Below are 57,671 nucleotides of genomic sequence, written 5' to 3'. Positions count from 1 at the left end.
CCGAGCAGCAGCAGCACCGGCGGAACGCCCTGCGCCACCTCCGCGTCGCCGAACGCCCGCACCCGGTAGCCGGACTCCTCCGTGAGCCGGTCGGAACCCTGGTAGAAGTACAGCTCCCCCGGCCCGCCCAGCCCGGCCGCGCCGATCGTGCCCACCACCCGCTCGCCCCACCGGCCGCGCAGCAGCGCCCCCTCCTCGGAGTCGAGCAGCCGCTTCATGGCGGGCGAGGCCACCATCTCGCCGGGGGCGAGCCGCCGCGTCACGCCGGGCGGCAGCGGGCTGCGGGCCCCTTCCGCCTGCACGAGATAGCCGTCGATCTGCCGCCCGCGGAACTCCGACTTCACGTCCATGAGCAGGACGGTGTCCTCGCCGCGCGGCAGGTCCAGGGAACGGTCCACGGCGCGGGCGCCGATCCGCGCGTCGCGGGCCGACACCACGGCCGGCACCGTCGCCGCGAACAGCAGCATCGCCACACCGAGCCCCACGCCCACGGAGATCATCGCGAGCCGCGCCACGCTCGAACGCCCGCCCGCCACGCTCAGCCGCACGCCGAGCGACAGTTCGGTGAACCAGCGCCTCACCGGGCGTACTCCTGCTCGCGCACCCGGCCGTCGCGCACCACGGCCTCGCGGTCGGAGTAGGCGGCCACCCGCGCCTCGTGGGTCACGAGCACGACCGCCGCCCCGGTGTCGCGCGCCGCCGCGATGAACAGCTGCATGACGCGTTCGCCGTTGAGCGAGTCGAGGGCGCCGGTCGGCTCGTCGGCGAAGATCACCCGCGGCCGGGTGACGAGTGCGCGGGCCACCGCGACCCGCTGCCCCTGGCCGCCGGAGGCCTGCCCGGGACGCTTGCCCGCGACGTCGGCGACCTCCAGCCGCTCCAGCCACTCGGCCGAACGCCGCTGCGCCTCCCGCCGGCCGACCCCGGCCAGCCGCAGCGGCAGCGCCACGTTTTCCAGGCAGGACAGCTCCGGCACCAGCTGCCCGAACTGGAACACGAACCCGAAGTCGGTGCGCCGCAGCGCACTGCGCGCGGTGTCCGACATCGCCGTGATGTCGCGGCCGTCGAACGTCACCTGCCCGGAGTCCGGGGTGAGGATGCCGGCGAGGCAGTGCAGCAGCGTGGACTTGCCCGAGCCGGACGGCCCCATGAGCGCCAGCACCTCGCCGGCGTACACCCGCAGGGAGGCGGAGTCGAGCGCGTGCGTGGGGCCGAAGCTGTAGGTGACGTCCTCGGCGGTCAACAACGGTTGCATGGTCTGCTCCTAACGAACCCGCGCGGCGAGCTGGTCGAGTCGTGCGGCGGTGAGCTCCAGCCAGCGCAGGTCGGCCTCCAGGTGGAAGAGCGCATGGTCACAGATGAGCTGGTCGGCCAGGTCCCCGTCGGTCTTGCGACGGGTCAGCTCCCGCATCAGGCGCAGGTGCTCGGTGCGCTGGCCGTCCAGCACGTCGGCGGCGTCCCGGCCGGTGAGCAGCGCGAGGACGACCTTGGTGTAGAGCGTGCTCTGCAGGTAGGGCTCGGGCTTCTCGGGCGTGCCGAGCCAGCCCTCCATGTCGGTGACGCCGGCCGTGGTGATCGCGTAGCGCTTGCGATCGGGGCCCTCGCCCGGCTCGGACTCGACCTCCACGAGGCCGTTCTTCAGCAGCCGGGCGAGGGTCGAGTAGACCTGGCCGTAGTGCAGGGCGCGGCCGTGCCCGAACCGTTCGTCATACGAGCGCTTCAGGTCGTAGCCGTGCCGCGGCCCGTTTTCGAGCAGCCCGAGAATCGCGTATCCCACCGACATGCCAGCGACTATACACACACTTTATACATCGTGTGTATAGCCAGCTCAGGGCAGTATGCGGCGGTCATCGTCGGGTCGACGTAGGCTCGACGGGTGGCTACCGCACCGACCTCGACCGTCACTTTTGGCACCCGGTTCGCGAGCGAGCTGGGTGAGCTGGCCGTCCCGTGGCGGGCCGCCGAGACCCCCGACCCGCGCCTGCTCGTGCTCAACGAGCCGCTGGCCGCGCGGCTCGGGTTCGACCCGGAGTGGCTGCGCTCCGCGGCGGGCGTCGGGTTGCTCACCGGCACCGTGGTGCCCGACGGGGCGACGCCGGTCGCGCAGGGGTACGCGGGGCACCAGTTCGGCGGGTACTCGCCGCTGCTGGGCGACGGCCGCGCGCTGCTGCTGGGCGAGGTGGTCGACCGCGACGACGCGCTGCTCGACGTGCATCTGAAGGGGTCGGGGCGGACGCCGTTCGCGCGGGGCGGGGACGGGCTGGCCGTCGTCGGGCCGATGCTGCGGGAGTACGTGATCAGCGAGGCGATGCACGCGCTCGGCATCCCGACGACGCGTTCGCTCGCCGTGGTGGCCACCGGGCGGCCGGTGCTGCGCGAGCAGGGGCCGCTGCCGGGGGCCGTGCTGACCCGGGTGGCGGCCAGTCACCTGCGGGTGGGGACGTTCCAGCTGGTGCGCTCCGCGGACGACCGGGCACTGATGCAGCGCCTGGTCGATCATGCGATCGCGCGGCACCACCCGCGGGCGGAGGGCGCGGTCGGGCTGCTCGACGCGGTGATCGCCGCGCAGGCGTCGCTGGTGGCGCGGTGGATGCTCGTCGGGTTCGTGCACGGCGTGATGAACACCGACAACATGACGATCTCCGGCGAGACGATCGACTACGGGCCGTGCGCCTTCATGGAGGGCTACGACCCGGCGACGGTCTACAGCTCGATCGACACCCAGGGGCGCTACGCGTACGGCAACCAGCCCATCGTCGCGGAGTGGAACCTCGCGCGTCTCGCCGAGGCCCTGCTGCCGCTGATCGACGACGACGAGGACGCGGCGGTGGAGAGGGCGAAGGCGTCGCTCGGGGCGTTCCGCGCGCACTACGCGAAGGCGTTCCTCGGCGGGATGAAGGAGAAGCTGGGGCTGCCCGAGGGGTTGGCCGACGACGTGGCCCTGCCGCTCGTGCAGGACCTGCTCGAGGCGATGCGCGAGGAGCGGGCCGACCATACGACGTTCTATCGGAAACTGGCGAGCGGCACGGAGATCATGCCCTGGCTCGGGGACTGGCACGCGCGGTGGCGGGCACTGGACCCGGACCGCGCGCGGATGGCGCGCGTCAACCCGCTCTACATCCCGCGCAACCACCTGGTGGAGGAGGCGCTCGCCGCCGCGACCGGTGGCGATCTCGTCCCGCTGGAACGCTTGCTGGAGGCCGTTTCGCGGCCGTTCGACGAGCGGCCCGGGCTCGAGCGCTTCACGGAGCCCGCCCCGCAAGACTTTGGCGCCTACCGGACGTACTGCGGCACGTAAGTCGATATCCGGCGACCATCCGGTGCATGTCGCATCCCTTTGCCGGCCGCGTCACGCTCGTGCGGGCCGCGGCCGGGTGGGGCAAGACGACCGCGGTCCGGGCCTGGCTGGGTAACGGCCCCGCGCGGTGGTTGCACGGGGGTGCCATCACCGAGGAAACGCCGCTCTGCGACGGCGTGACGGTCATCGATGACGCGCATCTCGCGGCGGGGCCGCTGCCGGCGCCGCGCGGGGACGCCCGGCTGGTGGTGATCGCGCGTTCGCTCGCCTGGCCGCAGAAGGGCCCACCGGTGTCCGAGATCGGTCCCGGGCGCCTCGCGCTCTCCACCGCGCAGGTCGGCCGGATGCTTGCCGTTCGGGACGCGGGGGTGGCCGCGCGGGTGCGCCGGCTGACGGCGGGTTGGCCCGGGCTGGTGCGCCTGGTCGGCACCGCGCTCGCCGAGGGGGCCGGCGAGGACGCGCTCTGCTTCGACTACATCCGCACCGAGGTGCTGACCGGCCTGTCGCCCGACGCGTGGCGGCTGTTGGCGGACGCCGTTCATCTGGAGGCGGTGTCGGCGCCGCTGGCGGCCGCGCTCGGGCACCGGCGGGCCGCCGCGACGGTGTCCGACCTGGCACGGCTGGGCCTGCTCGACCCGCCGGTGCCGGGCCGGGAGTGGTACCGGGTGGTGCCGTTGGTCGCGGCGGTCGCGCGGGAGTCCGCGCCGCCGCAGGCCGCCCGGCGCCGTCGGGTGCTGACCGCCGCCGTGCGCTGGCACCGCCGCAACGACCGGCTCCCGGACGCGCTCCGCCTGGCCGTCGCGGCCGGCGACCGCGCCGCCTGCGCGGAGCTGCTCCGCGACCACGGCCCCGACCTGCTCGCCGCGGGCGCGGCCGCCGACGTGGTCGAGGCGGTGTCAGAGCTTCCGGGGGAACGTCGTGAGCCGCACACCGACCTCCTTCTCGCCGAGGCGCTGGAGATCACCGGTGACGCGTCGGGCGCGTTGGCGCTGTACGCCCGGTTGGCCGCCGGGGAGGGGCCGCTGCCGGCCGCGCTCGCGTGGCGCTACGGCGTCGCCGTGTACCTGTGGGGCGACGGGCGGGACGCGTTGCGGGTGCTGCGCCGGGGCGCACTGTCCACATGCGACACCGCCGACGAGGCGCTGCTGCTGGGCTGGACGGCCGCCGCGTACTGGCTCGCGGGCGAGCTGCGCGAGTGCCGTTCGTACGCCGGGCGGGCGCACGAGGCGGCGCTGGCCGCGCGCGACGACCGGGCGCTCGCCAACGCGCACGTGGCGCTCGCGTTGTGCGCCAACCTCACCGGCGACCCCGCGCAGACGCAGACCCACTACGAACGCGCGCTGCGGCTGGCCGACGCGTCCGGCGACCCCGTTCTGGTGACGCGGGTGCGGGCGAATCTCGCGTCCTGCCTGGAACGCCAGGGCCGCCACGCCGAGGCCCTGGAACTCCTGCGCCCCGCACTGGCGCTGGCCACGCGCACGGCCCACGTCGGCATGCTCGCGATGGCGCTGTGCAACAAGGCGAACCTGCTGCGCCGGCTCGGCCGCCTGAACGACGCGGCCGCCGCGTTCGACCGTTCCATCGAAATATATCAACGGACCGGCTCGCGCAAGGTGGCCTACGCCCTCAACGGCCTCGGCGACCTGCACCGCGAGCGCGGCCGCGCGCAGGAGGCCGAGTCGTGCTACCGGCAGGCGCTGCGGGCCGCGGCCGCCGAGGCCAACCGGCAAGGGCTCGTGCCGGCGCTGTCCGGACTGGCCCGCACCGTCGCCGCCGAACGGCCCGCGCTCGCCGCCGCCCTCGCCCGGCGCGCGCTGCGCCACGCGACCGGCTCGCAGGTGGCCACGGCACGGCTGGCGGCCGGCTGGATCGCGCTGCGCGGCGGGCGGCGGGACAGCGCGCGGGCACACGCGAGCGCCGCACTGGCCGCGGCCGGGCGGCAACGGGACCGCGCCGGCCTCGCCGAGGCGCTCGAACTGCGCGCCGCCACCAGCGACCCGGCGCCGGCCCGCCAGGCGCTGGCGGAGGCGCTGGCCATCTGGCGGGACACGGCCGCGACCGTGGACGCCGACCGGGTGCGGGTCGCGCTCGGCGCGCTGCCCGAGGCGCCCCGGCTGCACCGTCTGGAGGCGCGGCTGGCCGCCGACCGGCTGCGCGCCGCGGGCGTCGCGGTCTCCGCACCCGAGCCGGCGCCGGTGGAGATCCGGGTGCTCGGCGGGTTCGCCCTCAGCGTCGGCGGTGCCCCGGTCCCGCCCGCCGCGTGGTCCTCCCGCAAGGCCCGCGACCTGCTGCGGATCCTCGTCGCCCGGCGCGGCCAGCCGGTCGCCCGGGAGGAGTTGGCGCGGCTGCTGTGGAGCGGCGACGACGCCACCGAGGAACGGGTCGGCCACCGGCTGTCCGTCGCGCTGTCCACGGTGCGCGGCGTCCTGGATCCGGGCCGGTGCGCACCGCCGGACCACTTCCTCGCCGCCGACCAGGCGACGGTGGCGCTCGTGCTCGACCGGGTGACGGTCGACGCGGAGACGTTCCTCGCGACGGCGCGGCACGGACTGCACCTCGCCGCCCGCCCGCACGCCGGCGACGGGGACGCCCGCGCCGCGCTCACCGCCGCCGAACGCGCCTTCACCGGCGAGGTCTTCGCCGGCGAACCGTACGACGAGTGGGCCCGGCCGCTGCGCGAGGAGGCGCACGCCACGTACCTGCACGTCCTGCGCGAACTGGCCACCGTGGCGCGGCGCGCGGGCGAGCCGGACGCCGCCGCGCGCTACCTGTTGCGCAGCCTCGCGATCGACCCGTACGACGAGCGTTCGCACCGCGGGCTGGTCGACGCGTTGATGGAGGCGTCCCGGTTCGGGGAGGCGATGCGCGCCCGCGACCGGTACACCGAGGCGATGCGCGAACTCGGCCTGACCGCCGCCGACGTCGGTGGGCTGCCGATCGGTCGCCGTGGTCCGCTTTCGGACAGCGCGCTTTGAGCGGGGGTTGAGCGTTGCCTGAGGCGGCCGCGGAGGCTGTGCGGCATGACGATCCGACGCAAGCTCGCACTCCTCATCGGCGGCATCGCCGCCCTCTCCGCCGTGCTGGTCGGCCCCGCCTCGGCAGCACCCGACAACCCGGGCCCGCAGGGCGTCAAGATGAACAAGGACGACGCCGCCCGCGACGAGTGCCTGTACCTGCGACAGCTCAACCCGGCCGAACAGAAGTACCGCACCGTCAACAACAACTACTTCACCTACGAGGTCGGCACGTACGGCACCGAGTGGTTCGACGTGGCGTGCGGCGCGCTGTCGTTCACCGTGCCCTACGGCGAGACGGCCCTGGTGGACCTGACGGCCGTCGCCGAACTCGACTGCCAGAGCGGCGCCGCCAACTCCTGGTGCGGCGGCCGGTTCCTCATCAACGGGCAGCCGCTGCCGTGGCCGGTCAACACGGGCCGCAGCGACAGCTACGCCTGGGACTCCGCCAACGGCGGCAAGTACGACTGGCAGGCGAACACCCTCGCCCAGGAGTACGTGGTGATCTGCCGCGAACCCGACCAGCAGCGGGTGTGCACGTACAAGGTCCAGCTGCAGTCCCGGCTGGAGAACGGCGCCGAGTCCGTCTGGATCGACGACCTGACCGTGCGCGTGGACGTGACCGTCGGAAAGGTCGACGTGGCCTCGCTTCCCACGACGCCGTAGGCCCTCCGGAGGGCGTGCGCACCGTCCTGTGTGGACGGTGCGCACATCCGCGTTACATGACCTCCTGCGTGGGCATCACCGTCACCTGCTGCAGGTTGACGTGCCGCGGCTGCGACACCACGAACGCCACCGTGCGCGCGATGTCCTCCGGCGTCAGCAGTTCCATCGACTCCCGCACGCCGGCGAGCCACGCGACCGCGCCCGGATCGGTGACGTGCCCCTGCAGTTCGGTGGTGGTGATGCCGGGCTCCACGGCCGACACCCGCACCCCCTTCTGGCCCAGCTCCGCGCGCATGTGCCGGGACAGGTGCGTCACGAACGCCTTCGTCGCCGAGTAGACGGCGAAGTTGACGAAGATGTTCTGCGCGGCGATGGAGGAGGTGTTCACCAGGTCGGCGACGCCGTCCCGCGCCGCGGCGCGCACCAGCTGCGGCACGAACGCGCCGATCGTCGACAGCTTCGCGGTCACGTTGAGGTCGATCTGGTGCCGCCACTGGTCGACGGCGAGTTCCTCGATCGGGGCCGGGAGCATGATGCCGGCATTGGCGAAGACGATGCCGGCCGGGCCGAGTTCGTTCTCGATCAGTGCAGCCTTGGCCTCGAGGTCCGCCGCGTCGGTGATGTCGACGGGCACGGCGAGTGCCGTTCCACCGGCGGCGGTGATCTTCGCGGCGAGGGCGTCCAGCCGGTCCTTGCGGCGGGCCAGCAGTGCCACCGCCGCCCCGTTCGCGGCGAGGAGTTCGGCCGTGGCGGCGCCGATGCCGCTCGACGCCCCGGTGATGACCGCCGTGCGGCCGTTCAAACTTGTCATGCGTCCATGGCACCTCCCGGAGAGCCCCCGCGGAGGGCGCAGACTGGCCGCGTTCTGCCTGGGACCAGCGGGGCCACCTTCGTGCCCGCGCCGGGCGGCCGGCTCGCCGATACTGGGATACGTGAACGGCGAACTGAAGGAGTTCCTGCGGTCCCGGCGGGCGCGGATCCGACCCGACGGGGCCACCGGCGGCCGGCGCGTGCCCGGGCTGCGGCGCGAGGAGTTGGCCGCGCTCGCCGGGGTCAGCGTCGACTACTACACCCGTCTGGAACAGGGCCGCACGCTCAACCCGTCCGAGACGGTGCTCGACGCGCTCGCCCGCGCCCTGCGGCTGGACGACACCGAACGGGCGCACCTGTTCGCGATCGCCCGGCCCCAGCAGACCCGCCGCCCGCCGCGCCGGGTGCAGCGGGTGCCCGCGGCGACGTTCCAACTGCTGGAGACGCTCGACGTGGCGGCCTCGCCGGCGTTCGTCACCGGGCGGCGGATGGACGTGCTGGCCGCCAACCGCACGGCCCGCGCGCTCATCTGCGACTTCCCGGCGCTGCCGGCGAAGCGGCGCAACATGGCCCGGTTCGTGTTCCTCGACGAGAACGCGCGCGACCTGCTGCCCGACTGGCCCGCCGTCGCGGCCGACACGGTGGCCGTGCTCCGCATCGACGCCGGCCGCCACCCGGACGACCCCGACCTGTCGGCGCTCATCGGCGAACTGTCCGTCAAGGACCCGGACTTCCGGCGCTGGTGGGCCGACCATCGGGTGCTCGTGCGCAGCAGCGGCACCAAGCGGTACCGGCATCCGCTGGTGGGCGAACTGACGGTCACGTATCAGGCGTTCACGCTGCCGGAGGACGCGGAGCAGACGATGTTCGTCTACACGGCGGCACCGGGTACCGAGGCGCACACCGCCCTGCGCCTGCTGACCTCCTGGACGGCGGACGCCCCGACCCGCTGACCCTGCCCCGACGTCACCTTCTCCCGGCGGCGGATCCCCTGCGGCGGCTTCGCGAGGTGGCCGGCGGACGGAGGCCGTCGACGACGATCGTCAGCACCCGGGTCGCCCCGCCGGCGTGACGCATGGCGTGCACGACACCGACCATGGAGGCCACGAGATCGGCGACACTGACGTCGGGGCGCACCCGGCCGGAGCGCTGCGCCCGTTCGAGCAGCTGGGCCAGGGCGATGTGCAGCGGGTCGTCCGGGCGGGTCGCGGCGGCCATCACATCCGATCCCGCTCGGGACAGTGCTCCGGCGAGGCGGGCGATCTGTTCGGTCGACGCGTCGCGGCCCTTCGCGGCGAATACCGATTCGGCGGCGACAAGGATCCGGTCGCGTAGCGCGTCGGCCCGCTGCACCATCGGCAGCAACCTGCCGAGGAGAGCGTGGAACCGAAGGGCGACATCCTTCTCCAGAAGGTATCTGCCGGCCTTCCCGGTAACCGGATCACGTATCACCGTTTCGATCGAGACCGGCGCGAGCTCCAACGGCTCGTCGATCAGGCTGGAGAGCTGCGCGGTGATGACGACACCGCCGGCATGATCTCCGGTCACCCGATACGGGGCACTCAGATGGCAGGGCAGCGGGTGCGAACCTCCGCAGAACCGGGGATCGCACCACCACGGATGGCCGATACCGCCGCACGCGGGGTCGAGGTCGATTTGCTCGATCACGTTTCCTCCCAACGCTTTCGTTGTATGGACGTTAGGGGTGAGGGTGGATGGTGAGCCACAAACTTGCGGAAACTTGCAGATTGACTGACACCACTGTCGAGGGCGAGGATGGAGCGACTGCAAGTTTCCGCAAAGTTCCGTGGGGAGACCGCTGTGGAGATCACATTCGTCGCCAAGGACCCGGAGTCCGAGCCGTCGGGGTCGCCGACGCTCTACCGCACCGACCGCCGGTCGTGGCTGGTCCAGGGCTGGGTGGTCACCGACCCGGACGCACTCGCCGCCATGGACATTCCCGAGGGCGAGACGTGCGTGGAGATCCCCGACCGGTTGGTCCCGTTCTTCCAGCCAAGCCGGTGATGCGGGAGGCGACGTACGACGATCTCAACGACCTGTGTCGGGGGATCACCACGTCGTTCGTGCATCTGGAAACCCGTGACGCCTACGGCACGGAGATCGAGCTGCCGCACATGGCGAAGTGGCGCCGCCACGAACCGGACGACTTTTCCTGGCTCGGGTGGTGGCTGGAAATGCTGCGGGGCCACCGCGCCGCCGGTCGGACCTGCCGCCGCGCCCGCGTCGTCTCCGAGCCGATCAGTGACTACCAGCGGTGGACGCTCAGCCACGCGAACCTGTTCGTGAACGCGGGTGAGGACATCCGCTACGTTCCACGCCCCCGACTCGCCCGCACGTTGCTGCCCGGCAGCGGAGACTTCTACGTCTTCGACGATCGACTCGCGCTGTTTCTGCACTATGCCGGCAGCGGTACCAACGCATCCTTCCAGATCACCGACGAACCCCAGACGGTCAACGCGTGCCGACACGCGTTCGAAGCCGTCTGGGGCCTGGCCGTTCCCTACCGTGACTACCGACCCGAATAGCTCTGTCGCCCAGGCCCGCAAGGAACTCGGCGCGCGCCTACGCCAGATCCGCAAGGCGGCCGGACTCACCGGCCAGGTCCTCGCCGACGCCACCGGCCAGCACTTCACCAGGATCAGTCGCATCGAGAACGGCGTCCAGACACCCACCGAACGCAACATCCACGACTGGTGCACCGCCTGCGGCGCCGAGGAACAGATCCCGGACCTCATCGCCACCTCCCGATCCGTCGAGTCCGCCTACCTCGAATGGGCGCAACAGGCCCGCGCCGGTATGAGACGCCTCGGCGACCTGCACTCCATCGCCACGTACCGACGCACCACGACGTTCCGGATCCATGAGCCGATCGTGCTGCCGGGCATCTTCCAGACGGAGGCGTACATCCGGCGGATGCTCGCGTTCTGGTACACCTTCCTCGACTCTCCCGACGACGCCGACGCCACCGTTGCGATGAAAGCGGAACGCACCGCCGCAGCGCTCAATCCCACCAAGCGGATCGTCGTGGTACTCGGCGAGCAGGCACTTCGCACCCGGCGCGGCACACCGGCGGAACACGCCGATCAACTGTCACACCTCCGCACGCTCATGCGTCTGCCGTATGTCTCCGTCGGTGTCATCCCGGCCGACGCACAGCGCCGTGCGATCGCGACGATCGGGTTCTGGATCTTCGACGACAACGCCGTCGCGCTGGAAACACCGACGGCCGCCATCAAGGTGACCCGCCCTCAGGAGGTCAGCCGCTACGCGGCGATGTTCGAGCAGCTTCAGGCGGAGGCCGTCTACGGCCGGAAGGCGCGCCGCATGGTCGACGCCGTCATCGCCGGGATGTAGCGCAGATCCCGGGACCGATGACGACCGGATGTTTCGCGCCGCTACCTGTCGGCAAACTCCCCTTCACGGTCGTCAACGGTGAACGGGGGCAGTGGCAGTGTCGATGACAACGTCCAGGTACACCGTGAAGAACATCCTCGCCGTCTTCGGGTGCATGTTGTTCGCCCTGGCGGTGGCGGCGTACGCGTTCTTCGGTAATCCTTCGCGCGGAAACCCGACCTTCATCGGGATCGTGTTCACGGTGGCCGCCGGGTACCTCGGCTACCTCGCGATCAAGGCTATTCGGAACCGGCGGCGCGGAGCGCTTCGCGGATGACGGCGGCCGGGTCGCCACGGTGGTAGACCCGTTCGCTCGGCTCGATGTTGTCGAGGAACTCCTGATACCGCACCGCGTACGTCAGATGCGCCAGCGGTGCGGCGAGCCGTAGCGCCTCCCGCGGGCGGGATCCGGCGGCGGCGTCGGTCCACGCCCGCACCCAGGCCTCCTCGGCGACGGCGCGGCGGTCCGCCGGGAGGTAGTCGATGGCGCGCAAGCCGTCCAGCACGGGGTTGCCGAGGTGTGCGTCGGCCCAGTCGAGCACGACCGGCGGGCCGCCGTCGCTGCGCCAGTTGCCCGGGTGGAAGTCGCCGTGCACGAGCGTGTCCGGCAGGCCGCAGGCGTCAAGCGTTTCCCAGCGGTCGACGAGCCGGTGCGCCGACGAACGTTCCACGGTGGACAGCTCGGGAACGGCGGCACCGTCCAGCAGCCCGCGGACGGCGATCGACAGCGGTCCGGGGCGCCGGTCCGGGAGGCCGGGCGGCGGCACGACCCGCGCCTGCGCGGTGACCAGGCGGCGGACCGCGTCCGCGACGACCGGCGGCGGTGCGTCCCAGCAGTCCACGCCGGGAACCTCCGGCAGCAGCAGCCGGCCCGGTGCGCTCGCGAGGACGGGCGGCACCAGCGTGCTGTCCACAGTGGACACGGCGGCCAGGGCGAGCGGTTCGGCGTGGGCGAACGGCGGCGTCGCCTTCAGCCACACCGGCCCGCCGGCGGTCGGCAGCCGGAACAGGCCGGAGAGGTTCCACGAGCGGCGCTGCTGCGCCGGGCCGGTCACCGGGACGGCCTCGCCGGCCCATTCCAGCAGCCGGGCGATCCCCTCGGGCCGGGCCCACGGCAGCCGCAGCGCGTGGTCCTCGTCGACGAACGCCACCGCCCGCAGGCCGGACACCGCACGCGCCGCCTCGACGTGGTACGTGACGTGGCCGTCGCGGGCACCGTCGGAGCCGTGCACGTCGAGCAGCCGCAGCACCAGCACGGGCACGCCGAGGGCCGCCTCCAGATGAGCCACCACCGGCACCATGTCCGCCCACCACGGAGTGTCCACAGTGAACGGTCCGAGCGCGCCGAGGCAGGCGCCGTGATGCGTGATGATCGCCGTGACCGTGCGGGACATCACCGCAGGCTACGGGACCCCCGGCAAAACTTTCGAAGCGCCGAAACTATTTGAAACATTGCATCCCGGGAAGGGAAAAGCCGGGTTCAGGAAAGCGATTTCCACAGCCGCCTTGACGCTCATCGATTTACGAGCCGACGCTGGGCCACCCCCCATTTTCACCCCCTCAGGGAGTCCCAGTGTTCAGAAAACCGATCGTGGCGCTGGCCGTCGCGGCGCTCGCGGCGGCCGGAGCCGTCACGGCGGCGACCGGTAGCTTCGGGGCCGCCGCCGCGCCGTTCGCCGCCGGAGTCGAGGACGAGGGCGCGGACTGCGCCGTGCCGGCCCTGCCCGACCAGGGTTCGCTGCCCACCGAGGCGCGGCTGCCGGACCCGTTCAAGAGGCTCGACGGGACACGCATCAGCACGCAGGCCGACTGGCGATGCCGCCGCACCGAGATCAAGAAGCTCGCGGAGAAGTTCGTCTACGGGGAGAAGCCGGCGAAGCCGTCGAGCGTCACCGGCACCGTGTCGCGGACGGGCATCTCCGTGAACGTGTCGCACAACGGCCGCAATTCCAGCTTCTCGGCGAGCGTCGACGCGCCGAGCGGCAACGGGCCGTTCCCGGTGGTCGTGGTGCTCGGCGGGTTCGGGGCGGACACCGCCGCCATCAAGGCCGCCGGTGCGGCCGTCGTCAGCTACGACCCGTACGCCGTCGGCCGCGAAGGCACGCCGCGCAACAACAAGCAGGGCGCTTTCTACTCGATCTACGGCAACACGAGCAGCACCGGCCTCCTGGTCGCGTGGGCGTGGGGCGTGAGCCGGATCATCGACGTTCTCGAATCGGCGGGCGGGTCGGTCCTGCGCGCCGACGCCACGGGGGTCACCGGCTGCTCGCGGTTCGGCAAGGGGGCGTTCGTGGTGGGCGCGTTCGATCAGCGGATCGCGCTGACGATGCCGATCGAGTCGGGCACGGCGGGGGTGCCGATCCTGCGCGGTGTTCCGGGTGAGGGCGCGCAGAGCCTGTCCAGCGCGTACGGGGAACAGCCGTGGTTCGGCGACGCGTTCGGCTCGTTCACGGGCAGCCCGACACGGCTTCCCGTCGACACGCACGAGACGGTCGCGATGATCGCGCCGCGCGGGCTGTTCGTCATGGACAACCCGCACATCGCCAACCTGGGTCCGCGCTCGGCCAGTGTCGCCGCGCTCGGTGGGGCCGAGGTGTACCGGGCGCTGGGTGCCGGTCCGAACATCACGTACTGGTCGGACGTCGCGGACGGCACGCACTGCGCCAGCCGCTCCGAGTGGCGCACCCCGCTGCAGCAGAACATCCAGAAGTTCCTGCTGGGAACCGGAAACGCGACCGGGACGATCCGGATGCACAGCAAGGCGACCGGAAACCTGGCCGAGTGGCGCACCTGGACGACGCCCACCCTGGGCTCGGGTCCCGCGTCGTCGGCGCCGCCGTCCTCGCAGCCGCCGTCCTCGGCGCCGCCGCCGTCCTCGCCGCCACCCGTACCTGGCGGGTGCGGCGCCGCAGTGTCGCTCAACCAGTGGAACGGCGGCTTCGTCGCCACGGTGCGCGTGACGGCCGGCGCCTCGGCCGTCAACGGCTGGAACGTCGCGCTGACCCTGCCGAGCGGCGCGACGGTCAGCAACTCGTGGAACACCACGGCCAGCGGCACGAGCGGCGCCGTCCGGTTCGCGAACGTCAGCTACAACGGCCGGCTCGCGGCGGGCCAGAACACGGAGTTCGGCTTCCAGGGCACCGGAACGGCCGGCACGCTCACCCCGGCCTGCACGGCTTCCTAGCGCCGCCGAAGTGGTGGGGACTTACGCAGCTCATTCGCGGCTCGACACCTGTACAGGTCCCCACCACTTGCCCCGAAGGTCAAAACTCACCCGTCGAGCGAGCCGACCCGCAGCACCTCGCCCAGCCGCCGGCCGCGCCGCGCCGTCGCCTCGACGCGCACCACCACCGCGACCGCCGCCACCAGCACGAGCGCCACACCCAGCAGCGGCCACCACGGCAGGACCGGCGGCGGGTCGGCCGCCTGCCAGGTGATCTGCCGCAGCGCGAGCGGGCCGAACGCCAGCCGCGCGAACAGCACCCCGAGCAGCGGCGCGCCGATCGCGGTCAGCAGGGCGGGCGGGAGGAGTTCGCCGACGGCCACCCAGCGGCCGTCCCGGGGGCGCAGGCCGAGCGTGCGCAGGCGGCTGACGGTCTGCCAGCGCGCGGGGGCGCCGGAGGCGGCACCGAGCGAAAGCCCGAGCAGGCCGAACGCCAGCAGCACCCCGGCCGCCGTCCAGGCCAGCCGGAGCAGGCCGGCGGTCAGCGGGGCGGCCCGGCGTTCGTCCAGCACCGTGGCGTACACCTGGGCCGCCGCGCCGGTGGCGTGGGCGCGTGCGGCCTTCGCCGCGCCGGGGCCGTTCACCCAGATCGTGTTCGGGACGGCCACCAGTCCGGCGGCAGCGGCGGCCTGCGTGTCGACGATGACGACCTCCTCGACGTCGCCGATCGCGGGGGCCGTGCCGACGTTCACCAGCGGCACTGGGGGCAGGCCCTCGCGGATCACCTCCAGGCGCCCGCCGAGATCGCCGCGCACGAGGGCGGGAACGGCGCCGTCCCGCAGTTCCCGCAGATCGGGCCGATCGGTGATCACCAGGCGGGGCGCGGCCACCGCGCCGGGGGTCCCCACCCGGGCCGAGTCCGTGATCTGCGCGGTGATCACCTGCCGCACGCCCGGCTCGGCCGCGATCGCCCGCGCCAGCTCGGGCGTCGACGCTTCGGCCACCGGCGACACGTCGAGCCGGGCGTCCGCGCCCACGGTCCGCCGCGCGCCCTCGGCCAGCCCCTGCCGGGCGGTCACGTCCAGCGTGAACGCGAACGACGCCACCCCCACCGCCGTCACCATGACCAGCACCGGCAGCACCCGCCCGGCGGTGTCGGCGGCCCGCGCCGCCCCGAACACGGCCAGCGGCCGCCGCGAGCGCAACGCCCACCGCAGCGCCAGCCCGGTCCCGATCGGCAGCAGCCGCACCAGCACGACCGCTCCGGCCAGAACGCCCCACGCCGGCCCGCTCGCCGCGAACGTCGGATCGCCGTCGCCCGGCGCCACCCCGCGCTGCCGCAGGGCGACCAGCGCGCCGACCGCACCGAGCACGACGGCCGCTTCGAGCACGAACCGCCGCAGCCGGCCGGTGTCCCGGATCCGCTTGCGCGCGCTGCGGTTGGCCGGCACGCGGCGGTTCCGGGTGGCGCGGGCCGCCGCGAGCGTCCCGAACGCCGGCCCCGCGAACACGGCCGCCAGCACCACCGGCAGCGCCCACTCCCACGAGATCCCGCCGGCGACCGCGAACGCCGCCCCGAGCCCGACGGCGGCGGCGAGCACCCCGACCGCCAGGGACTCCAGGACCAGTTCGGCGAACAGGTCGGCGAGACCGGCGCCGCGCCGCCGCGCGATCACCAGCGCCGGTGTCCGGCGACGCACCAGCACGTCGGCGGCGAGCAGCAGCACCAGAACGCCCACCAGCAGCACGCCGATGAGCAGCACCGACGCCTGGGCGACGGCCGCGTCGATGCGGGCGGCGACGGCGCGCAGCTCGATGTCGAGCCAGGTCTCCCACTTGAGCACGCCCTCGTACTGGCTGGAGGAGCCGGAGGTCGCCTTGAGCTTCACCACGATGTCGGCGATCGTGCGGGCCGACTCCCACGTCAGCTTCGACGGTTCCGGGGCGAACGACACCGTCACCCCCATCTCGTCCTGGCCGAACGCGAGCCGCGCGTCGGGCAGCGAGTCGGGCGAGAGCAGGCCGGCCATGCGGGTGGAGCCGAATGTGCCCTGGCCGCCGACCGGCCGCAGCAGCTCGGGCATGAGACGCCACGCCGGATCCGCGGCGTCGACCGGCCGGAAGACCCCGCTGACCGTGACGTCCTTCGGGTTGCGGTTCTCGTCCTGGAGCCGGATCTTGTCGCCCGGGCGCACGTTCAGCGCGGTCGCGACCGGTTCGGAGAGGGCGGTCTGCACCGGCCACTGCGCGCCGTACGGGATGGCCGCCACACCCGCGACCGTCGGCCCCGGCGCGCCGCCCGCGACCCAGGTCACCCTGGGCGATCCGGTCAGGTAGGTCAGCCGGAACGTCCGCAGCAGGCTCCCGTCCGTCACGTTGAGCGTGGGCCCGGTGGCCGTCGCGATCGGCTCGCGCAACACGTCGCGCAGTTCGTCGTCGAGTCCGAGATCGGCCCGGCGGCGGATCTCGTCCACGTCCTCGGCGAGCCCCGGGTGGCGGGCCCGGCCGTCCTCGGTGTCGTCGCGTGCCAGCGAGGCGTGCGCGCGCACGTCGGCCTCGCTGTGCCGGACCGCGTCCTGGACGGCGGCCTCGGCCGTGTCGCGGATCAGCGGTTGCACGGCACCGGCGAGCAGCGTCAGAACGGCCACGACGGCGCCCGTCAGCAGCAGCGCCCCGCGGTCGGCCCGGGCCCGCCCGCGCACGCTCGGCCGGTGCACCACGAAGAACCGCCGCACCGCGAACGGCCGGCCCGTCACGACGTCACCCGCAGGTGCTCGGCGTCGGCCCGCCGGGCCTGCACGCTCACCACCGCGGCGATCGCGAGCACGCATCCGACCAGCAGCCCGGCGAGCACGACCGCCTCGGCGGCCCACGGCCACACCGGTATCACCTCCGGCACGGGTGCCGCACCGCTGTCCGAACGCACCATCGCCGGCACGACGAGCAGCGTCGCCAGCGCCCCGACGAGCCCGCCGGCGAGCAGCAACGGCAGCAGCACCCCGGCGTGCTGACCGAGCAGCACCGCCCGGATCCCGCGGCGCGACATGCCCAGCCCGCGCAGCCGCGCCACCTCCACCGCGCGCGCCCGCACGTCGAACGTCACATGCAGCACCACGCCGGCGAGCAGCAGCAGCGCCGCCGCCGGAACGAGCAGCCGCAGCACCGCCGGCAGCCCCGCGCGCACCGGGCCGCCGGAGAGCCGCGCCGCCTCGGCGGCCCGCGTGGTGACCTCCCCGATGTGCAGGTCAGGGGCCTGCGCGGCGTGCAGCGGCCGGCCGACCCAGTAGCCGTCGATCACCGACTCGAACGCGCCGCCGAAGACCATCGAGCGGCTCAGCAGGTCGACGTCGACCAGGATGGCGGCCTCGCCCGCCGCCGCCGGCACGGTCGGCACGATCTCCTTGACCTGCACCGGAACGGCCGCCACGCCGACCGTGAGGCTGAACGCCTGCCCCTTGCCGGTGCTCAGTTCGTCGGCGAGGTCCTGCGACACGGCGACCGGCAGCGTGCCCGGGTCCTCGAACGCGGTGGCGAGCAGCGTGCGCGCGGCGTCCTCGGGGCCGGTCAGGTCGACGTTCGCCGTCATCGTGAGCCCGCCGCCGGCCGCCCGCACGGCCGGCGACGTGATCAGGTTCGGCACCGGGGGCACGGAGACCGCCGTCCACCGCTCCTCGCCGCTGCCGCCCGGCACGGTGACCGTGATCGAGACGGCGCCGCCCTTGGCCGCGCCCGTCGACTCCACGTACTCCTGCGTGATCGGGTCGTACCCGCCGATGGCCGACGGGTCGCCCTTCAGCGGCAGCGCGACGGCCACCAGGCGCAGCCCGTCGGCGTCGGCGCAGGACGGCAGCGGGTGCGCCGCGCCGTCGAGCGGGAGCGAGGCGCCCGGGCAGGACGTTCGCAGTCCGGCGGCGTCCTCGAAGAGCAGTCGCGGCGTCACGGTGGTCGCGGTCGTGGACGCGATGGTGCCGCTGATGGTCAACGGAGCATTCCGGGGAACGGCGATTCCGCGCACCGGCGTCTTCGGCGACAGCAGCGCGCCGATGTCGTTCCAGGTGCGCCCGTCGTCGAGCCGGCCGCGGATCAGCGCACCGGCCTGGGTGGTGTTCACGGCGACGAGCTTCGGCGTGTTGCCCCCGCCGCCGATCCACTGGCCGATGGCGATGCCCCGGTTGACGGCCGGGCTGACCGTTCCGCCGAGCGCGGCGCCGATCGTGGCGCCCTGGCCGGCGACCGGCGGCGCGCTGAGGCCGATCGCGAGGTCGGTGCCGACGAGGAGATCCGCCTGGTCGCGTTGCGAACGCTGCCAGGTGGCGTCGTACGCGGTGCCGAACGTGGCGGCCGCGCACGCCAGCCCCACGAGCAGCCCGGCCGCCACCGCCTGGGGCCGCCGCGCCGCCTCGAACGCCGCCAGCGGCAGCGCCAGCCCCCGGGAACGGGCGGCGAGCCGTTCGACGCCGCGCAGCGCGGGCCGGGCGAGCCGCAGCGCCAGGGCGGCACCGGCGACGAGCAGCAGCGCCGGCGCCAGCACGCGCACCGCGTCCGTGCGCGAACTCGCGTCGTCGGACTGGGCGTGCAGCTGCCACAGCCCTACCCCCGCGAACGCCACGAGCATCACGTCGGCGCCGGAACGCGCGAGCAGTTCGACCCGGGAACGCGAGTCGACCGTGGCCGTGGTGACCGGACGGACGGCGAGCACGACGAGCACCGTGGCCAGCGCCAGCGCTCCCCCGCACACGGTCAGCACCTGCGCGCCGGACAGCGCCGGCCCGGTCCGCAGCCCGGCCGTGGACAGCGGCGGCAGCCGGCTCAGTCCGGCGTGCAGCAGCGCCGAACCGGGCACCGCCAGCGCCGCCCCGAGCACGGCCAGCGCCGCCGACTCGGCCAGCGACACGAGCGCGAACTGCGCACGGCTCACCCCGAGCGCGCTCAGCAGCGTGGCCTCGCCGTCGCGCACGCCCGCCGTCAGCCGCCCGGCCAGCGCCAGCGCGACAGCCGTCAGCACCCCACCGAGAACGGCCACCGCCAGCACCGTCGCGGCCGTCACCCGCTGCTGGTTGCGCGCGATGCGCAGCGTGGCGGGCAGGGCGGAGGAGATGCGTTCGATCTGCACGCGCTTGCCGAGCGTCGCGCTGAGCCGCTTGTCGGCGCGGGACAGGGCGGCGGCCACCCGGTCGAGGTCGCGCTGCGCCGCGGTGGCGAAGTCCGGCACGGCCGTGACCTCCAGGCGGTCCAGCGTGGAGCCGCCGGCCAGCAGATCGCCGATGTCCACGATGAACGGCCCGTATGCATCGAGCGGCTGCCCGAAGCGCGAGTCGCGGTGGTTGAACCGCAGGCCGGTCGCCTCCAGCGGGTCGCGTTCCCAGCCGGTGCCGGGCAGTGCGCGCACCACGCCGACGACGGTCACGTCCAGCGGACCGGCCGGATCGACCGCGAACTCCTTACCCAGCGGCACCCGCGAGCCGGGCCCGATGCCGAGGGCCCGCGCCGTCGGCTCCAACACGACGGCCTCGAACGGCGTCGCCCCGGCGGCGGGCCAGCGCCCCTCCACGAGGGCGGTGCGCCGCGACACGTCGGCCATCCCGGACAGGTACGCGGCGGGGATGGCCCCGATGCCGGTCAGGTCGGCCGAGGCGAACGGCCGCAGCACCGACGAGGCGAGCGTCGTCGTCGCGACGGGGAACGGCGCGAGCGCCGACGTCAGCACGCCGAGCGTGTCGTCGGCGACCGACCGCGCGTCCGGCCCCTTGACGGTCACCGTGTAGGCGGTCACCTCCACCTGCTCCGGCGTGGCGCGTTGGGCGGCGACCTCGGTGGCGCGTTCGGCGGTGCGGGTCACGAGCAGCGCGCACGTGCCGAGCAGGGTGGCGCCGAGCGCGACGACCGCCAGCAGGGCGGCGAGCAGTTGCCACTGCGCGCGGGCGCGCCGGGCGACGAGAGCGATCACCCTTCTAGACGCCCGTCGCTGATGTGGATCACCCGGTCGGCGAGGGCCATCATCACCGCGTCGTGCGTGGAGACCAGCGCCGTCACGCCCTCCGACTCGACCACGCCGCGCAGCAGCGCCATCACCGACAGGCCGGTCTCGGCGTCCAACTGGCCGGTGGGCTCGTCGGCGACGAGCAGCCGCGGTGAGGCGGCGAGGGCGCGGGCGATCGCCACCCGCTGCTGCTGGCCGCCGGAGAGTTCGTCGGGGCGCTGCTGCGCGTGGTCGGCGAGGCCCACCAGATCCAGGAGCATGGCGACGCGGCGTTCCCGCTCGGCCGCCGGGGTGCGGGCCAGGCGCAGCGGGGCGCCGACGTTCTCCGCCGCCGAGAGCACCGGGATGAGGCCGAACGTCTGGAACACGTACGACACCTTCTCCCTGCGCAGCCGGGACAGGCCGTCCTCGTCGAGCGCGGTCACCTCGGTCCCCTCGACGTGGACGGTGCCCTCGTCGGGGCGGTCGAGCCCGCCTATGACGTTCAACAGAGTGGTCTTGCCGGAGCCGGAACGCCCGACCAGGGCGACCATCGTGCCTGCCGCGACCTCGAAGGAGACGTCGCGCAGCGCGTGGACGGCGGCGGGTCCGGACCCGAAGCGGCGGTGCACCCCGGCGACCTTCAGCAGCGGCCCGGTCATGCCTTGTCCGGGTGGATCGTCACGTGGTCGGCCTCCAGCGTCAGGCGCACCCGGCGGGTCAGGTCGAGCGCCTCGCGGTACTCGCGCGGCACCTGCACCCGCCCGGCGCGGTCCATCACCGCGTACTCCTCGGCGATCACGTGCGTGTCGCCGTCGTCGTTGGTCGCCGTGCGGCGCAGCACCTCGCTGCTCGTGCGGCCGTCCCGGATGGCCACGGTCCGTTCGACCTGGCCGCTGACCGCCGGGTCGTGCGTCACCACCACCACGGTCACTCCGAGGGAACGGTTGACGTCGCGCATCGCCGCGAACACCTCACCGGACGTGGCGGTGTCCAGCTCGCCGGTCGGCTCGTCGGCGAGCAGCACGTGCGGCTCGTTGGCCAGCGCCACCGCGATCGCCACCCGCATCTGCTGGCCGCCGGAGAGCTGCCCGGGCCTGCGGTCCGCGCAGGCGCCGACACCCAGCGTCTCCAGCAGCTGCATGCTCCGGTCCCGGCGCACCCGGGCCGGGGTCCGCGACGCCGTCATGGGCAGGTCGACCATCTGCCGCGCGGTCAGGTACGGCACCAGGTTCGACGCGGTCTGCTGCCGCACGAACCCGACCGTCCGGCGCCGGTAGTGCACCCGGTCGCGGCGCGTCATCGCCAGCAGGTCCCACGTGTCGACCCGGGCGCGGCCGGCCGTCGGGGCGTCGATGCCGGCGAGGATCGACAGCAGCGTCGACTTTCCCGAGCCGGAGGCGCCGACGACGGCGACGAACTCGCCTCGTTCGACCACGAGGTCGAGCCCCTGCAGCGCCTGCACCTCGATCGAGCCGGTCTGGTAGATGCGCACGAGGCTCTCGCAGACGATCAACGCCTCGGACATGACCCTCCCCCGTGATCACTTCGAGATTCCGAAAGCTTCCCACGTCTTCCCCCTCGGGACGAGTCCCCGGGTGGCACACCCCGTCCCGTAGCCGGGCGGGTACCCGGTTCGTTGCCCCGCTCATGGACACCCCGGAACGCGATCAGCAGCTGTGGCTGATCACCGCCGCCACGGTCGTCGGCGTACTGATGCTGGTCGCCGCCGTCGTCGTGGCGGTGGCGGTGCAGCAGGCGCCCGGCCCGCACGCGCTGGAGATGTCGCTCACGACGCCCTGGCGGAGGTGACCGCGAGGCGATCGGGTTTGGCAGTATCGGCGCGTGGCCGACCCTCCGACGCCGTCGCCCGCCCGCTCCCGTCGGCGAATGCGGCTCGTCGTCGTCGCGGTCGTCGTGGTGGCGCTCGCGGCCTACGGGCTGCGCGGACGGCTGCCCGGCGCGCACGAGATCGTCGGCGCGCTCGCCGGCGCCCGGGTCGACTGGCTGTTCTTCGCGGTGCTGGCGCAGGTGGCGTCGGTGGGGTCGTTCGCCCTCGCGCAGCGGCGGCTGCTGCACGGGCTGGGCGTGCCGATGGCGCGGTGGCGGGTCGGCGCGATCGTGCTCGTCGGCAGCGCGCTGTCGATCAGCGTTCCGGCGGGGCCGGCCGTCGCGACGGCGTACACCGTGCGGCGGTACCGGCGCTCCGGCGCGCCCGCCGAACTCGCCGCCGCGTCCGTGGTGATCTCCGGGCTCGCCACGATCGGCGGGCTGGCCCTCCTGTACGCCGTCGGCGGGCTGGCGCTGGTGGCCCGCGGCGCCGCGGGGAGCCCGGACCGCCGGCCGCTGGTCGTGGTGGGCGGGCTGGCCGTGCTGACCGTCGCGGCCGTCGTGGCGGGTCGGCGGTTCGCGGCCCGCCCGGCTCCGCAGCGCGACGCCCCGGCCGACGCCGACCGGCCGACCCGCTACCTCCACGCCACCCTGAACGCCGTCCGCGACGCGTGGCGCGCCGCCGCCGCCCTGCGGGTGCGGGACTGGGTGGTCCTGCTCCTGCTCTGCGCCGGGAAGTGGTTCGCGGATCTCGTGTGCCTGATCGCGGTGGCGCGGTCGTTCCACCTGCCGGTGACGGTGCCGGCGCTGGCCGGGCTGTATCTCAGCGTGCAGATCGTGCGGCAGGTGCCGCTCACTCCGGGCGGGGTGGGTGTCGTGGAGGCCGCGCTCGCCGCGGGGCTCACGGCGGCCGGCGCGCCCGCGGTCGGCGCCGCCGCGGCGGTGCTGATCTACCGGCTGATCTCGTGCTGGCTGTTCATCCCGGTCGGCGGGCTCGCCGCGCTGGCGCTCCGGCGGGAACGGCGATCGGTGAATATTTCACCTCAGTCCGCAGCCATTCCCCCGAACGGCAACAAGCTCACGCGGTCACGTCGAGAACGCCCATAGGGCACAGCCTCGCAAATATTGACAGCCACCAAATCGTCCGCTTAGCGTTCGGAACCGGAAAGCGCTTTCCTGGCCAGTAGCAGCACGGGGCGCATCGCCCGCCACCCCTCCGGCGGTCGCCCCTACCCCCGAGCTACACCAAGGAAGGACACCCGATGTCTCAGACCAAGGTCCGCCGCCGGATCACGATCGCCGCCGCCGCAGCAGCCACCGCCCTGGCCGCCGGCGGGATCCTGTTCGCCGGCCAGAGCACCGCGTTCGCCGCGGAGAGCAGCCCGGTCGGCTACGCGAGCCTGAACGGCGGCACCACCGGCGGCTCGTCGAGCACCGTCGTCACCGTCACGTCGGCCTCGGCCCTGAAGTCCGCACTGAGCAGCAGCACCTCGCAGACGGTGCGGGTCAGCGGCCTCATCACGATCTCCGGCATGTACAACGTCGCGTCCAACAAGACGGTCATCGGCGTCGGATCGGGCTCCGGCATCACCGGCGGCGGCCTCAACCTCTCCGGCGTCCGCAACATCATCATCCGCAACCTGGTGTTCCGGAACGCGGCCGACGACTCGATCAACGTGCAGACCAACACCACGAACGTGTGGATCGACCACAACGACCTGTCGAACGGCTACGACGGCCTCATCGACATCAAGCGCGGCTCGGACTTCATCACGGTGTCGTGGAACCGCCTGCACAACCACGACAAGTCCATGCTGCTCGGCCACGACGACGGCAACTCGTCGCAGGACCTGGGCCACCTGCGCGTGACCTACGTGCACAACTGGTTCGAGGGCACCAACCAGCGGCACCCGCGCGTGCGCTTCGCCAACCCGGTGCACGTGCTGAACAACTACTACAGCAACATCGGCTCCTACGGCGTGGCGTCGACGATGAACGCCGGCGTCTTCGTCGAGCGCAACTACTTCGAGAACGTGGCGAACCCGACGGTCACCCAGACCGGCGACTCGGACCCGGGCAACCTCAAGGTCCTCAACAACTACCGGGTGAACTCCGGCACCGAGCAGGTCCGCAACGGCGCGAGCGTCGCGGCGATCCCGTACTCGTACACCCCGGAGGCGAACAACACCGTGAAGGCCACCGTGACGGCCGGCGCGGGCACCGGAAAGATCTGAGCCCGCCCTCCACCGGGGAGGCCCCGCCCGCCGTTCCCACACCGGCGCGCGGGGCCTCCCGCCGTCCCGGCTACCGCGGATCGCCGCGCCGCCGGCGGCGCGGCCCGTTCAGATCCGTGCGGAAGCGGATGAAGGCCGTGCGTTTCGGCAGCGTCGCGCTGCACGGAAGGTCCCACGGTCGTACGGATGTCCGCCGCGCGGCTTCGAGCACGACGACGAATGAGGCCGAGCAGTACCCCCGACCCCGCTGCTCACGGTCCATGCGTCCGATCCCAGCGCATCGACGGTGGTCTCGGGCCGATCCCAAACGATCCCGCACGAACGTCGATCCCTCTTGCATAGCTCAACATGCTTAACTAAGCTTCCTGAGGTAAGCCGAACCCCGCCGGCCACCGAAGGAGCACCACGATGAACGCCGACCCGGCCGCACCCGCCACGAAGCCCCAGCTGACCCTGATGATCTGGGTCGCCGTCTTTCCCACCCTGGTCGTGCTGCAGCTCCTGCTGAGCGGCGTTCTCGCCGGGGCGCCGATGATCCTGCGGACGCTGGTCATGACCGGCATCGCCGTGCCGGTCGTCGTCTTCGTGCTCATGCCGCCCCTGCAGCGGCTGCGCGCCTTCCTGATCAGCCGCTGAGGACACCCCGACGCGGGCCCCGCCGGTAGCATGTTCGGCCACGGGGAGGTGGTCGCTGTGACCCCTGCGGATCCACCCGACCCGGGGCTCGCCCGCAGCCTCGACGAGTTGGTCGGCTGCCTACGGGCGCTCAAGCTCTGGGCCGGCGACCCGTCGTTCGAGACGATCACCCGGCGGATCAACGCCCGAGGTGAGGCCGCCGGTCGACCCGCCCACGAGTCGGCCCGCCGCGGGACGGTCGTGGACTGTTTCAAGACCGGCCGGCGCCGGATCAACGGCGAACTCGTGCTCGCCGTCGTGCGGGCGCTGCACGACGACACCTCGTACCTGGCGCACTGGCGGCAGGCGCTGCGGGTCAGCCTCGCCGAGACCGCGGCGGCGGCCCAGGTGCGCGTGCTCGACCGATTACCGGAGGGCGTCGCGGCGTTCACCGGCCGGCGCGCCGAGCTCGCCCTGATCACCGCGCGGGACGCCGGGGTGTGCGTGCTCGTCGGGATGGCGGGCGTGGGCAAGACCCGCCTGGCGGTGCACGCCGGGCACCTGCTCGCCGCGCAGCGCCGCTTCGACACGACGCTCTTCGTGGACCTGCGCGGGTTCCACCCGGATCCGGGGCAGCCGCCGGCCGAGCCGGCCGCCGTCCTGGACGGGTTCCTGCGGCTGTTGGGGCTCTCCGGCCACGAGATCCCGCACGGCGTCGAGGCCCGGTCCGCCCTTTTCCGGGAACGTCTCACGCACCGCCGCACCCTCGTCGTGCTGGACAACGCCGCCGGGGAGGAGCAGGTGCGGCCGCTGCTGCCGCCCGGCCCGGGGTCGTTCACCCTGGTGACGTCGCGCCGCCGGATCACCGGGCCGCCCGGGACGGCACACGTCGACGTGGACGTGTTCAGCGAGGACGATGCCGAACGGCTGCTCGCCGGCGCCGTTCCGAGCGTGGCGGTGGGCTCCGACAGCGCGGCGTACCGGCGGGTGGCGCGGCGCTGCGGGCACCTGCCGCTGGCGTTGAGCGTGGTCGCCGGCCAGATGACGGCCACGCCCGGGTGGACGGTCACCGACCACGCCGACCGCCTGGACGAACGCCACGAGCACCGCCGGCTCGACAGCGGCGTCGAGCTGGCGCTGTACCTGTCGTACCAGCACCTGCCGGCCGCGCGGCAGACGTTGCTGCGGCGCATGGCCGCGCATCCCGGGCCGGATCTCGACGACCACGCGGCCGCCGCGCTGCTCGGCGCCGACGTGGACGCGGCCGCCGTTCACCTGCGGCATCTCGCGGGCGAGTCGCTGGTGCAGGAGCCGGTCACGGGCAGGTACGTCCTGCACGACCTGGTCCGCGCGTTCGCCGATGTCCGCGCCCGCGAGGAGGATCGTCCGGTCGAACGGCGTCAGGCGCTGCACCGCCTGTTCGCCCACTATCTGTACGGGGCGGCCGCGGCGATGGACGCGCTGTACCCCGCGGAGGCGCACCGGCGGCCGGCGCTGCCCGAGCGCCCGCCCACCGATCCCGCGTTGCAGGACCCGAAGGCCGCCCTCCAGTGGCTGGACGCGGAACGCGCCACGCTGGTGGCGGTCTGCCTGCACGCGGCGCGCAACGGCCGGCCCGAGCACACCGTCCGCCTCGCCGCGATCCTCTACTCGTACCTGGACAACGGCGGCTATCCGGCGGACGCGTTCGCGGTGCACACCGAGGCGCAGCAGGTGGCGCGGCTGATCGGGGACAGCGGCGCGGAGGCCACCGCGCTCACCAACCTCGGGGTGGTGTGCTGGCAGCTCGGCCGGCACACCGAGGCGATCGACCACCTCGAACGCGCGCGGTCGCTCTGCGGCCGGCTCGGCGACGCCCGCGGCGAGGCCCGCGCCCTGGGCAACCTCGGCGTGGTGCACGGTTCGGCCGGTACGCCCGAGCGGTCGGCGGCGTTCCACCGGCTGGCGCTGGCGAAGTTCGTGGCGCTCGGGGACCGCGTCGGCGAGGCCAACACGCTCACCAACCTGGCGAGCGTCTCGGCCCGCCTGCACGAGCCCGCCGCCGCCCTCGACCACGGCGGGCGCGCCCTGGCCATCTTCCGCGAACTGCGCCACACCGGCGGGGAGGCGACCGCGCTCAACAATCTCGGCGACGCGCTCGTGATGCTGGAACGCCACGCCGACGCCGTCGGCCACTACGAGGACGCCCTGCTGCTCTTCGCCGCCCTGGGCGAGCGCTACGGCGAGACCTGCGCCCTGAACGGCCTCGGCCACGCGCTCGCCGCCCAGGGCCGGGTGCCCGAGGCGGTGTCCCGCCACGAGGCCGCGCTGGCACTGGCGCACGAGATCGACCGGCCCGAGGAGCGGGCCCGCGCCGAGGCCGCCCTGGCGCGGCTCAGCCGACCGGACCGGTGAGGTCGTCGGAGCGTCCGGCGGCGAGGCGGGACCACTGCGGGATGGGGCGCCCGTCGCGGCTCATGGCGCCCTCGCCGAAGCCCTGCGGCCGACCGGCGGGCGAGTCCTCCCACGGCTCCTGCCGCCCGAACGCCGTCAGGTCCATCAGCGCGTAGGAGTTGTCCAGCGCCTCCACGCCCCGCCGCGTCGTCCACCAGGTCTCGAAGACGCGGTCGCCGTCGCGCAGGTAGCAGACGATGTGCATCATGCCGACGTGCCGGCCGACGAGCAGCCGTTCCTTGGACGGGTCGGCCGAGTACCAGGGCATCTCCCAGCCCATGAAGTCGCGGTAGCGGCGGCTCTCCGGGTACGGCCCCTGGGCGAAGATCGCGTACGTGATGTCCCGCGAGTGCAGGTAGGAGAGCTCGCCGACCTGGCTGCCGCACCAGGTGCAGCCCTGGCACTGCTCCGCGGCGCTGCGGCCGGCGTGCCACATCCAGTAGTAGGCGACGAGCTGCCGCCGCCCCTCGAACGCGTCGAGCAGCGTGAGCGGGCCGTCGGGCCCGACCAGCGGCAGGCCGGCGTCCACCTCGACCATGGGCAGGCGCCGGCGGGCCGCCGCGATCGCGTCACCCTCCCGGGTGTGCGCCTTCTCCCGGATCCGCAGTCGGTCGATCTCCGCCTCGTAGGCGTTCCGGTCCACGACGTCAGGCAACATGACCCCTCCTTATAGCAACCCTTCAGTTGCCAAACTATGGCAACCATCCAGTTGCGTCAAGGGGGTGACCGCACTCCGCGACACGGCCCAAATGTGATCGTTCTTAGAACACGTGTTCGATAGAATGGGGGCATGAATCCGGCACGCTTCGCACGAGACATCGCCCGAGCCAGGACCCGCTACGCGCGTGCCGCACAACGGTTCGACCGTGCCATGGCCGACTGGGAGACCGCAGCCGTGCCGATCGTCATGGTCGACGAGACCGTGCCGCTCTGGACACCGCGGCAGCGCGACCTCGCCCGCGTCACCGTGGGCGCGTGGAGCGACCTGATGGCCAGCCGTCGCACCTGGGACGGCATCCTGTCCGAGCTGGGCTGTCCGCGGTAGCCGCGGCACGGGACGGGGGCGGACCGCGCGGCCCGCCCCCGTTCGCTGTCCGTAGGACGGGGCTCAGGTCAGCAGCGGGGCGAGCACGTCGTGCACGAACGTGTTCGGGTGCTTGCCCGTGAAGCGTTGCGCCTGCGGCCCCTCGGCCGTCACCGGCACGTCGACGCCGGTGTGCTGGTCGGTGCTCCAGCCCATGGTGAACGTCAGGCCGCTGCCCTTGACCGGGAACGGGCCGTCGCCCGGGGAGCCGATCGTGAGGCCGCCGCACTCGTGGTCGCCGGTCACGACGAGCAGGGTGTCCGGATGTTCGGCCACGTACCGCCGCGCCACCGCGACGGCCGCGTCGAGCGCCGCGACGGCCTGCAGGACCCGGGTGCCGTTGTTGTGGTGGGCGAACTCGTCGATCCCCTCCTCCTCGACGAAGAGGAAGAAGCCGCTGTCGCCGCGGCCCAGCACGTCCAGCGCCTTGCCGGTCATGGCGGCGAGGCTGACCGGTGGTTCGTAGGCGTCGCCGAGCCCCTCGCCGCGCTGCTGGAACAGCTCCTCGTTGCCGAAGAGGCCGAGCAGCTTGCCGTCGCCGGCCCGGTCCAGGTCCGCACCGTTGGAGACGTAGCGGTAGCCGGCCTTCTTCGCGCGTTCGACCAGGTTGCCCTTCTTGCCGCGACTCTGCTCGTCCGGGTCGACGGCCGGCCGGTCGGGATAGGCCCCGGGCGTGCCGGCCGGCAGCCACCAGTCCTCTCCCCCGCCGAGGATCACGTCGGGACGGCTGACCTCGAGGTACTGCCGGGCGATCTCGTCCTGCGCGCCGCGCTCCGGTGTGCTGGCGAAGAACGCCGCCGGGCTGGCGTCGGTGACCTGGGCGGTGGTGACGAGCCCGGTCGCCTTCCCGGCCGCCTTCGCCTGGGCGCCGAGGGTCGGCAGCGGCTTGCGGTCGACGTCCACGCTGATCGCGCCGTTGTAGGTGCGCTGCCCGGTGGCCCACGCCGCCGCCCCGGCCGCCGAGTCGGTGACCGCCGACGCCGGATCTCGCGGGCTGGTGGTGAGCTGCCCGGAGAACGGCAGCTGATCCATCACCAGCTGACCGTCGAACCCGGCGTGGAAGAGCCGGCCGGCCTCGCGGTGCGCGGCGGCCATGCCGTCGCCGTTGACGAAGATGACGCTGCGCACCCCGTCCGTCACGGCTTTGCGGGTCGGCGGCGGCGTGTCGTGCGGCAGGTTGACCACGACCAGGCCCACCGCCGCGATCGCGAGCACGATCGGTCCGAAGATGCGCAGTGCGGCGGTCGGTCGCATGGCGACCAGAATGACATCCCGTCCGATGCTTCTCGACGGAGAACCTTTCCCGGCCCCGCGGAGTAGGGAGGGGCGTGACGTTGCGAAGACCCGAAAGCAGCGGACCCGACGAGCAGTTCGCGGCGTTCATGAGCGCCAGCGCGCACCGCCTCTACCGGGTCGCCTACCTGCTCACCTACGACGCCGGGCAGGCCGAGGAGCTGACCCAGAACGCGCTCGTACGCACCTACACGGCGTGGCCACGGATCGTGGACGGCGACGGGTACGCCTACGCGCGGCGGATCCTCGTCAACCTGCACAGCGACTGGTGGCGCAGGCTGCTGCGCCGCGAACGACCCACCGACCGGCTCCCGGAGCGGCGGGCCGCCGGCCCCGACCCGGCCGACGCGGCGGTCGCGCGGACCAGCCTCGCCGAGGCCCTGCGCCAGCTGACCCGCCGGGAACGCACCGTGATCGTCTGCCGCTACTACCTGGACCTCACCGAACAGCAGACCGCCGACGACCTGGGCGTGGCGCTCGGCACCGTCAAGAGCGCACATGCGCGGGCGCTGCGCAAGCTGCGGGTCGACCCGGGCCTCAGCACTGTCGTCGAGAAGCAGGAGACAGCGTGATGTACACCGTTGACGATCTCCGGCAGCAGCTGGTCGAGGAGACCGAGGGCCTCGCGCCACGGGTGACGTTCGCCCGGGTGAAGGCGCGTGCGGGGCGGCGCCGGTGGCGCGGTCCGCTGACCGTGGCGGTCGCCGCGCTGGCACCGGCGCTGGCCGTCGGGACGCTGGTGGCGATGCAGCCGGGTGCCCCGCGCCCCGCACCGGGTCCCACGCCGAGCCCGACGGCGCACCCGTTCGTCGGCCCGGCGCTGGTCACCGGCCTGACCGTGGGCGACGAGGAACTGCTCCTTTTCCATCGCGCGCCCGATCCGAACATCCGGATCGACGGCGAATCCAGGGCGGAGCTTCGCGGCGCCCTCTCCGACCCGTCTCACGAGCGGTTCCGGGAGCTGCGGCCCGTCCTGGTAATCCTGCCCGGATCGCTCACGCCGAGAGTCGTGGAACTCCCCGACGGGCGCGGCGGCGTCATCGACTACGGCGTCGTCGGCGTGGCGGACGCGCGGGTCGAGGTGGCGGTCGACGGGCGGACGGTCATCGCGAACACGGCCCGCGTGCCGGGCGTCCCCGACGTCACGGTCTTCTGGATCTCTCGCGACGGCCCGCTCGCCGAGCCGACCGGCGTGCCGAGCGGTCCGGCGAGCACGGCCGTGCTCTTCACCGCGCGGGACGCCTCCGGCGCCGTGGTCGGCAGCACCGACCAGCGGCAGCGCGGCGACGGCATCCAGGCCAGCCCGCCGCCGTACCCGCCGGACGGCGAACCGGACCCGGGCCCGGCGATCTCCGTCTCGCCCGGGACCCCGACGTTCCGTCCGCCGACGGTGAGCCCGAGCTGAGCGGAAACGCGGGCGGCGCAACGGATGCGCCGCCCGCGGCCGTGCCCGGCTACGCCGGCGTGTTGTCCGACGCGAGCTGCTCGGCGGTGAGGGCCCGGTTGTACACCCGCACCGAGTCGAGCACCCCGAGGTACTCGTCGTACTGCCCGTTGCCCGGGGCGGAGAGCATCGACAGCTGGCCGGTGCCGTCGATGACCGTCCCCTCCGCCGGCACGGAGGCGACCTCGGTGTACTCGACGAACAGCCGCAGCGCGGCGCCGTCGTAGGTGAGCGACACGTGTGCCGGCTGGCCGACGTTCAGGTCGCCGGCGGTGACGGTGAACGTGCCCGCGTCCGTGGTGATCACACCGGTGACGCCGCCGTTGTCCCGCGCCGCGAAGAGCCCGTACTCGATCGGCCCGCCCCACGCGCGCTTGACCACGAGCGGCTGCGTGCCGTCGAGGTCGGTGTACGGCTGGACCCAGGCCGACACGGTCAGCGCGCCGCCCGGCGAGAGTTCCGGCACGTCGTTGACGCGTGCCGAGCCCAGTTCGCCGTTCTTGCGCAGGCCGGTGCGGAACTCGCCGGGCGAGGCGGTCGAGACGTCGTTGAGCGTCGCCCGGTTGCCGCGACCCGAGTAGTCGTAGGCCGGACCCGACTCGTTGAAGCCCCACGCGCCGAGCAGGGTCGGGTCGACCGCCGCCACGTCCACGGCGAACGGCGCCGAGTCGAGGCTGCTGCCGTCGGCGTAGAGCGCCCGCGCGCCCAGTGCGTGCCAGCCGGCCGTGGCACCGCCGGCGGTCCAGTCGACGGCGTAGCCGACGCCGAAGCGGTACTGCACGGGCGCGCCCAGCGGAGCGCCGTCGAGCAGGAACTGCACCGCCGTCGGCGCGCCGGACGCGGTCGCCCGGACGAAGACCGTGCCGCCGACCCGGGTGCCGCGCGGCGGTGCGGCGATGCGCGGGCGGGCGCCGGCCGTCGGGGCCACCGAGCTGTCCGGCAGCAGCGCGACGGCGTTCGCCGCGAGCGGGCCGTCCCAGACGCGCACCTCGTCGATGAGGCCCTGGAAGTACTCGCCCCAGACGGCGTTGCCGCCGATGCTCAGGTCGCCCGCGCCGTCCGCGGCGGGTGTGCCGTGCTCCTCGACCTCGGCCGCGAGAACGCCGTCGACGTACAGCTTCAGGCCGACGGCCGGGTCGTAGGTGGCCGCCAGGTGCGACCAGGCGCCGACCGGCAGGGCGCCCTCGGTGCCGAGGTTCACGTCGGAGCCGCCGGTGTTGAGCGCCGCGTCGGGGCCCCCGAACTCGCTGCCGGCGTAGAGGCCGTAGGCGAGCCCGTCGCCGCGTTCGCGGAGCAGGACCGTGCGCCAGCCGTCACCGCCGCCCGGCTTGACCCAGGCCGCCAGCGTGAAGCCGGCCGCCAGGTCGAGCCCGCTGTCGCCGGGTACGACCACCCGGTCGTCGGTGCCGTCGAACGAGAGCGCGCCGCCGAACGCGCCACCGGCCGCCCACGCGGCGCCCTCCAGCGTGCCGGTGTGCCCGTTGCCGCTCGCGTCGAGCGTGGCCGTGGCGGCCGTGTCGAACCCGTACGCCGCCACGAGCTGCGGGTCGGCGGCTGCCGAAGCGGCCCCCGGGAACGACAGTGGCGCCGCCGCGGCGGCTCCCGCGACCGCCGCGGCCAGCGCCATCCGCCGCAATTTCCGTGCTCTTGCTGACATCTGTCCCCCAGTGCGTCGGTGCCTGAATCGCCGTCACGCTACCGGGCATCGAACGGGGTCGCTGTCCCGTGGGGGCACGGCTCAGGTGTTCACCCCGGCGTAGGCCAGGTTCATGATCATGCCGTTCGCCGCGTGCTCCAGGTTGTGGCAGTGGTCCATCCACACCCCCGGGTTGTCGGCGCGGAAGACGACGTCGAACACCTGACCCGGTGCGACGTTCAGGGTGTCCGTCCACCATGGACTGCCGGTGGTCGGCTCGCCGCCGCGGCGCTGCACCAGGACGCGGTGCCCGTGCAGGTGCATCGGGTGGTCGTCCATGCTGCGGTTGACGATCCGCACGTGCACCAGGTCGCCGTCGGCCACCATCAGCGTCGGCACGTGCGGCACGAGGCGGCCGTTCATCAGCGTGCCGTAGGTGGGGATGCCGTCCTGCAGCGCGAAGCCGTCCTCCAGGATCAGCGTGAAGTCCCGGTCGTAGCGGCCTTTCAGCGGTGGCTGCGCGGGGCGCGTGCCGTAGCCCGCCGGGTCGAAGAGCGGACCGTCCCCGGCCGCCGCCGGACCCGCGTCGCCGCCCGGGCTCAGCACCGTCACCGCGTCGCCGTCGCCGCGGATCGTCACCGGCCGGTCGGGCATCGTGAAGGTGAGGTCGTATCGTCCGCCGGCGGCCAGCTCGAAGGCCGTCCCCGCCGGCAGTTCGGTGGCGCCGTCGATCGGATTGCCGTCGAGCGCGGCCACCACGAGCGGGGTCCCGGCCGTGTCCACCCGTTGTGTCGCGGTCGAACTGTTGATGAGCCGCAGATACACGATGCGCCCCGGCGCCACCTGCTGCCGCCGCGCGGTGTCGACCAGGTCGGTGGTCCCGTCGGGCCACTCGTGCACGAAAATGGTGCGCTCGAAGCGATCCGGCACGGGCTGCTGCGCCGGATCGACGATCAGCGCGCCGAACAGTCCACGTTGGACGGTCCCGTCGGCGCTGTTGTGCGTGTGGTACCAGTACGTTCCGGGGCGGTCCGGCTCGAAGCGGTACACGTGCCGGCCACCCGGCCGCACCGCATCCTGGGTGAGCCCGGGAACCCCGTCCTCGGCGTTGGGCACATCGATGCCGTGCCAGTGCACGGTGACGCCCTCGGCGACGTTCTCGTTGAGGAGCGTGACCTCCAGCAGCTGGCCCTGGCGCACCCGGATCACCGGCCCGGGCGCCACGCCGTTGAACGTCAACGCGTCGAGCCTGCTCCCGCCGTTCGACCGGATGGTGGTCCGGCGGGCGACCAGGGTGACGGCCACGTCGGCGGCGCGCTCGGCGGGCGCGGTGAACTGGCTCACCCGGCGCGGCGCGGCGGTCCGCTCGCCGCCACCGCCCCAGTCCCGGGCATCGATCGCGTGGTGGTGGTCCCCGCCGTCGGCCTCGGTCCGCGCCCCGCCGAGGAACCCGCCGACGAGCGCCACCACGACCGCGATCGTGAGCCACGGCGCCCGGGCCGGCCGGTGCTCCGCCCGCAGCCGCACCAGCAGCGCCGAACCGCCCGCGGCGGCCCCGAGCAGCAGCAGCGACACCGCCACGGCGATCGACCGGTCGGCCGGCGCCGGCGGGGCGTACTGCCACCACGTCGACACGAACACGCCCGCGACGGCGGTGTGCACCGCGACCGCGTTCTCGGCGCCCTTGCGGGTGGCGACCAGCGCCCACACCATCGGCACGACCGCCACCGGCAGGCCGATCAGCACCCGGTCGCTGACCAGCGGCCACCCGCCGGCGATCAGCAGGGCGACGGCCATGACCAGCCGCGCGGCGACGAGGCCGGCGGTGATCGTCAGCGCCCGCCCCCGGCCGGCCCGGCGCCCGGCGAACCCGGCCGCGATCGCGGCGGCGAAGGCGAGCGTCAGATCGCCGCCGATGAGCCCGAGAAACATGACGAACCTCCTGGTGGAAGTCCCAGGTTCGCGTGCACCGGCGCGCGTTCGCATCGGTGAAAATCGCCGATCGCCTACCGTAAGCGCATGCCGCAAGCTGCACTCGTCGGCCGGGGGGACGAGCGGGCGCGACTCGACGCGCTGGCCCGGGCCGCCCGCGCGGGCCACGGCGGCGCGCTGGTCCTGCGCGGCGAGGCCGGCATCGGCAAGAGCGCCCTGCTGGCGCACGCCCGCGCGGCCGCGGCCGGCTTCCGGGTCATCGACGCGTCCGGGGCGCAGTTCGAGTCGGAACTGCCCTTCGCCGCGCTGCACCGGCTGTGCGTGCCGCTGCTCGGCGGCCTCGACGCGCTGCCGGCGCGGCACCGGGAGGCGCTGCGGGTGGCGTTCGGGCTGGTCGAGGGGACGCCGGAGCTGTTCCGCGTCGGACTGTCCACATTGGACCTGGTGGCCGCCGCCGCCCGCGAACGCCCGCTGCTCTGCCTCGTCGACAACGCGCAGTGGCTCGACGACGCCTCGGCGCGGGCGCTGACGTTCCTCGCGCGGCGGCTCGACGCGGAACCCGTCGCCGTCCTCTTCGCGGCCCGCCCCTCCCCCGCCCTCGACCGGCTGGACGGACTGCCGGCCCTCGACATCGGCGGGCTCGACGACGTCGAGGCGCGGGAGCTGCTGGCCGCCGGGAGCCGCACCCCGCTGGACGAACAGGTCCGGGACCGGATCGTCGCCGAGGCGCGCGGCAACCCGCTGGCCCTGCTGGTGCTGCCGCGCGCCGGTGGGTTCGCGCCGCCGGCCGCCTCCGTGCCGAGCCGCATCGAGGACAGCTTCCGCGCCCGGCTCGCCGCCCTTTCCCAGGAGGCGCGCGCGCTGCTGACCGTGGCGAGCGCCGACCCCACGGGCGACCCCGGCCTGCTGTGGTCCGCCGCGCGGCTGCTCGACCTGGACGTCGCGGCGACCAGCGCCGCGGCCGCCGGGAGCGGGCTGGTCGAGTTCGACACGCACGTGCGGTTCTGCCATCCGCTGGCCCGTTCGGCGGTCTACCGCGCCGCGTCCGACGCCGAACGCCGCACCGCCCACCGGGTTCTCGGCGAGGTCACCGATCCGGTCGCCGACCCGGACCGCCGCGCCTGGCACCGCGCGCAGGCGTGTGCCGGCCCGGACGACGACGTCGCCGCCGAATTGGAGCGCTCCGCCGCCCGGGCCCGTTCGCGCGGCGGGGTCGTGGCCGCGGCGGCGTTCGTCGAACGGGCCGCCGCGCTGTCGCTCGACCCCGCCGCCCGCATCGAGCGCACCCTCGCCGCGGTGCGGGCGCAGCTGGACGCCGGCGCCACGGACACCGCCGCGCGGCTGCTGACCACCGTGGAGAACGCCGCCCTGGACGAGCTGCGGCGGGCGCAGGTCGACCTGCTACGGGGGCGGATCGCGTTCCTGCGGCGCACCGACGACGGCGGGCCGGGTCACATGCTGCGCGCGGCCGTACGGCTGGCGCCGCTCGACGCCGCGAAGTCCCGGGAGTCGTTCCTCGACGCGTTCGACATGGGGCTGGTCGTCGGCCGCCCGGACGGCGTGCTGGCCGCGATCCTCGCCGCGGCGCCGCCGTCGCAGGAGCACGACCTCCTGGAGGCGTTGCGGCTGCTGTACACCGAGGGGCACGGGGCGGCCGTGCCGCTGCTGCGCCAGGTGCTCGACGGTCCACAGTGGACGGCCCGGCCGGGGCTGGCCGTCATGCTCGCGTCGGAGCTGTGGGACCCGCACGCGCATGCCGCCATCGCCGACTGGCTCGTGAAGGTGGGCCGCGAGTCGGGTGCGCCGCTCGTGCTGCGCCTCGGCCTCGCCCAGACGGCCTCCGCCGCGGTGCTCGCCGGCGACCTCGGCCGGGCGATGGCGTTCATCGCGGAGGAGGAGGCGATCGCCGACGCGTCCGGCGGCCCACCCGTGCGCTACCACCGCATCCAGTTGGCCGCATGGCAGGGGCGCAAGCGGGAGGCGGCGGAGCTGTTCGCGGCGTCCACAGTGGACGCACCCGGCCAGCTCGCGGCGAACATCCACTGGCCGGCGGCCGTGCTCCACAACGGTTCCGGCGAATACAAGGAGGCACTGGAGGCGGCGCGCAGAGCCGTCGCGGACGGCGACCTCTTCCTCACCGGCATCGCCCTCCCCGAACTGATCGAGGCGGCGCTGCGCTGCGGCGAGCCCGACGCGGCCGCGACGGCGCTGGAGTCGCTGACCGAACGCACCCGGGCGAGCGCGACCGCCACCGGCCTGGGCATCGCCGCGTACGCGCGGGGCCTGGTGACCGGCGACGAGGAGCACTACCGCGAGGCCGTCGAACGCCTCGACGACAGCCCGCTGCTGCCCTACCGCGCCCGCGCCCACCTCCTGTACGGCGAGTGGCTGCGCCGCCGGGGCCGTCGCCGGGACTGCCGCCGGCACCTGCGCACGGCGCACGAGTTGCTGTCGAGCGCCGGCCTCGAGGCGTTCGCCGCACGGGCCGCCGACGAACTGCGCGCCACCGGCGAGCGGGCGCGCAGCCGCACCGGGCACACCTACGACCGGCTCACCATGCAGGAGGTGTCGGTCGCCCGCCTGGTGGCTACCGGCGCCACGTCGAACGAGGTCGCCGCCCGGCTCTTCCTCAGCCCGCGCACGGTCGACGCCCACCTGCGCAACATCTTCCGCAAGCTCGGCATCACCTCCCGCCGGCAACTGCGCGACCTCCCCGAACTGGCGCAGTGACCCGCGATGAGTTTCGGCCGCCCGGCCGGTCCACCCGGGCATGCGTAAAGTCGTTGTCTACGAGTTCGTCTCCCTCGACGGGGTCGCCGAGGCCCCGGACACCTTCGTCGTCGGCCACTGGGACGACGTGGTGGACGCCAACATCCCCCGCGTGATCGGCACGCAGGACGCCGTCGTTCTCGGCCGGCGCAGCTACGACGAGTGGGCCCGATACTGGCCGGAGAGCGACATCGAGCCGTTCGCGTCGTTCATCAACGGCGTCCCGAAGTACGTCGCCACCTCGACGCCGCTCGACCGGGACTGGGCCGGCGCCACGGCGATCGACGGCGACCTGGCCGACTTCGTCGGGAAGCTCAAGCGGGAGGACGGCGACGAGATCGGCGTCCACGCGAGCATCTCGGTCGCGCGTGCGCTGCTGGCCGCCGGCCTCGTCGACGAACTGAAGCTGGTGATCGCGCCCTGCGTCGCCGGACGCGGGCGGCGGCTCCTCGACGGGCTGCCGGCGATCCGGCTCGAGGCGCTCCGCGCCGAACCCACCCCGTCCGGCTACCTCCTGGCCCACTACCGAGTCCGACCACATTGAGCCCTCGGTGCCCGCCGCCCCTCACGCGCCGAGCGTGTCCGACCCGGCGCCGCACCCCGCGTCCGGCAGCCGCACGGTCACCAGCGTGCCGCTCGGCTCGGTCGACGCGAGCGTGATGCTGCCGTGGTGGCGTTCGACGACGGTGCGGCTCAGCGCCAGTCCGAGCCCGTTGCCGCCGCTGCTGCTGTGCCGGGCGTTGCTGGCCCGGTAGAGCCGCTGGAACACCCGGGACCGTTCGCCCTCGGGCACGCCGATGCCGTTGTCGGCGACGGTCAGCTCGACGCAGTCCGGGCCGGCGACCAGCCCCACCGTCACGGCGGAGCCGTCGGGGCTGTACTTGACGGCGTTCCCGAGCAGGCAGTCGACGACCTGCCGGAGCCGGTCCCGGTCGCCGGTCACCACGGCGCCGGTGTGCAGCGTGCTGTCGATGGTGATGTCCCTCGGCCGCGCCTCCCGCAGCGCGCACTCGACCGCCTCGCCGACCACCTCGGCCAGGTCGACCGGCGCGCACTCCAGGCCGACGTGCCCGGAGTCCAGGGCGGCCAGGTCGAGTAGCTGTTCGACCAGGGTGCGCAGGACCGCGGTGTTGCGCAGCACCACGTCGAGCAGGTCCCGCACCTGGTCCACCGGGGTGCCCGGCGGCGACTCGGCGATCAGTTCGGTGTAGGCGGCGATCGAGGTCAGCGGCGTGCGGAGCTCGTGGCCGACGAGGGCCACGTACTCGTCGGTGCTGGCGGCCAGTTGCAGCGAGAGTTCCTCGGCGCGGCGGCGCTCCAGGTACGCGCCGATGTGTCCGGCGACCCCGCTGATCAGGATCGCCAGCGCCGGTTCGGGCTCCTGCCGGTCGTGGGCGAAGAAGACCAGCACGCCGACGGTCCGTTCGCCGCTGCGCACGGGCACCGCGCCCGCCGACTTGTAGGTGCACGCGGCGGCGATGGCGGGCAACACCGGCGAGTCGGGGGCGTGGATGTCCGGCGCCCAGACCGGTTCGCCGCGCTGCCAACACACCCCGGGCAGCGACTCGCCGGGGCCGAACGTCTCGGGCACGGGCAGCGGCGCCTCGCCCTCCGCCGCGTACACGGCGACCCGACGCAGCCGGTCGACCACCGGGTCGACGAGCCACAGCGCCATGTAGGGCCAGTCCAGCGTCGTGGCGATGGCGGTCAGGATCCGGTTGCCGGCCGCGACGGTGTCGGGCGTCTCGGTGAGCACCTTCAGCACGGCCGTCTCGCAGTCCTGGTACCGCTGGGTCCGGTGCGCGTCGGTGATGTCGTGGACCGCCGCGACGGCGCCGATCGTGGTGCCCGTGCCGGGTTCCTGGATCGGCCGGGCGTTCACGGTGAACCAGCGCGGCTGCCCCGCCCGGTCGTACGCGAGCAGGTCCGACTGGCAGACCTCCTGCCCGCCGAGGGCGCGGCGCAGCGGGAGTTCCTCCGCGCGCAGCGGCGTCCCGTCGTGATGGCACAGCGTGAACCGGTCCGGCCACTCGTCCAGCAGCACGTCGAGGCTCTCCGTGCCGAACAGTTCCTGCATCATCGCGTTGAACACGACCAGCCGCCCGTCGGTGCCGCACGCCGCCACCCCGGTGTCCAGGCTCTGCAGCAGCGCCGCGACGAAAGCCGTGGTGGCGAAGGGGCCTTGCGAGGCGGCCGGGGCTTGCGTCGTGGGGACGTCCGCGGCCGGCGGACGGTCCGCGTCGGTTGCATCCGAGGGAACGGGCAGGTGCGCACGAACCGACGCACCCAGCTCGGCCAGCGTGAACGGCTTGCGCACCACCGTCGCCGCCCCGGCCGCCGCGATACTCGGATCCCCCGGCATGAGGAACGCCGTGATCGCGATGACCGCCGGTGCCGCCGTCGTGCAGCCGCGGATCGCCCGGCACAGTTCGAGCCCGTCGAACTCGGGCATGTCCACGTCGGTGATGACGAGATCCGGATGCCGGGTGCGCACCGCCGCCAGCCCCGAACGCCCGTCGTCGGCGACCACGACTCTGTGACCGAGCCGCCGCACGGTCTCCGCGATGACCCGCTGGTGCTCCGGATTGTCCTCAACGACCAGGACCAACGCCACACCGCAGTCTAAGAAGCGCCGGCCGCCCAGGTCAGGCGAACGCTCAGAAGCCCGCGCGGAAGACGTTCCATCGAGAGAATCGTCAGCCGGCGACCAGCCGCAGCGGCGCGATCCCCCGCAGCGCGTCGGCGCTGGCCTCGTCGGCCGGCAACTGCACCACCATCCGCAGCCCGTCCCCGGGCAACGCCATGATCTCGTAGGCGAGCCGCAGCGGCCCGGCGGCGGGATGCGCCAGGCGCAGCAGCCCGTGCGCGCGGGGCAGCCCGGGCACCCGCACGGCCCGCTCCGCGAACTCCTCCCCCGCGAGCGCGGTCAGCTCGTCGACGAACCCGGCGCGGGCCGGACCGTCCTTCAGCGCCGCCACCTGCTCGTCGGCCACGTGGGCCCAGTCCGGGTAGGCGTCGCGGGCGCGCGGGTCGGTGAACAGGTACCGGGTGAGGTTCGGCGGGTCGCCGTCCAGCAGCCCGGTCGGCCCGTGCAGGCGGCGGAACCCGGCCGTGTGCGCGAGCACGTCGCCGACCTGGTTGACCACCATGGCGGCGGCCGGTTCGAGCCGCTCGAGCACGGCCCGCAGACCCGGCCGCACGGTCCGCGGCGGCTCGGTGACGAACGCCTGGCAGTTGTTGCCGCCGGATGTCCTGGTCAGCCGGTACAGGTGGGCGCGCTCGGCGGTGGTGAGCCGCAGCGGGCCGGCCAGCGCGGCCAGGACCTGCGGCGACGGGTGCCGGTCGCGGCCCTGTTCGAGCCGGGTCAGGTACTCCACGCTGACGCCGGCGAGCATCGCCACCTCGGCGCGGCGCAGGCCGGGCGTGCGCCTTCGGGTGCCGGGCGGCAGCCCGACCTCGGCCGGCGTCACCTCGGCCCGTCGCGCGCGCAGGAACGTGCCCAGCTCGTTGTCGTTCACCCGATCGACCGTAACAACGCCGCCACCGCGTGGGTGTCCCCGTGGCTACCACCCTGAGCGCGGTCTCCCTGCCGGCCGCCGGTCGGCCGAGGGTCGGGGCATGGACCCGAGAGTGATTGTGGTGGGCGGCGGCTACGGCGGGATCGCGGCGGCGAAGGCCCTGGACGAGGTCGCGGACGTGACGCTGGTGGAGCCCCGGGAGGCGTTCCTGCACAACGTCGCCACCCTGCGCGCGGCGGTCGACCCGACCTGGGCCGACCGGATCTTCATTCCCTACGACAAACTGCTGTCCCGCGGCCGGGTGGTCCGGGACGCCGCGGTCGAGGTGCGGCCCGACGAGGTCCGGCTTTCCTCGGGGGAACGTCTGGAGCCCGACTACCTCGTCCTCGCCACCGGCTCGACCGGCCCGTTCCCGTCCCGGATCGACGCCACCGCACAGGCTTCCGCGGTCGAACGCCTCCACGCGGCGCACACGGCGCTCGACCGGGCCTCCGGCGTGCTGCTGCTAGGCGGCGGCGCCGTCGGCCTGGAGTTCGCCGGGGAGATCGCGGCCGCGTGGCCGGGCCGGCCCGTGACAGTCGTCGACCCCGGGCCGGAGCTGCTCGGCGGCCGCTTCCCGGACGCACTCCGCGCCGACCTGGCCCGTCAACTGGACGAACTCGGCGTGCGGGTGCTGCTCGGCACGAGGCTCGACACCCCGCCGCGCACCCCGGCCGGCGCGGTGCGCCCGTTCACGGTGCGCACCGGCGCCGGTGAGACTCTCGCGGCCGACCTGTGGTTCCCCTGCTACGGCAGCACCGTCCCGACCACCTACCTGACCCCCGAACTGGCCACCGCCCGCCGCCCCGACGGCAGGCTCGCGGTCACCGAGCACCTGCGGGTGCACGGCCACGAGCGGGTCTTCGCCGTCGGCGACCTGAACGACACCCCGGAGCTGAAGATGGGCCGCGCCGCCGGGGCCCAGGGCGAGACGGCCGCCGCGAACATCCGCGCGCTGATCGAGGGCGGGCCGCTCACCGCCTACGCACCGTTCGCGGACGGGATCCTGCTGACCCTGGGTCCGGCGGGCGGGGTGGGCTACGCGCCGGAGTTCGGGCTGCTGGACGCGGCGGCGACGGCGCAGTTCAAGGCGACGTTCCGGCTGGAGCACTTCCGGGAACTGCTCGGCGCCGACTGAGGGGCCGCCGCGCGCAACTGTGGCATTAAAGGCCCCTTAACGGACATTGACCTTGGCGCGGCCGGATTCGCAGACTACGGGCCGAGAGCGCTCTCTCCCCTTTCCCCGCTCAAGGAGTTGCTGTGGCTCGACGCCGTTCCCGTTTGCGAACTCTCGCGTTCGTCCTCGCCGCCGTCACCGCGGTCGGCCTCACCGCCGTGTTCGTCCTGCCCGGCGAGAACGACCGGGCCGAGGCGGCCATCGGCGGCATCGTGTGGCAGGACGAGTTCAACGCGCCGGCCGGCAACGCCGTCGACCAGTCGAAGTGGCGCTTCGACACCGGCGGCAGCGGCTGGGGCAACAACGAACTCCAGTACTACACCAACAGCACCAGCAACGCGGTGCACGACGGCAACGGCAACCTCGTCATCACGGCCCGCCGCGAGAACCCGAACAACTACCAGTGCCACTACGGCCGGTGCGAGTACACCTCGGCCCGGCTGCTCACCTCGGCGACGTTCACTCAGGCGTACGGCCGCTTCGAGGCCCGCATCAAGATTCCGCGCGGGCAGGGCATCTGGCCGGCGTTCTGGATGCTCGGCGACAACATCGGCAGCGTGGGCTGGCCCAACTCCGGCGAGATCGACATCATGGAGAACGTCGGCAAGGAGCCGAACAACGTCTACGGCACGATCCACGGGCCGGGCTACTCCGGTGGCGGCGGCATCACGGCGGCTCGCAACATCGGTCGCCCCCTGGCCGACGACTTCCACACGTTCCGCGTCGACTGGGAGCCGAACTCGATCGTCTGGTACGTCGACGGTTCCGAGTACCACCGGGTGGACCCCGGTCGGCTGGGCGGCAACCGCTGGGTCTTCGATCACCCGTTCTTCATGATCCTGAACGTCGCCGTCGGCGGGTACTGGCCGGGCAACCCCGACGCCTCGACCCAGTTCCCGCAGCAGATGCTGGTCGACTACGTGCGCGTCTCCCGCTACGAGGCCGGTGGCGGCCAGCCGCAGCCGGGCACCGTCCGCCTGCGGGGCGCTCACAGCGGCCGCTGCATCGACATCCCCGGCGCCAACCCGGCCGACGGCGCGAAGCTGCAGATCTGGGACTGCAACACCACCGCGGCGCAGGCGTGGTCGTTCGCGGCCGACGGCACCGTGCGGGCGATGGGCAAGTGCATGGACCCGGCCTGGGCCGGCACCGCGAACGGCACCGAGGTCAACCTCGTCACCTGCAACGGCAACCCGGCTCAGCGCTTCACCCTCTCCGGCGCCGGCGACCTGGTGAACATCAGCGCCAACCGGTGCGTCGACGTCAGCGGCTGGAACCCCAACAACGGCGGCAAGTTGATCCTGTGGGACTGTCACGGCGGTGCGAACCAGAAGTGGTCCCGCTTCTGACCGCTCCCAGGCGGTAAGGCGGCCGCACGCTCCCGACCGGGCGTGCGGCCGTCGCCGTCTCCGGCCCCCGGGCGGCGGCTAACCGACCGCCGCCGCCTCGACCGCCGCGCGCAGCGCGGGGACGGCCGGTCCGCTGAGCGCGGTCAGCTCCTGGATGCGCCGCTTGTGAACCCGCCTCGTGCCGCGGTCGAGGACGAGCGTGAGGTCGCCGGCGGCGACGATGGCCGCGAGCGCGGCGTCGGCGGGATCGACCCGGCCGATGGGCTTCTTCAGGGCGGCGTCGACCCGGCCGAGGAGTTCCTTGCGGACACGCGGGTCGCGGAGGGTCACCCGGACCGTGGGGAACAGTCCCAGGATCCGGCGCGGCTCGAGCCTCGCCCAGCCGTCGTCGCCGAGCTGCCGGCGTACCGCGGCGCGGGCGGCGCGCTGCCCGTGGTAGACCCAGGACTGCCAGGCGCGTGGCTTCGAGCCGGCGATCTCTTCGAGCACCGCGACGAGCACGGGATCCGGGCAGGGGCGCCGGGCGCCGACGACCACGCGGCCGCGTTCGTCGGCGATGAGGCCGCCGCGATGGAGGTCGGCGAGGGCCGCCGCCCGCAGCATGGCGCCGAGGTGGGTGTCCAGGCCGAGCCGGCCCTTGGCGGGGTTGTACGCCAGCACGAAGACGCGCTGCGGCAGGCTCTGCGGAACGGCCATCTCACGCCTCGTTCGGCTCGGGCGCGGCCGGGGGAACCGCGAGGCCCTTGGTCAGCGCCGCGTGGACGATGCGGAGGGCCTCCTTGGTGTCGATGCCGACGCTGGCGATGACGGCCGCGTACTCGGCGGCCGCCCGGCCGGCCCGCTCGCGTCCCTGTTCGCCGGCCGCGGACACGAACGAGCCGGCCGATCCGCGGGTCTCGATGAGGCCGGCCTCTTCCAGTTCGCGGTAGGCGCGGCCGACGGTGTTGACGGCCAGTCCGAGGTCCGCGGCGAGGCGGCGGATGGTCGGCAGCCGGGCGCCCACGGCCAGCGTCTGTTCCTGGATCTGCCGCGCGAGTTGGGCGCGCAGCTGTTCGAACGGCGGCACCGGCGACGTGGAGTCGATGACGATCATGTGGCTCACCGGGCACCCGTGGCGCGCCGCGCCACCACGCCGGAGCGCGGGCTTCGCCGGTCGATCAGGGCCAACGCGACGACGCTCAGGACGACGAAGCCGATCCAGGCGACGTTCCACCAGCCGAAGGCGGTACTGAAGACCGACACGACGGGCAGCGACCACACGACGGTCGGCACGGCGACGTCCCGGGCGTCCTCGACCCGCATGACGACGTCGGCGGTGAGCGAGTCCGCGTCGTCCGCGACGACGGCGTGGGTCAGGATGTGCCGCAGCTGAACGACCACGCCGGCCGCGAGCCCGCCCAGCCCGATGAGCAGGATCAGTGCCGCGTAGCGCGCCATGGGGTCCCGCACGGTCAGCACGCCGATCGCCAGCACCGCCGCCCCCACGAACGTCGTCACCGCGAACGCGGCGTGCGGCACGCCGAGCACGGTGCGCCAGCCGAGCCGGACCGGGTGGGCGGCCCGCCGCCGCAACGTCGCACCGGCCCGCCGGTCGACCCGCCGCACCCACCGGTCCAGCAGCGCCTGCGCCAGCACCAGCCCCGCCACCAGCGCCGCCACCGCCAGCAGCGACCAGCGCCGGTACGCCCCGGAGCCGCCGAGGGCCCCGGTGTAGGCGAGCGCCACGAGGATGAGGAACGCCGCCAGCAGCACAGCCGCGGCCAGGCGCCGCTGTCGCCGGGCGGTCAGGCGCATCGCCAGCAGCGGCGTGGGCCGCGCCTCGGCGAGTCCGTGCCCGGCCAGCCACGCGCCGGCCCGCTCGAGATCCGCCGGCCGAACCGGCGGGGCAACATCAGGCACCGTTCCGTTGGCCATGACGCCTCCCATGTCTCAAGTCTTGTATCAATAGAGTGCGTCAATACTTGCGACAAGTCAATCGGTGGCGCTCCGTGCCCCGGCCCGCTCAGAGAACCGACGGCGGCCAGCGGTGCTCGCGCCACGCGTCCCAGGTCGCGAAGCCGGCGGGCGGGTCGTCGACGGGTTCGCTGCCGTCCAGTTCGCCCGGCGTGGGAATCTCGATCCGGCGCGCCCATTCGGCGAGTTCCGCGTCGGACATGGGCCAGGTCGTGTGCGGCGCTTCGGCCTGACGCAGATCGGCGCGCCTGCGCTGCTCGGCCGGAGTGACCGCGAAGTAGCGCAGTTCCGCCCGCGCGCCCACGTCCGCCGCCGCCCGGCGCAGCGCGGAACGCTCGTCCCGGCTCCAGAGCCCGTAGTCGATCACCACGTTGGTGCCAAGGGCGAGCACCCGCAGCCCGAGCCGGATGAGCCGCCCCTCGATGACGTCCCCGGCCGGCGACGGATTCTCGTTCCCGTAGAGGGCCTTCACCCATTCGTCCTTCGTGAGGCGCAGGGCGTCGTGCTCGATCTCGATGCGCCGCGCGGCGGTGGTCTTCCCGCTGCACGGGAGCCCCACCGTCAGGAACAGCGTCGGCCGCCTCATCATCACTCGCTTCCGATCGCTTGGCAGGATGCGCGTATGGCAATCATGGACCGGGACGAGTTCTGGGAAGGGTGAGGGCATCCGACGACGACTTTCCTTGACTGGCCGAGATCTACTGCTAGCCGAACGGCCCGTCTTCCGGGAGCGGCACGCGTCGTCCCTCGGCGGCCGATCGGACTATCGCGTCCAGGAGCCGATGGCGCTTGACGGCGTGGGCGAAGTCAGGGGCCGTCGCGGTGGCGTCGATGAGATCGTTCCGGATCGCCGCATACGTGTGCGCCAGATTGTGAATCGGTGTTCCCGTCAGGTGCGGGTAGTCGTCGTGCCCATCGGGCAGGGTCAGCCGGGACAGTGGGGCGCGACCCCGTGCGCCGCGCACCGTCACGGGCCCGAGGTGCGGATACCCGTTCGCGGACGTGACTTCGACAGTTCCCTCGGATCCGTCGATGAGGAGGGAGAACCCGGGTCCGGACACCGTGGCTCCACGGTGATGGACGGAGAGGATCGCTCCGTCGGGCAGCGCGCCGGAGACGGCGATCTGGTCCTCCGCGGTCATCGGGACCGTCCGTCCGGTGCGACCGAGCGGGACCATCGGGTGCCGGGTCGCGGTCGAGGCGACCACGTCCTGCAGTTCACCGACGATCATCGACACCACGTCGATGGCGTTTCCGAAAGCGATGGTGAGCATGGTGGCGCCGAGCGTGCGATCGAGGGTGTATCGCATCCGCTCGGAGACCGCGTTGCCCCACTCGGTCGATGACGCCACCACCGTCGCGGACAGCACGTCGCCGACATACCCGTCGGCGACGAGGCGGGCCAGCCAGCGGATGGTGGGCGAGGAACGCCCATGAAGCCCGATGAAGTTGCGCGTGTCGCGGGCGGCGCTTGCCATCTCCACGGCCTCGGCCAGGTCGACGGCGAAGGGCCATTCGCTGAGCACCGGCACTCCCGCCCGCAGCGCGGGCAACACCAGCTCGCGGTGCCGGGGCACCTTGACCGCGACGACCACAAGGTCGACGTTCTCGTCCGCCGCCAGCTGTTCGACCGAGGCGTAGCCGGGCACCCCGAACGCGGCGCCGGCAGCGGCGGCCGACGCGCGGGAACTCGTCGCCAGGGCGGTGAGCGCCATGCCGTCGACCGCCGCCAACGCGGGCAGGTGCGCCCCGGCCGCCCATCCGCCCGACGCGCTCAGCCCCACGATCCCCACGCCGAGCGGCCGTCCCCCACGCGATCGCTCGGTCGAACTCCCGGGTTCTCCCATCACGTGCCTTTCGCCTTTCACGTGCCTGTGCCGTGCGCCGCCGCTCGATGAACGCTCCCGAGCGCGGCCGTCAAGCGAGTCGCGGGGCGGTCACGTCGGCCAGGCGAGCAATGCCGTGTCGACGATCTCGTCGAGCGTGTCGGGTCCGAGGCCGTTCGCGGCCTGAACGGCGATGCCGAATCCCGTCGTCATGACGTATCGGGCGAGGCGTCCCGGGTCGGCGTCACGCGGCAGGTCGCCCTCCTCGACGGCACGCCGGAACCGCGCCTCGAGCTGGTCGCCCGCATCGATGCGCCAGCCGACCAGCACATCGTGCGCCGGCTTGCTCTGCTCACTCAGCGCCAGCGCGCCCTGGACTGACAGGCATCCCGCGGGGCAGCCGGGCAACGTCGTGGTCCGGACGGCTCCCCGCAGGAACGCCTCGGCCACCGCGCGCGCGGTGGGCTCCCGCAGCGCACGCGTCGCGTAGGAGGCCGGCCCCTCGGCGTAGCGCTGCACGGCCTTGCGGAAGAGCTGCTCCTTGTTGCCGAAGGCGGCGTACATGCTCGACTTGGTGATCCCCATCGCACCGGTCAGGTCCGTGAGGCTGGTGCCGTCGTACCCCCGCGCCCAGAACACCTGCATGGCGCGCTCCAGCGCCTCGTCGACGTCGAACTCCCGGGGGCGGCCGAGCACCGTGTTCTGGGATCCACTCATGACGGCATCCTCCTCGGTTCATTCCGCACAGACGACTTTACTTCCAATCGGTCCAGATGTGCTAGCGTTCTGTACCGACCGGAACTTAAAGCGGTCGCGTCTACCACTGGAAGAGGATCACCACGATGAGAAGCACCTCCCTCGGCGGGCTGAAGACGTCCCGCATCGGCCTGGGCGCCATGGGCATGTCGGCCTTCTACACCGGCGCCGGCCAGCGCGACGACCAGTCGATCCGCACCATCCGGCGGGCCCTGGACGTCGGCGTCACGCACATCGACACCGCCGAGGCGTACGGCCCCTACGTCAACGAGGAGCTGGTGGGCCGCGCCATCAAAGGACGCCGGGACGAGGTCGTGCTCTCGACCAAGTTCGGTCACATCTCACACACCGGCCGCCACGGCAACGACAGCACCCCGGCCAACGTCCGGCTCGCCGTGGAGGGATCGCTGCGCCGCCTCGGCACCGACCACCTGGACCTCTATTACCAGCATCGGGGCGACCCGGACACGCCGATCGAGGAGACCGTCGGGGCGCTGGCGGAGCTGGTGACCGAGGGCAAGATCCGTCACATCGGGCTGTCGGAGGCGGGACCGGCGACGATCCGGCGGGCGCACGCCGTTCATCCGATCGCCGCGGTGCAGTCCGAGTACTCGCTGTGGGTCCGCGACCCCGAGGCCGAGGTGCTGCCGGTCCTGCGCGAGCTGGGCGTGGGCCTCGTCCCGTACTCCCCGCTGGGCCGCGGGTTCCTCACCGGCGGCATCCGCACGCTGGACGACCTCGACGCCGATGACTGGCGCCGCACCAACCCGCGCTTCGCCGGCGGCAACCTCGAACGCAACATGCGCATCGTCGACGAGGTCCGCGCCGTCGCCGCCGAGGCCGGGGCCACGCCCGCACAGGTCGCCCTCGCCTGGCTGCTCGCCCAGGGCGACGACTTCGTCCCCATCCCCGGCACCACGCGCATCGACCGGCTGGAGGAGAACGCCGCCGCCGACCGCATCAGCCTCACCGACGGCCAGATCGCCCGACTGGACAACCTGACACCGGCCGCCGGCGACCGCTACGACGAGGCCAACATGGCAGCCCTCGGCCACTGAGCGGACTACCGACGCTCGAGGGCCCGCTCGACGCCGGCAAGGATCTCTTCCAGCGTCTCCGGCGTGGTGGCGAAGTTGATCCGGGCGAAGGTGCCGCAGTCGCCGCCGAACTCGGTGCCAGGGCTCAGCCGCACCCGGCCGTCGCGCAGGATGTGCCCGGCGGGATCGTCGGCGATCCGGGTGCCGGCGAAGTCGATCCAGCTCAGGTAGGTAGCCTCCGGAATCCGATGGGCGAGCCCGCGCTCGGCGGCCCAGGCGGCGACCCGATCCCGGTTGGCGCGCAGCCGCACCATCAGGTCGCGGTGCCACTGCCCCGCCTCGGTCCACGCCGCCACGGTCGCCGCCCGGCCGAGGATGTCCGGGGTGCCGAAGTAGTCGATCGGCAGGGCGTCCAGGCGCTGCACGAGCGCGTCCGGGCCGATGTGGGCGATCGCGCAGCGCAGGCCGGCGATGTTGAACGTCTTGGTGGCCGAGGTCGCGGTCACGGTCCGGGTCGCCATCCCGGGCAGCGACGCGAACGGTATGTGCCGGTGCGGCGCGTAGGTCAGGTCGGCATGGATCTCGTCGGCCAGCACCACCAGGTCGTGCTCCTCCGCCGCCATCGCGAACTCGCTCAACTCCTCCGCGGTGAGCACCCGGCCGGTCGGGTTCTGCGGGTTCACCAGGACCAGGAGCTTCGCTCGGCCGACGTCGGCGGGCACCTGGATCGGCACGACCACCCGGCCGGCGCGGCGGATCGACGCGAGGAACGGTGGATAGGCCGGCACGTGCAGTGCGACGCCGTCACCTGGCCGGGTGGTCAGTTCGATGACGATCTGCAGGATCTGGAGCAGGTCACTCAAGACCTTGGTGCGCCCGGCGCGCGGCGCCCAGCCGTACCGGTCACGCATCCGGCCCTCGAAGGCGGCGACAACCGGATCGTCCGGCCGGAACGGGTAGCCCAGGTCCTGCCTGGCGAGGATGCGGTGTATCCGATCCAGGATCGGCGGGGCGACACCGAGGTCCATGTCGGCGACCCAGGACGGCAGCACATCCGGCTCGACGTCGCGCCACTTCGCCCCGATGCCGGCGCGTAGCCGCTGCGGCGGGCCGGTCTCGCTCGCCAGGATCTGGTCCCGCAGTATCTCCATCTGGCCGTGGTGCTGGGCCAGTTCCTCGTAGACGTGCAGCAGCGCGGCGCCCTGGCTGAGCTCGCGGTCCGGCCCGTCGAAGTCGGCCGGCGGCCGACGGTTCAGCGGCGCCTCCGGACGGGCCGCGTGCACGTCCGCGTGGAAGGCGGCGCGGACCTTGCGGGCGCGTTCGAGCAGCGGCTCAATCGGGCCGGTGGCGGTGAACTCGGCGGCCCGGTCCCGGTCGACCGGCCGCCCGGCGACCAGGCCGCCGGCCCACGCCTCGACCACGCCGAGGCAGTGGGTGAGCAGGGCGTACGGCGAGTTGGCGCCGGGCTTCCGATTGGCCCGTTCGTCGCCCAGCGCGGCGACGATCCCGGTCATGCCGTCCAGCGCCCGGTCGGCGAAGTACAGGTAGTCGTCCCTGGTCAACATGAAGGGCCTCCGGTTACCGGTTCAACTGGTAACCGGAGTCTGCCGCGTCCCCGCGTTACCGGTCAAGGAGGTAACGTTCAGGCATGTTCGTGAGCGGCAATCTCGCCCTGGACCTGGCAGGCACTCTGAAGTGGCGACGGGACACCCCGGAGGAACTGCTCAGCGAGCCCGGCGACCTGGACAGCTGGCTGGTCGACGCCGGGGTGCTCGACGCGCCGCCCCGGGCGGACGACGACGATCTGCTCATGGCACGACGGCTGCGCGAGGCCACCTACACCCTTGTGACGGCCCGCCTCGACCGCCGGGTCCTGCCACCCGACGCCCTGGCCCTCGCCAACGAGTTCGCCGCGATCCCGCCGACCCGGCCGGTCCTGACCCCTGACGGCCTGCGCCGCAGCGGCCCGGTCGCCGCGGCGTTCTCCGACGTGGCCCGCTCCCTGCTCACCCTGCTCGCCGACCCCGACGCCCCGATCAAGGAATGCGCCAAGCCCTCCTGCACCCGCCTCTACCTCGATCGGTCCCGCGGCGCCCGCCGCACCTGGTGCGGCATGCAGGAGTGCGGCAGCCAGGCGAAGATGGCCGCCTACCGAGCCCGCCGCCGTTGACCGACCGCGAACTCAGCGGGCACAGCACGCTACGGTGCGCAGCGCCGATCCACGGCGCCAGGAAACGATCGGCCCTGCAATGACGGGTACGACCGGCGCGGCCTGGATCGGCCCCGCCGGCCGCTTTCCCCCTGTGGACGGCCATCAGGTCCGGCGGTCGACACTCACGCAGATGTCCTCGGCCCCGCCGATGATTCCGTAGTTGCGCCCGACGAAGATCATGTACCGGCCCCAGGCGTACTCGGTCCCGGGACCGGAGTCCCACTGGAGGCCGGGGTCGGACCAGGTGCCGTCGGGATTGACCGTCACCGTCACCTGCCGGACGACGTCCGCGTTCAGCGGGGGGTTCAGAATGTGCCGGGTGAACCCCGGAGCGCCGAATGGCTTGGAGTAGCTGGTCCCGCTGTAGTACGTGACAACCACCGTCGGGTCGAGGGCCGGGTTGAGGCCCGAGCCGGACGCGGAGATGCTGCTGCTGCCGTCACCCTCGCAGTCGAAACGGGCGACCGTACGCGTGTCGTACCGGCAGCTCGCGTACGTCTCCCATCCCCCCGTGTTGTCCGGGTTGGCCACCCGGATGAGCCACATCTCCGTGTAGTTGGCGACCGTATTGGTGCCGACGAACGGGATGGAGAACACCACCCCGCTGAAGCCGCCCGTCGCGTCGGTGGTGACGGTCGTCGTCACCGTCGGGCGGTACCCGATCGTGCCGCGGCGGGGCTGGATCGAGGAATCGGCGAGGTCCCACGCGCCCGCCGTGAATGTGGCCTGCACTATCAGCTGGGTGTTCGCCGGGTGATTGGACGTTCCCTCAACCGACGCCGTCACCGTGCGGGTGGCGCCGTCACACGTAAGGGTGGGGGTCTGCTTCGTCACGAACGCCGCCTGCGCCGGAAGGGCCGGTACCAGCACTCCCGCTGCCACCGCGCCGGCTACCAGCAGCCGACCGAACATCTTGATCCTCATCACTCTCCGTTCATCTTCCTGGGCCGGGCGGCCCGTCGATGCCCGGAACCATGAATTCGGTGACTGCCGATACACTTCCGTGGCGCTGCCATGGCGTCACCGACGGGGAAGCGCCTACGGAAGCGCTTCGGGAAGTCATTGGGAAGTCCCTGCGTATGTTGCGTTTCGGGTTGCTGGACGAGGTGCGCGTCTGGCGCGACGGCGAGCCGCTCGACATCGGTCCGCCCAAGCAGCGCGCGGTGCTCGCGGTCCTGCTGCTCGAACCCCGGCGACCGGTTTCCGTCGCCAGGATCGTCGATGCGGTATGGGCCGACGCACCACCCGCCAACGGCGCGAACGCGGTGCAGAAGCAGATCGTCGCGCTGCGTCGGGTCCTCGGCCCGGCAATGGTGACGCTGAGCGACGGCGGTTACCGGCTCGACGCGCCCGCCGACAGCCTCGACACCGAGGCGCTGACCGCGCTGATCCGGGCCGGCGTCGACGCCCGGTCGAGCGGAAACCCCGAGGAGGCCGAGCGGCTGCTGTCGAAGGCGCTCGCGGACAGCCGCTCCGAACCCCTCGCCGGCCTCGTCGGCCCGGTCTTCGAGTCGGCCCGCCGCCGCCTCGCCGAACAACGGGCGTACGCCGCCGAACTCTGGGCGGCCACCGCCCTCGACCTCCGCCACCACGAGGACCTGACCGGCCGGCTCCCCGAACTGATCGTCCAATACCCGGCCCGAGAGCGCCTGCGCGCGATCCACATGCTGGCGCTGCACCGCAGCGGTCGTCAGGCCGAGGCGCTTACCGCCTACCAGGACGCCCGCCGCCACCTGGTCGACGAATACGGTGTCGAACCGGGCGAGGAGCTTCAGCGGGTGCAGTGGGAGATTCTGCGGGCCGAACCGGTCGTGCCGGTTCCGGCGCACAATCCTCCACCGATGTACGACCTGCGCCAGCCGCCGTATCCGCCGGCCGCGAAACGCTCAGGGAAGCAGATCGTGCTGGGGATCGTGTCGGTCGCCGTCTGCCTCTTCAGCATCGGCCTGCTGACCTGGGGCGTCGTTGCTGTCCTGGCCGCGATCCGGGGAAGCCGCGCGCTCGCCGGCATGGCCGCGGTCTACGCCGTACTGCTCGTTGTCTGGCTGGTCGCGGTACCCGTCGAGGACGACGAAGCGTTCTACGCACTGCGGTCGTCGGTCGGTTTCATCGCCATGCTCGCCACCATTTTCGGTGGCGCCGTTCACGTAGGCCTCATCACGCTCTCACCGAGGCACCAGGCCGCCGACTTCCGACGCAGGGTGTGAGGTGGGGCGGTCCCCACGCCAATGGGGGCGCCCCGCCCCGTGTCATCGAGATGCGGATGACATTCGCCGGACTAGCAGGGATCGCCGTCCTGTCCGAGCGGGAGACCCGTGGATAGGACCAGCGCGGCTTGACGTGCGCAAAGAAATCCACGGCTGCATTCGCCGCTCGGTCCGGCGAATAGTGAGTAGCTCGGTCCCCGATGAGCCAGTACGCGCCACCTCCGCCGCACGGCCGTAGTTCGTCGACGACGACGATCGACCATTCACCCCCCTCGACTCCAGCCGGCCACGGCGCCGGTCGCCGCGATCATGCGCAGTGCCATCAGGGCGGTCGTCGTTCGACGCGCGCCTCCTGCCGCACAGCCGCCGAAACAATTTCGCGCGAGCGACAACCGGAACGCCGCGTACCGCGCCCCTAATGAGTGAGGGGGTGCAATGACGAGCCAGAATGACGGAGAACAGGCGTTCGCCGAGTACTTCGCCGCCCGCCAGGACAGTGTGCGCCGCACCGCGTACCTGCTGTGCGGCGACTGGCACTGGGCCGACGACCTGACCCAGGCGGCGTTCATCCGCCTGGCGAGCGCCTGGCACACCGTGCGTGACCGAGGTGCGCTCGACGGGTTCGTACGGACCTGTCTGCTGCGGTCATACCTCGCCGAGACCAGGCGGGTGTGGCGGCGGCGGGAACGGGTGTACGCCGACCCGCCCGATACCGCAGTGCCGTACGACGCCGCCGAGGAGACCGGGCTGCGGATGCTCTTCCAGACCGCGCTGCGACGGTTGTCACCGCGCCAGCGCGCCACCCTGGTCTGCCGGTTCTATCAGGGGCTGGACGTCGAGGAGACGGCGACCGTGCTCGGCTGTTCGACCGGCACGGTCAAGAGCCAGACCGCCCGCGGGGTCGCCGCGCTGCGCGACGTTCTCGGCGACCAGTTGACACAGAAGATGGAGGCGAGCGCGTGACCGACGTACAGGAACTGCTGAACACACTGGCCACCGAGCCCGCACCACCGAGCCCGCACAGCGCGCGGCAGCTCTACGCCGCCGGACGGCAGCGGCACCGGCGGCGGACCGTCGGCAAACTGGCCGCCGTCGCGACCGGCGTGGCCGTTGTCGTGGCCGCCGTCTCGGTGCCACTGGTCATCGACCGCCGGCCCCCGCGTGGTGACGCCCCCGCGGAGAGCGCGGCCGCACCGAAACCGCTGAAGACGTGGCCGACCCGCGCGACGGCCGCAGTCGGCAGCGGCGACAACGACCACCTGTATGTCCTGTCCGACATGACGCCACCCGCCCGGGGCAAGGACCCGGCGCCGCCGATGCTGTACGGCAGCGACGACGGAGGCGCCACCTGGACCGAGCGCTCCCGCGACCTGCCGAAGGACGGGAAGTTGACCGTCCTCGACGCGCGGACGCTGGTGGTCTCCGGCGATTGGCGGGAGAACGGCAAGTACAAGCCGTCGGCGCGGTTGAGCGGTGACGGCGGCCGGACCTGGAAGACCCTCTCCGCCGACGCGCCGCAACAGTCCTGGCCGGAGGGCGGTTGGACCTCCTGCCTGCTCCAGACGGGGCAGTACTGCACGGCGATGGGCTTCCAGCCCGGCGGTGCGGGGGGCGGGCCGCTGGCCAACCAGCCCGGTGTTGCCGGAATGCTCGAGTACGCCCAGCTCGACGCGAAGACCGCCGTGGCTGCCGGGTTCCTGGAGCAACGGGGCGCGGTCTCGGTCACCGTCGACGGCGGCCGGACGTGGAACACCCACCGCTTCGAGGAGCCGGCCTCCACGACCACCTTCGTCCCGCTGGTCCTCGGCACCGGCGCCGCGCTCACCGCCGTGGTACGTCGTGACGGGGGCATCCGGGTGTACCGGAGCACTGACGCCGGCCGCTCCTGGCAGCAGCATCCCGACCCGGCCGGGCTGCTCTCCCGCGGCGGCACGTACGTGCCGTCCACCCGTGGCGCGGTCGTCACCCGCGACGGGCGGCACATCGTTACGCACGTCGACGCATCCGGTGTGCTCCGGCTCTACCGCAGCGACGCCGGGCACGCCCGGTACGAGCACCTCGACGCCACCGGACTGCCGACGACGGAGGCGCCACGGCTGGTCACGCTTCCCGGCGGGATGCTGGTGGCGATCAACCGCGAAGCGGCGTTCCAGTCCGCCGACGACGGCGCCACCTGGCAGCCCCTTCCGATCGAGTGACCGTCGCCCGGACGCGTGCCGGTCCTCGCCCGGGCGTCGGCGACGCCGTAGGGCGGTTCGGCGCGGGAACGTGGGTGTTCGCCAACTGGTCGGGCTGGGAGGCCGCGCTCGCCACCCGCTAGCAACAACAATGGTCCGGTGAGCTACAGGCTGTGGGGGTTGACAGGGAACCCGGCGCTGCCAGCCGACCTGATCGACAGGTTGATTTCGGTCGCGCCGGCCCGGGCCCTGGGCAGGTTGGCCGAGCGGGATGATCTGTCCGCCACGCAGGTGCGCGCTCTGGTCGATCGGGGTGACCGCGAGGTGCGCGTCCGGTTGGTGCGGCGTGGCCTGCTGGGTGCCGCCGACGTTCCAAGCGGGGACGTGTGGTCCAGCATCGCCGCGGTGGACGAAGGTCTGCTGCCGCCGGGCCTTGTGGTCGGCCTGGTCGGGCATCCAGATCCGGAGGTCCGAGCCACGCTCGCCGGATGTCGGCAGCTCCCCGAGGGTGCACTCGCCGTCCTGGCCGGCGACGCCGATACCCCGGTCGCCCAGGCGGCCGCCGGTTCGCCCGCGTTGACCGCTCCGGTCGCCGAACGGCTTGCCCGGCATCCACATTTGACCGTCCGGTGGAGGCTGGCCGGCAACGAACGCACGCCGCCAGGGGTGCTCGCCGCGCTCGCGGATGACGACAGCACCGGCGGCGTGCGCTGGTGCCAAGGCTGTGACCCCACCGGAGACCCGCCGCCGTGGACGTGGGCCCGGGCAGCACCGTCGAACATCCGCTGTGCGGCCGCTACCCACCGGCGTGCCGTGCGGGAACTGCATCAGGCCCTGGTCACCAACCCGGCTACGCCTGCCGCGATCGCGGCGACGTTCGCCACGCATCACTGCGTCCGGGTACGGGCGGCGCTCGCGGCCCGGACCGACCAGCCCAGGCCGGTGTACAAGCAACTCGCCACCGACGCGCAGCAATCGGTCCGCGACACGGTCGCCGTCAACCCGGCTGTCGGTGGGACCATGATCCGCAAGATGGCCACCGACCAGACCTGGTCCGTGGAGCGGGTGATCCTCAATCCCCTGGTACCGCTGCCCGTGTTGGGAACGCTCGCCGGCCGATACAGGATCCGTTCCACGCTGCTGCCGAGGATCGCCGCCGCCACCGACGACGAGATCGATCAGTTGACCCGCTCGACGGGTCCGGCGGTGCGCATGCTGGTCGCCGAACGCCGCGACCTGCCACGCGCAATCGTCGACCGACTCGCCGCCGACCCGGACGCCAGGGTCGCGAAGGCTCTCGCGCCAAACCCGATGCTGTCCGAACAGCAGTTACGCGCGATGCTCACCGCGCACGGGGTGCGGGTGGCCGTGCGGATCGCCACCAACCCCAACTGCGGCCCCAGACTGTTGCAGGCACTGGCCACCCACCGACCCCAGGTCCAAAAGGTGTACCGAGTGATCGCCGCCCACCCCAACGCGACCGCCACCGCCCTGCGGCACTGCCTGGACGACTGGCAAGGGCGGCCGGTCGCGGCCAGACATCCGGCCCTGCCGGTCGACGTCATCGTCTCGTTGCTCGACGACCCCCCGCCGGTCCAATCCGCCGCCGCTGCCAACCCGTCACTGCCCCGTGCCGTGATGGAGTCCATAGTGGATCGAGGTCCGGAGTGGTGAGTCCAAAGTCGACTGACCCGACGATGACGGCGTGTCGGTATTCGGCGAAGCAGGGTATGTCGCCTGCGGCGGCCCTGCGCTGCAGTGGTAACGGGAGTTCGCGAAGCGTTGCCGACACGAGTTCGCTGGGCGGCGTGGGCGCGCTCCGTACG

51 protein-coding genes (1 of these 51 running past the window's edge) are annotated in these 57,671 nt (G+C 73.2%); 27 read left to right on the top strand and 24 right to left on the bottom strand.

The features are described from left to right. The 3 genes in view from Val02_RS35595 to Val02_RS35585 are tightly spaced (at most 9 nt apart) and all read right to left on the bottom strand, a layout consistent with a single transcriptional unit that may run on beyond the window. A protein-coding gene (locus Val02_RS35595; protein WP_203903693.1) for an ABC transporter permease crosses the window boundary here: on the bottom strand, positions 1–581 show its start. It extends 1,693 nt beyond the left edge of the window; 581 of the gene's 2,274 nt are visible here — the first part of the coding sequence; the start codon lies at positions 579–581; its stop codon lies beyond the left edge, outside the window. Beyond that, the gene (locus tag Val02_RS35590; protein ID WP_203903692.1) at positions 578–1,255 is read right to left on the bottom strand and encodes an ABC transporter ATP-binding protein; all 678 of its coding nucleotides are present in this window, start codon (positions 1,253–1,255) and stop codon (positions 578–580) included. Before Val02_RS35590 ends, Val02_RS35595 begins: the two co-directional genes overlap by 4 nt. A gap of 9 nt (positions 1,256–1,264) precedes the next feature. Next, entirely contained in the window at positions 1,265–1,783 is a 519-nt protein-coding gene (locus tag Val02_RS35585; RefSeq protein WP_203903691.1) for a PadR family transcriptional regulator, read from the bottom strand. Between the two features lie 93 nt (positions 1,784–1,876). On the opposite strand from Val02_RS35585, the gene Val02_RS35580 reads away from it, so the two are divergent. The 3 genes from Val02_RS35580 to Val02_RS35570 are packed head-to-tail and all read left to right on the top strand — an operon-like array spanning position 1,877 to position 6,978. Next, a complete protein-coding gene (locus Val02_RS35580) occupies positions 1,877–3,298 on the top strand; it encodes a protein adenylyltransferase SelO (RefSeq protein ID WP_203903690.1) in 1,422 nt (473 codons plus the stop codon). A 26-nt stretch (positions 3,299–3,324) separates the two neighbouring features. Beyond that, complete coding sequence (locus tag Val02_RS35575) at positions 3,325–6,273, top strand: tetratricopeptide repeat protein (protein WP_203903689.1); 2,949 nt, start codon at positions 3,325–3,327, stop codon at positions 6,271–6,273. A 45-nt stretch (positions 6,274–6,318) separates the two neighbouring features. Continuing rightward, a complete protein-coding gene (locus tag Val02_RS35570) occupies positions 6,319–6,978 on the top strand; it encodes a hypothetical protein (protein WP_203903688.1) in 660 nt (219 codons plus the stop codon). A 52-nt stretch (positions 6,979–7,030) separates the two neighbouring features. Here Val02_RS35570 and Val02_RS35565 read toward each other — a convergent pair whose 3' ends face one another. After that, positions 7,031–7,789 carry an SDR family oxidoreductase gene (locus Val02_RS35565; protein ID WP_203903687.1) on the bottom strand — a complete coding sequence of 253 codons (759 nt, stop codon included), beginning with the start codon at positions 7,787–7,789 and terminating at the stop codon, positions 7,031–7,033. 121 nt (positions 7,790–7,910) lie between these two features. On the opposite strand from Val02_RS35565, the gene Val02_RS35560 reads away from it, so the two are divergent. Continuing rightward, complete coding sequence (locus Val02_RS35560; RefSeq protein WP_239153589.1) at positions 7,911–8,741, top strand: helix-turn-helix transcriptional regulator; 831 nt, start codon at positions 7,911–7,913, stop codon at positions 8,739–8,741. Between the two features lie 13 nt (positions 8,742–8,754). Here Val02_RS35560 and Val02_RS35555 read toward each other — a convergent pair whose 3' ends face one another. Then, positions 8,755–9,456 carry an SbtR family transcriptional regulator gene (locus Val02_RS35555; protein ID WP_203903685.1) on the bottom strand — a complete coding sequence of 234 codons (702 nt, stop codon included), beginning with the start codon at positions 9,454–9,456 and terminating at the stop codon, positions 8,755–8,757. Between the two features lie 153 nt (positions 9,457–9,609). Here Val02_RS35555 and Val02_RS35550 point away from each other — a divergent pair, with 153 nt between their 5' ends. From Val02_RS35550 to Val02_RS35535, 4 genes are all read left to right on the top strand, one after another. Then, positions 9,610–9,813, top strand: a complete 204-nt coding sequence (locus Val02_RS35550) for a hypothetical protein (protein WP_203903684.1) — start codon at positions 9,610–9,612, stop codon at positions 9,811–9,813. Further along, the gene (locus Val02_RS35545) at positions 9,813–10,334 is read left to right on the top strand and encodes a DUF6879 family protein (RefSeq protein ID WP_203903683.1); all 522 of its coding nucleotides are present in this window, start codon (positions 9,813–9,815) and stop codon (positions 10,332–10,334) included. Before Val02_RS35550 ends, Val02_RS35545 begins: the two co-directional genes overlap by 1 nt. After that, positions 10,315–11,163, top strand: coding sequence for a helix-turn-helix domain-containing protein (locus Val02_RS35540; RefSeq protein ID WP_203903682.1), 849 nt, complete (start codon positions 10,315–10,317; stop codon positions 11,161–11,163). Before Val02_RS35545 ends, Val02_RS35540 begins: the two co-directional genes overlap by 20 nt. A 103-nt stretch (positions 11,164–11,266) precedes the next feature. Beyond that, positions 11,267–11,479 (top strand): hypothetical protein, encoded by a 213-nt coding sequence (locus tag Val02_RS35535; RefSeq protein WP_203903681.1) that lies wholly within the window; start codon positions 11,267–11,269, stop codon positions 11,477–11,479. On the opposite strand, the gene Val02_RS35530 is transcribed toward Val02_RS35535, so the two are convergent. Continuing rightward, entirely contained in the window at positions 11,442–12,596 is a 1,155-nt protein-coding gene (locus Val02_RS35530; protein ID WP_203903680.1) for an aminoglycoside phosphotransferase family protein, read from the bottom strand. The two genes, Val02_RS35535 and Val02_RS35530, sit on opposite strands and share 38 nt — an antisense overlap. A 179-nt stretch (positions 12,597–12,775) precedes the next feature. Between Val02_RS35530 and Val02_RS47770 the strand changes: the two genes are divergently transcribed. After that, entirely contained in the window at positions 12,776–14,386 is a 1,611-nt protein-coding gene (locus Val02_RS47770) for a glucuronyl esterase domain-containing protein (RefSeq protein WP_239153588.1), read from the top strand. 86 nt (positions 14,387–14,472) lie between these two features. Here Val02_RS47770 and Val02_RS35520 read toward each other — a convergent pair whose 3' ends face one another. The 4 genes from Val02_RS35520 to Val02_RS35505 are packed head-to-tail and all read right to left on the bottom strand — an operon-like array spanning position 14,473 to position 21,852. Further along, positions 14,473–17,121, bottom strand: a complete 2,649-nt coding sequence (locus Val02_RS35520) for an FtsX-like permease family protein (protein ID WP_239153587.1) — start codon at positions 17,119–17,121, stop codon at positions 14,473–14,475. Continuing rightward, positions 17,118–20,312, bottom strand: coding sequence for an FtsX-like permease family protein (locus Val02_RS35515; protein WP_203903679.1), 3,195 nt, complete (start codon positions 20,310–20,312; stop codon positions 17,118–17,120). Before Val02_RS35515 ends, Val02_RS35520 begins: the two co-directional genes overlap by 4 nt. Beyond that, on the bottom strand, positions 20,309–20,986 hold the full coding sequence (locus Val02_RS35510; protein WP_203903678.1) for an ABC transporter ATP-binding protein: 678 nt from the start codon (positions 20,984–20,986) through the stop codon (positions 20,309–20,311). Before Val02_RS35510 ends, Val02_RS35515 begins: the two co-directional genes overlap by 4 nt. Continuing rightward, on the bottom strand, positions 20,983–21,852 hold the full coding sequence (locus Val02_RS35505; RefSeq protein ID WP_203903677.1) for an ABC transporter ATP-binding protein: 870 nt from the start codon (positions 21,850–21,852) through the stop codon (positions 20,983–20,985). Before Val02_RS35505 ends, Val02_RS35510 begins: the two co-directional genes overlap by 4 nt. A 122-nt stretch (positions 21,853–21,974) precedes the next feature. Here Val02_RS35505 and Val02_RS35500 point away from each other — a divergent pair, with 122 nt between their 5' ends. The 5 genes from Val02_RS35500 (at position 21,975) to Val02_RS35480 (ending at position 27,397) form a co-directional block, all read left to right on the top strand. Further along, entirely contained in the window at positions 21,975–22,136 is a 162-nt protein-coding gene (locus tag Val02_RS35500; protein WP_203903676.1) for a hypothetical protein, read from the top strand. A 78-nt stretch (positions 22,137–22,214) separates the two neighbouring features. Then, positions 22,215–23,261, top strand: a complete 1,047-nt coding sequence (locus Val02_RS35495; protein WP_203903675.1) for a lysylphosphatidylglycerol synthase transmembrane domain-containing protein — start codon at positions 22,215–22,217, stop codon at positions 23,259–23,261. Between the two features lie 155 nt (positions 23,262–23,416). Next, positions 23,417–24,388, top strand: a complete 972-nt coding sequence (locus Val02_RS35490; RefSeq protein ID WP_203903674.1) for a pectate lyase family protein — start codon at positions 23,417–23,419, stop codon at positions 24,386–24,388. 408 nt (positions 24,389–24,796) lie between these two features. Next, positions 24,797–25,024, top strand: a complete 228-nt coding sequence (locus Val02_RS35485) for a putative antibiotic biosynthesis monooxygenase (RefSeq protein WP_203903673.1) — start codon at positions 24,797–24,799, stop codon at positions 25,022–25,024. Between the two features lie 57 nt (positions 25,025–25,081). Next, positions 25,082–27,397, top strand: coding sequence for an ATP-binding protein (locus Val02_RS35480; protein WP_203903672.1), 2,316 nt, complete (start codon positions 25,082–25,084; stop codon positions 27,395–27,397). Here the strand turns inward: Val02_RS35480 and Val02_RS35475 are convergent. After that, entirely contained in the window at positions 27,378–28,094 is a 717-nt protein-coding gene (locus Val02_RS35475; protein ID WP_239153586.1) for a DUF899 family protein, read from the bottom strand. The two genes, Val02_RS35480 and Val02_RS35475, sit on opposite strands and share 20 nt — an antisense overlap. A gap of 132 nt (positions 28,095–28,226) precedes the next feature. On the opposite strand from Val02_RS35475, the gene Val02_RS35470 reads away from it, so the two are divergent. Beyond that, entirely contained in the window at positions 28,227–28,481 is a 255-nt protein-coding gene (locus tag Val02_RS35470; protein ID WP_203903671.1) for a hypothetical protein, read from the top strand. Between the two features lie 63 nt (positions 28,482–28,544). On the opposite strand, the gene Val02_RS35465 is transcribed toward Val02_RS35470, so the two are convergent. Continuing rightward, the gene (locus Val02_RS35465) at positions 28,545–29,774 is read right to left on the bottom strand and encodes an alkaline phosphatase (RefSeq protein ID WP_203903670.1); all 1,230 of its coding nucleotides are present in this window, start codon (positions 29,772–29,774) and stop codon (positions 28,545–28,547) included. A gap of 74 nt (positions 29,775–29,848) precedes the next feature. On the opposite strand from Val02_RS35465, the gene Val02_RS35460 reads away from it, so the two are divergent. Both Val02_RS35460 and Val02_RS35455 read left to right on the top strand, forming a co-directional pair. Continuing rightward, positions 29,849–30,385 carry a SigE family RNA polymerase sigma factor gene (locus Val02_RS35460; RefSeq protein ID WP_239153585.1) on the top strand — a complete coding sequence of 179 codons (537 nt, stop codon included), beginning with the start codon at positions 29,849–29,851 and terminating at the stop codon, positions 30,383–30,385. Next, a complete protein-coding gene (locus Val02_RS35455; RefSeq protein WP_203903669.1) occupies positions 30,382–31,218 on the top strand; it encodes a hypothetical protein in 837 nt (278 codons plus the stop codon). The genes Val02_RS35460 and Val02_RS35455 overlap by 4 nt, the downstream gene beginning before the upstream one ends. 49 nt (positions 31,219–31,267) lie before the next feature. Here the strand turns inward: Val02_RS35455 and Val02_RS35450 are convergent, their stop codons facing one another. Both Val02_RS35450 and Val02_RS35445 read right to left on the bottom strand, forming a co-directional pair. After that, positions 31,268–32,884, bottom strand: coding sequence for a LamG-like jellyroll fold domain-containing protein (locus Val02_RS35450; protein WP_203903668.1), 1,617 nt, complete (start codon positions 32,882–32,884; stop codon positions 31,268–31,270). Between the two features lie 111 nt (positions 32,885–32,995). Further along, positions 32,996–34,825 (bottom strand): multicopper oxidase family protein, encoded by a 1,830-nt coding sequence (locus Val02_RS35445; RefSeq protein ID WP_203903667.1) that lies wholly within the window; start codon positions 34,823–34,825, stop codon positions 32,996–32,998. Positions 34,826–34,912: 87 nt separating this feature from the next. On the opposite strand from Val02_RS35445, the gene Val02_RS35440 reads away from it, so the two are divergent. Beyond that, a complete protein-coding gene (locus Val02_RS35440) occupies positions 34,913–37,555 on the top strand; it encodes an ATP-binding protein (RefSeq protein WP_203903666.1) in 2,643 nt (880 codons plus the stop codon). A gap of 40 nt (positions 37,556–37,595) precedes the next feature. Then, entirely contained in the window at positions 37,596–38,138 is a 543-nt protein-coding gene (locus tag Val02_RS35435; protein ID WP_203903665.1) for a dihydrofolate reductase family protein, read from the top strand. Between the two features lie 21 nt (positions 38,139–38,159). Here the strand turns inward: Val02_RS35435 and Val02_RS35430 are convergent, their stop codons facing one another. After that, entirely contained in the window at positions 38,160–40,202 is a 2,043-nt protein-coding gene (locus Val02_RS35430) for an ATP-binding protein (protein ID WP_203903664.1), read from the bottom strand. A gap of 88 nt (positions 40,203–40,290) precedes the next feature. Beyond that, positions 40,291–41,112, bottom strand: coding sequence for a helix-turn-helix transcriptional regulator (locus tag Val02_RS35425; protein ID WP_203903663.1), 822 nt, complete (start codon positions 41,110–41,112; stop codon positions 40,291–40,293). A gap of 100 nt (positions 41,113–41,212) precedes the next feature. On the opposite strand from Val02_RS35425, the gene Val02_RS35420 reads away from it, so the two are divergent. Together Val02_RS35420 and Val02_RS35415 are read left to right on the top strand one after the other, a co-directional pair. Further along, positions 41,213–42,289, top strand: a complete 1,077-nt coding sequence (locus Val02_RS35420) for an NAD(P)/FAD-dependent oxidoreductase (protein ID WP_203903662.1) — start codon at positions 41,213–41,215, stop codon at positions 42,287–42,289. A gap of 122 nt (positions 42,290–42,411) precedes the next feature. Further along, entirely contained in the window at positions 42,412–43,677 is a 1,266-nt protein-coding gene (locus Val02_RS35415; RefSeq protein ID WP_239153584.1) for a glycoside hydrolase family 16 protein, read from the top strand. Positions 43,678–43,755: 78 nt separating this feature from the next. Here the strand turns inward: Val02_RS35415 and Val02_RS35410 are convergent, their stop codons facing one another. The 6 genes from Val02_RS35410 to Val02_RS35385 form a co-directional block, all read right to left on the bottom strand. Further along, on the bottom strand, positions 43,756–44,373 hold the full coding sequence (locus Val02_RS35410; RefSeq protein ID WP_203903661.1) for a GOLPH3/VPS74 family protein: 618 nt from the start codon (positions 44,371–44,373) through the stop codon (positions 43,756–43,758). Position 44,374: 1 nt separating this feature from the next. After that, the gene (locus Val02_RS35405) at positions 44,375–44,770 is read right to left on the bottom strand and encodes a GntR family transcriptional regulator (protein WP_203903660.1); all 396 of its coding nucleotides are present in this window, start codon (positions 44,768–44,770) and stop codon (positions 44,375–44,377) included. Positions 44,771–44,775: 5 nt separating this feature from the next. Further along, on the bottom strand, positions 44,776–45,591 hold the full coding sequence (locus Val02_RS35400; protein WP_239153583.1) for a hypothetical protein: 816 nt from the start codon (positions 45,589–45,591) through the stop codon (positions 44,776–44,778). Positions 45,592–45,679: 88 nt separating this feature from the next. Then, entirely contained in the window at positions 45,680–46,219 is a 540-nt protein-coding gene (locus Val02_RS35395) for a P-loop nucleotide/nucleoside kinase family protein (protein WP_203903659.1), read from the bottom strand. A gap of 115 nt (positions 46,220–46,334) precedes the next feature. Further along, positions 46,335–47,423 carry a Gfo/Idh/MocA family protein gene (locus Val02_RS35390; RefSeq protein WP_203903658.1) on the bottom strand — a complete coding sequence of 363 codons (1,089 nt, stop codon included), beginning with the start codon at positions 47,421–47,423 and terminating at the stop codon, positions 46,335–46,337. Between the two features lie 144 nt (positions 47,424–47,567). Continuing rightward, positions 47,568–48,173 carry a TetR/AcrR family transcriptional regulator gene (locus tag Val02_RS35385; protein WP_239153582.1) on the bottom strand — a complete coding sequence of 202 codons (606 nt, stop codon included), beginning with the start codon at positions 48,171–48,173 and terminating at the stop codon, positions 47,568–47,570. 125 nt (positions 48,174–48,298) lie between these two features. On the opposite strand from Val02_RS35385, the gene Val02_RS35380 reads away from it, so the two are divergent. Continuing rightward, positions 48,299–49,270 carry an aldo/keto reductase gene (locus Val02_RS35380; protein ID WP_203903657.1) on the top strand — a complete coding sequence of 324 codons (972 nt, stop codon included), beginning with the start codon at positions 48,299–48,301 and terminating at the stop codon, positions 49,268–49,270. 5 nt (positions 49,271–49,275) lie between these two features. Here Val02_RS35380 and Val02_RS35375 read toward each other — a convergent pair whose 3' ends face one another. Then, positions 49,276–50,814, bottom strand: a complete 1,539-nt coding sequence (locus tag Val02_RS35375; RefSeq protein WP_239153581.1) for an aminotransferase class I/II-fold pyridoxal phosphate-dependent enzyme — start codon at positions 50,812–50,814, stop codon at positions 49,276–49,278. An 83-nt stretch (positions 50,815–50,897) separates the two neighbouring features. Between Val02_RS35375 and Val02_RS35370 the strand changes: the two genes are divergently transcribed. Then, on the top strand, positions 50,898–51,419 hold the full coding sequence (locus Val02_RS35370; protein WP_203903656.1) for a CGNR zinc finger domain-containing protein: 522 nt from the start codon (positions 50,898–50,900) through the stop codon (positions 51,417–51,419). 144 nt (positions 51,420–51,563) lie between these two features. On the opposite strand, the gene Val02_RS35365 is transcribed toward Val02_RS35370, so the two are convergent. Further along, on the bottom strand, positions 51,564–52,385 hold the full coding sequence (locus tag Val02_RS35365; protein ID WP_203903655.1) for a hypothetical protein: 822 nt from the start codon (positions 52,383–52,385) through the stop codon (positions 51,564–51,566). A gap of 38 nt (positions 52,386–52,423) precedes the next feature. On the opposite strand from Val02_RS35365, the gene Val02_RS35360 reads away from it, so the two are divergent. From Val02_RS35360 to Val02_RS35345, 4 genes are all read left to right on the top strand, one after another. Next, the gene (locus Val02_RS35360; protein WP_203903654.1) at positions 52,424–53,668 is read left to right on the top strand and encodes an AfsR/SARP family transcriptional regulator; all 1,245 of its coding nucleotides are present in this window, start codon (positions 52,424–52,426) and stop codon (positions 53,666–53,668) included. A gap of 435 nt (positions 53,669–54,103) precedes the next feature. Next, positions 54,104–54,631 carry a SigE family RNA polymerase sigma factor gene (locus Val02_RS35355; protein WP_203903653.1) on the top strand — a complete coding sequence of 176 codons (528 nt, stop codon included), beginning with the start codon at positions 54,104–54,106 and terminating at the stop codon, positions 54,629–54,631. Then, on the top strand, positions 54,628–55,866 hold the full coding sequence (locus Val02_RS35350) for a beta propeller repeat protein (RefSeq protein ID WP_203903652.1): 1,239 nt from the start codon (positions 54,628–54,630) through the stop codon (positions 55,864–55,866). The genes Val02_RS35355 and Val02_RS35350 overlap by 4 nt, the downstream gene beginning before the upstream one ends. 138 nt (positions 55,867–56,004) lie before the next feature. Further along, positions 56,005–57,519 (top strand): hypothetical protein, encoded by a 1,515-nt coding sequence (locus tag Val02_RS35345; RefSeq protein ID WP_203903651.1) that lies wholly within the window; start codon positions 56,005–56,007, stop codon positions 57,517–57,519. Positions 57,520–57,671 lie beyond the last annotated feature (152 nt).

Source organism: Virgisporangium aliadipatigenens (assembly GCF_016863615.1).
Lineage (GTDB): Bacteria > Actinomycetota > Actinomycetes > Mycobacteriales > Micromonosporaceae > Virgisporangium > Virgisporangium aliadipatigenens.
The sequence above is the reverse complement of the archived record's forward strand: the minus strand, read 5'-3'. Positions and strand labels throughout refer to the sequence as shown.

Coding starts and splice junctions, on each gene's coding strand:
- Val02_RS35500 (WP_203903676.1), top strand. CDS start 21,975: ATGGACACCCCGGAACGCGATCAGCAGCTGTGGCTGATCACCGCCGCC.
- Val02_RS35570 (WP_203903688.1), top strand. CDS start 6,319: ATGACGATCCGACGCAAGCTCGCACTCCTCATCGGCGGCATCGCCGCC.
- Val02_RS35355 (WP_203903653.1), top strand. CDS start 54,104: ATGACGAGCCAGAATGACGGAGAACAGGCGTTCGCCGAGTACTTCGCC.
- Val02_RS35465 (WP_203903670.1), bottom strand. CDS start 29,774: ATGCGACCGACCGCCGCACTGCGCATCTTCGGACCGATCGTGCTCGCG.
- Val02_RS35475 (WP_239153586.1), bottom strand. CDS start 28,094: ATGTTGCCTGACGTCGTGGACCGGAACGCCTACGAGGCGGAGATCGAC.
- Val02_RS35445 (WP_203903667.1), bottom strand. CDS start 34,825: ATGTTTCTCGGGCTCATCGGCGGCGATCTGACGCTCGCCTTCGCCGCC.
- Val02_RS35385 (WP_239153582.1), bottom strand. CDS start 48,173: ATGAGTGGATCCCAGAACACGGTGCTCGGCCGCCCCCGGGAGTTCGAC.
- Val02_RS35505 (WP_203903677.1), bottom strand. CDS start 21,852: ATGTCCGAGGCGTTGATCGTCTGCGAGAGCCTCGTGCGCATCTACCAG.
- Val02_RS35510 (WP_203903678.1), bottom strand. CDS start 20,986: ATGACCGGGCCGCTGCTGAAGGTCGCCGGGGTGCACCGCCGCTTCGGG.
- Val02_RS35565 (WP_203903687.1), bottom strand. CDS start 7,789: ATGACAAGTTTGAACGGCCGCACGGCGGTCATCACCGGGGCGTCGAGC.
- Val02_RS35405 (WP_203903660.1), bottom strand. CDS start 44,770: ATGATCGTCATCGACTCCACGTCGCCGGTGCCGCCGTTCGAACAGCTG.
- Val02_RS35395 (WP_203903659.1), bottom strand. CDS start 46,219: ATGATGAGGCGGCCGACGCTGTTCCTGACGGTGGGGCTCCCGTGCAGC.
- Val02_RS35530 (WP_203903680.1), bottom strand. CDS start 12,596: ATGTCCCGCACGGTCACGGCGATCATCACGCATCACGGCGCCTGCCTC.
- Val02_RS35435 (WP_203903665.1), top strand. CDS start 37,596: ATGCGTAAAGTCGTTGTCTACGAGTTCGTCTCCCTCGACGGGGTCGCC.
- Val02_RS35585 (WP_203903691.1), bottom strand. CDS start 1,783: ATGTCGGTGGGATACGCGATTCTCGGGCTGCTCGAAAACGGGCCGCGG.
- Val02_RS35590 (WP_203903692.1), bottom strand. CDS start 1,255: ATGCAACCGTTGTTGACCGCCGAGGACGTCACCTACAGCTTCGGCCCC.
- Val02_RS35400 (WP_239153583.1), bottom strand. CDS start 45,591: ATGGCCAACGGAACGGTGCCTGATGTTGCCCCGCCGGTTCGGCCGGCG.
- Val02_RS35490 (WP_203903674.1), top strand. CDS start 23,417: ATGTCTCAGACCAAGGTCCGCCGCCGGATCACGATCGCCGCCGCCGCA.
- Val02_RS35380 (WP_203903657.1), top strand. CDS start 48,299: ATGAGAAGCACCTCCCTCGGCGGGCTGAAGACGTCCCGCATCGGCCTG.
- Val02_RS35370 (WP_203903656.1), top strand. CDS start 50,898: ATGTTCGTGAGCGGCAATCTCGCCCTGGACCTGGCAGGCACTCTGAAG.
- Val02_RS35365 (WP_203903655.1), bottom strand. CDS start 52,385: ATGAGGATCAAGATGTTCGGTCGGCTGCTGGTAGCCGGCGCGGTGGCA.
- Val02_RS35575 (WP_203903689.1), top strand. CDS start 3,325: ATGTCGCATCCCTTTGCCGGCCGCGTCACGCTCGTGCGGGCCGCGGCC.
- Val02_RS35360 (WP_203903654.1), top strand. CDS start 52,424: ATGCCCGGAACCATGAATTCGGTGACTGCCGATACACTTCCGTGGCGC.
- Val02_RS35440 (WP_203903666.1), top strand. CDS start 34,913: ATGCCGCAAGCTGCACTCGTCGGCCGGGGGGACGAGCGGGCGCGACTC.
- Val02_RS35485 (WP_203903673.1), top strand. CDS start 24,797: ATGAACGCCGACCCGGCCGCACCCGCCACGAAGCCCCAGCTGACCCTG.
- Val02_RS35470 (WP_203903671.1), top strand. CDS start 28,227: ATGAATCCGGCACGCTTCGCACGAGACATCGCCCGAGCCAGGACCCGC.
- Val02_RS35450 (WP_203903668.1), bottom strand. CDS start 32,884: ATGGCGCTGGCCGCGGCGGTCGCGGGAGCCGCCGCGGCGGCGCCACTG.
- Val02_RS35545 (WP_203903683.1), top strand. CDS start 9,813: ATGCGGGAGGCGACGTACGACGATCTCAACGACCTGTGTCGGGGGATC.
- Val02_RS35495 (WP_203903675.1), top strand. CDS start 22,215: ATGCGGCTCGTCGTCGTCGCGGTCGTCGTGGTGGCGCTCGCGGCCTAC.
- Val02_RS35535 (WP_203903681.1), top strand. CDS start 11,267: ATGACAACGTCCAGGTACACCGTGAAGAACATCCTCGCCGTCTTCGGG.
- Val02_RS35375 (WP_239153581.1), bottom strand. CDS start 50,814: ATGTTGACCAGGGACGACTACCTGTACTTCGCCGACCGGGCGCTGGAC.
- Val02_RS35420 (WP_203903662.1), top strand. CDS start 41,213: ATGGACCCGAGAGTGATTGTGGTGGGCGGCGGCTACGGCGGGATCGCG.
- Val02_RS35410 (WP_203903661.1), bottom strand. CDS start 44,373: ATGGCCGTTCCGCAGAGCCTGCCGCAGCGCGTCTTCGTGCTGGCGTAC.